This window comes from Gluconobacter vitians (genome assembly GCF_015244565.1).
GTDB classification, from domain to species: Bacteria; Pseudomonadota; Alphaproteobacteria; order Acetobacterales; family Acetobacteraceae; genus Gluconobacter; species Gluconobacter vitians.
The window spans coordinates 1-55,713 of the sequence record NZ_JABCQG010000015.1 but is presented as its reverse complement, the minus strand read 5'-3'; the positions used below and the strand labels follow the sequence as shown (position 1 = coordinate 55,713).

The 55,713-nt window shown below is 58.5% G+C and carries 61 protein-coding genes and 1 tRNA gene (1 of these 62 only partly in view); 35 read left to right on the top strand and 27 right to left on the bottom strand.

The features are described from left to right. The 3 genes in view from ntrX to hflX are tightly spaced (at most 48 nt apart) and all read left to right on the top strand, a layout consistent with a single transcriptional unit that may run on beyond the window. Positions 1-586: the 3' portion of a nitrogen assimilation response regulator NtrX gene (ntrX, locus tag HKD24_RS11565; protein WP_194260414.1), read on the top strand. The gene continues 827 nt to the left of window position 1, outside the view; 586 of the gene's 1,413 nt are visible here — the last part of the coding sequence; the start codon falls outside the window, past its left edge; the stop codon is at positions 584-586. 48 nt (positions 587-634) lie between these two features. Continuing rightward, positions 635-883, top strand: coding sequence for an RNA chaperone Hfq (gene hfq / locus HKD24_RS11560; RefSeq protein ID WP_194260413.1), 249 nt, complete (start codon positions 635-637; stop codon positions 881-883). Beyond that, complete coding sequence (hflX, locus tag HKD24_RS11555; RefSeq protein WP_194260412.1) at positions 880-2,193, top strand: GTPase HflX; 1,314 nt, start codon at positions 880-882, stop codon at positions 2,191-2,193. Before hfq ends, hflX begins: the two co-directional genes overlap by 4 nt. On the opposite strand, the gene HKD24_RS11550 is transcribed toward hflX, so the two are convergent. The 3 genes from HKD24_RS11550 to HKD24_RS11540 form a co-directional block, all read right to left on the bottom strand. Further along, positions 2,174-3,361 (bottom strand): OpgC family protein, encoded by a 1,188-nt coding sequence (locus HKD24_RS11550; RefSeq protein ID WP_194260411.1) that lies wholly within the window; start codon positions 3,359-3,361, stop codon positions 2,174-2,176. The genes hflX and HKD24_RS11550 overlap by 20 nt on opposite strands. A 74-nt stretch (positions 3,362-3,435) precedes the next feature. After that, positions 3,436-4,089 (bottom strand): hypothetical protein, encoded by a 654-nt coding sequence (locus HKD24_RS11545; RefSeq protein ID WP_228124360.1) that lies wholly within the window; start codon positions 4,087-4,089, stop codon positions 3,436-3,438. A 91-nt stretch (positions 4,090-4,180) separates the two neighbouring features. After that, a complete protein-coding gene (locus HKD24_RS11540; protein WP_194260409.1) occupies positions 4,181-5,635 on the bottom strand; it encodes a SulP family inorganic anion transporter in 1,455 nt (484 codons plus the stop codon). Positions 5,636-5,865: 230 nt separating this feature from the next. On the opposite strand from HKD24_RS11540, the gene HKD24_RS11535 reads away from it, so the two are divergent. Both HKD24_RS11535 and HKD24_RS11530 read left to right on the top strand, forming a co-directional pair. Continuing rightward, entirely contained in the window at positions 5,866-6,729 is an 864-nt protein-coding gene (locus HKD24_RS11535; protein ID WP_194260408.1) for a glucose 1-dehydrogenase, read from the top strand. A 101-nt stretch (positions 6,730-6,830) separates the two neighbouring features. Further along, positions 6,831-6,906 (top strand) — tRNA-His (locus tag HKD24_RS11530). Between the two features lie 34 nt (positions 6,907-6,940). On the opposite strand, the gene HKD24_RS11525 is transcribed toward HKD24_RS11530, so the two are convergent. Further along, complete coding sequence (locus tag HKD24_RS11525) at positions 6,941-7,873, bottom strand: DMT family transporter (protein ID WP_194260407.1); 933 nt, start codon at positions 7,871-7,873, stop codon at positions 6,941-6,943. Between the two features lie 240 nt (positions 7,874-8,113). Here HKD24_RS11525 and HKD24_RS11520 point away from each other — a divergent pair, with 240 nt between their 5' ends. Next, positions 8,114-9,535 carry a mannose-1-phosphate guanylyltransferase/mannose-6-phosphate isomerase gene (locus tag HKD24_RS11520; RefSeq protein WP_194260406.1) on the top strand — a complete coding sequence of 474 codons (1,422 nt, stop codon included), beginning with the start codon at positions 8,114-8,116 and terminating at the stop codon, positions 9,533-9,535. Between the two features lie 30 nt (positions 9,536-9,565). Here HKD24_RS11520 and HKD24_RS11515 read toward each other — a convergent pair whose 3' ends face one another. Both HKD24_RS11515 and HKD24_RS11510 read right to left on the bottom strand, forming a co-directional pair. Continuing rightward, the gene (locus HKD24_RS11515; protein WP_194260405.1) at positions 9,566-10,489 is read right to left on the bottom strand and encodes an SDR family oxidoreductase; all 924 of its coding nucleotides are present in this window, start codon (positions 10,487-10,489) and stop codon (positions 9,566-9,568) included. Beyond that, complete coding sequence (locus HKD24_RS11510; protein WP_194260404.1) at positions 10,486-11,892, bottom strand: hypothetical protein; 1,407 nt, start codon at positions 11,890-11,892, stop codon at positions 10,486-10,488. The genes HKD24_RS11515 and HKD24_RS11510 overlap by 4 nt, the downstream gene beginning before the upstream one ends. 327 nt (positions 11,893-12,219) lie before the next feature. On the opposite strand from HKD24_RS11510, the gene rplM reads away from it, so the two are divergent. The 3 genes from rplM (at position 12,220) to HKD24_RS11495 (ending at position 14,523) form a co-directional block, all read left to right on the top strand. After that, positions 12,220-12,693 (top strand): 50S ribosomal protein L13, encoded by a 474-nt coding sequence (gene rplM / locus HKD24_RS11505; protein WP_011252036.1) that lies wholly within the window; start codon positions 12,220-12,222, stop codon positions 12,691-12,693. A 10-nt stretch (positions 12,694-12,703) separates the two neighbouring features. Continuing rightward, complete coding sequence (rpsI, locus tag HKD24_RS11500) at positions 12,704-13,195, top strand: 30S ribosomal protein S9 (RefSeq protein ID WP_062496006.1); 492 nt, start codon at positions 12,704-12,706, stop codon at positions 13,193-13,195. A gap of 248 nt (positions 13,196-13,443) precedes the next feature. After that, the gene (locus HKD24_RS11495) at positions 13,444-14,523 is read left to right on the top strand and encodes a branched-chain amino acid aminotransferase (RefSeq protein WP_062509867.1); all 1,080 of its coding nucleotides are present in this window, start codon (positions 13,444-13,446) and stop codon (positions 14,521-14,523) included. Positions 14,524-14,558: 35 nt separating this feature from the next. On the opposite strand, the gene HKD24_RS11490 is transcribed toward HKD24_RS11495, so the two are convergent. Both HKD24_RS11490 and HKD24_RS11485 read right to left on the bottom strand, forming a co-directional pair. Beyond that, entirely contained in the window at positions 14,559-15,155 is a 597-nt protein-coding gene (locus tag HKD24_RS11490; protein ID WP_228124352.1) for a nucleotidyltransferase family protein, read from the bottom strand. Continuing rightward, positions 15,152-16,123 (bottom strand): XdhC family protein, encoded by a 972-nt coding sequence (locus tag HKD24_RS11485; protein ID WP_194260403.1) that lies wholly within the window; start codon positions 16,121-16,123, stop codon positions 15,152-15,154. Before HKD24_RS11485 ends, HKD24_RS11490 begins: the two co-directional genes overlap by 4 nt. 169 nt (positions 16,124-16,292) lie before the next feature. Between HKD24_RS11485 and HKD24_RS11480 the strand changes: the two genes are divergently transcribed. The 7 genes from HKD24_RS11480 to HKD24_RS11450 all read left to right on the top strand — a co-directional run bounded on the left by HKD24_RS11480 (position 16,293) and on the right by HKD24_RS11450 (position 21,283). Then, positions 16,293-17,489 carry a molybdopterin molybdotransferase MoeA gene (locus HKD24_RS11480; RefSeq protein WP_194260402.1) on the top strand — a complete coding sequence of 399 codons (1,197 nt, stop codon included), beginning with the start codon at positions 16,293-16,295 and terminating at the stop codon, positions 17,487-17,489. Next, positions 17,479-18,513 carry a GTP 3',8-cyclase MoaA gene (moaA, locus tag HKD24_RS11475; protein WP_194260401.1) on the top strand — a complete coding sequence of 345 codons (1,035 nt, stop codon included), beginning with the start codon at positions 17,479-17,481 and terminating at the stop codon, positions 18,511-18,513. Before HKD24_RS11480 ends, moaA begins: the two co-directional genes overlap by 11 nt. Positions 18,514-18,558: 45 nt before the next feature. Beyond that, positions 18,559-19,041, top strand: a complete 483-nt coding sequence (gene moaC / locus HKD24_RS11470) for a cyclic pyranopterin monophosphate synthase MoaC (protein ID WP_194260400.1) — start codon at positions 18,559-18,561, stop codon at positions 19,039-19,041. Then, positions 19,038-19,877: an NTP transferase domain-containing protein gene (locus HKD24_RS11465; RefSeq protein WP_194260399.1), complete on the top strand. Its 840-nt coding sequence runs from the start codon at positions 19,038-19,040 to the stop codon at positions 19,875-19,877. Before moaC ends, HKD24_RS11465 begins: the two co-directional genes overlap by 4 nt. Continuing rightward, positions 19,874-20,380 carry a molybdenum cofactor biosynthesis protein MoaE gene (locus HKD24_RS11460; RefSeq protein ID WP_194260398.1) on the top strand — a complete coding sequence of 169 codons (507 nt, stop codon included), beginning with the start codon at positions 19,874-19,876 and terminating at the stop codon, positions 20,378-20,380. Before HKD24_RS11465 ends, HKD24_RS11460 begins: the two co-directional genes overlap by 4 nt. Positions 20,381-20,492: 112 nt before the next feature. Next, the gene (locus HKD24_RS11455) at positions 20,493-21,068 is read left to right on the top strand and encodes a hypothetical protein (protein ID WP_194260397.1); all 576 of its coding nucleotides are present in this window, start codon (positions 20,493-20,495) and stop codon (positions 21,066-21,068) included. Then, positions 21,068-21,283 (top strand): hypothetical protein, encoded by a 216-nt coding sequence (locus HKD24_RS11450; RefSeq protein ID WP_194260396.1) that lies wholly within the window; start codon positions 21,068-21,070, stop codon positions 21,281-21,283. Before HKD24_RS11455 ends, HKD24_RS11450 begins: the two co-directional genes overlap by 1 nt. A 31-nt stretch (positions 21,284-21,314) precedes the next feature. Here the strand turns inward: HKD24_RS11450 and HKD24_RS11445 are convergent, their stop codons facing one another. Together HKD24_RS11445 and HKD24_RS11440 are read right to left on the bottom strand one after the other, a co-directional pair. Then, positions 21,315-21,521 carry a TOBE domain-containing protein gene (locus HKD24_RS11445; protein WP_041112564.1) on the bottom strand — a complete coding sequence of 69 codons (207 nt, stop codon included), beginning with the start codon at positions 21,519-21,521 and terminating at the stop codon, positions 21,315-21,317. A gap of 132 nt (positions 21,522-21,653) precedes the next feature. Beyond that, positions 21,654-22,793, bottom strand: coding sequence for a type III PLP-dependent enzyme (locus tag HKD24_RS11440; protein ID WP_194260395.1), 1,140 nt, complete (start codon positions 22,791-22,793; stop codon positions 21,654-21,656). Between the two features lie 547 nt (positions 22,794-23,340). Here HKD24_RS11440 and HKD24_RS11435 point away from each other — a divergent pair. Beyond that, complete coding sequence (locus HKD24_RS11435; RefSeq protein ID WP_228124359.1) at positions 23,341-24,252, top strand: YihY/virulence factor BrkB family protein; 912 nt, start codon at positions 23,341-23,343, stop codon at positions 24,250-24,252. Positions 24,253-24,275: 23 nt separating this feature from the next. Here HKD24_RS11435 and HKD24_RS11430 read toward each other — a convergent pair whose 3' ends face one another. After that, positions 24,276-24,899, bottom strand: coding sequence for a septal ring lytic transglycosylase RlpA family protein (locus HKD24_RS11430; RefSeq protein ID WP_194260394.1), 624 nt, complete (start codon positions 24,897-24,899; stop codon positions 24,276-24,278). A gap of 153 nt (positions 24,900-25,052) precedes the next feature. Here HKD24_RS11430 and aroQ point away from each other — a divergent pair, with 153 nt between their 5' ends. Genes aroQ through HKD24_RS11410 form a run of 4 tightly spaced genes read left to right on the top strand, consistent with a single transcriptional unit; the run spans position 25,053 to position 27,893 of the window. Beyond that, on the top strand, positions 25,053-25,502 hold the full coding sequence (gene aroQ, locus HKD24_RS11425; protein ID WP_041112562.1) for a type II 3-dehydroquinate dehydratase: 450 nt from the start codon (positions 25,053-25,055) through the stop codon (positions 25,500-25,502). Beyond that, entirely contained in the window at positions 25,499-25,957 is a 459-nt protein-coding gene (locus HKD24_RS11420; protein ID WP_194260393.1) for an acetyl-CoA carboxylase biotin carboxyl carrier protein, read from the top strand. The genes aroQ and HKD24_RS11420 overlap by 4 nt, the downstream gene beginning before the upstream one ends. After that, positions 25,957-27,309, top strand: coding sequence for an acetyl-CoA carboxylase biotin carboxylase subunit (gene accC / locus HKD24_RS11415; RefSeq protein ID WP_194260392.1), 1,353 nt, complete (start codon positions 25,957-25,959; stop codon positions 27,307-27,309). Before HKD24_RS11420 ends, accC begins: the two co-directional genes overlap by 1 nt. Positions 27,310-27,323: 14 nt before the next feature. After that, positions 27,324-27,893 (top strand): NIPSNAP family protein, encoded by a 570-nt coding sequence (locus HKD24_RS11410; protein WP_062457514.1) that lies wholly within the window; start codon positions 27,324-27,326, stop codon positions 27,891-27,893. Positions 27,894-27,977: 84 nt separating this feature from the next. On the opposite strand, the gene HKD24_RS11405 is transcribed toward HKD24_RS11410, so the two are convergent. Then, positions 27,978-28,685: a YfdX family protein gene (locus HKD24_RS11405; protein ID WP_194260391.1), complete on the bottom strand. Its 708-nt coding sequence runs from the start codon at positions 28,683-28,685 to the stop codon at positions 27,978-27,980. A gap of 413 nt (positions 28,686-29,098) precedes the next feature. On the opposite strand from HKD24_RS11405, the gene edd reads away from it, so the two are divergent. The 13 genes from edd (at position 29,099) to HKD24_RS11340 (ending at position 43,430) form a co-directional block, all read left to right on the top strand. Further along, the gene (gene edd, locus HKD24_RS11400; protein ID WP_194260390.1) at positions 29,099-30,946 is read left to right on the top strand and encodes a phosphogluconate dehydratase; all 1,848 of its coding nucleotides are present in this window, start codon (positions 29,099-29,101) and stop codon (positions 30,944-30,946) included. Between the two features lie 12 nt (positions 30,947-30,958). After that, on the top strand, positions 30,959-31,582 hold the full coding sequence (gene eda / locus HKD24_RS11395) for a bifunctional 4-hydroxy-2-oxoglutarate aldolase/2-dehydro-3-deoxy-phosphogluconate aldolase (RefSeq protein WP_062447473.1): 624 nt from the start codon (positions 30,959-30,961) through the stop codon (positions 31,580-31,582). A 123-nt stretch (positions 31,583-31,705) separates the two neighbouring features. Beyond that, positions 31,706-32,269, top strand: a complete 564-nt coding sequence (locus HKD24_RS11390) for a metal-dependent hydrolase (protein ID WP_194260389.1) — start codon at positions 31,706-31,708, stop codon at positions 32,267-32,269. Next, a complete protein-coding gene (gene purH / locus HKD24_RS11385; RefSeq protein ID WP_194260388.1) occupies positions 32,266-33,843 on the top strand; it encodes a bifunctional phosphoribosylaminoimidazolecarboxamide formyltransferase/IMP cyclohydrolase in 1,578 nt (525 codons plus the stop codon). Before HKD24_RS11390 ends, purH begins: the two co-directional genes overlap by 4 nt. Then, the gene (locus tag HKD24_RS11380) at positions 33,840-34,190 is read left to right on the top strand and encodes a hypothetical protein (protein ID WP_194260387.1); all 351 of its coding nucleotides are present in this window, start codon (positions 33,840-33,842) and stop codon (positions 34,188-34,190) included. The genes purH and HKD24_RS11380 overlap by 4 nt, the downstream gene beginning before the upstream one ends. Positions 34,191-34,375: 185 nt before the next feature. Beyond that, positions 34,376-35,725, top strand: coding sequence for a flagellar hook-length control protein FliK (locus HKD24_RS11375; protein WP_194260386.1), 1,350 nt, complete (start codon positions 34,376-34,378; stop codon positions 35,723-35,725). 15 nt (positions 35,726-35,740) lie between these two features. Next, positions 35,741-36,478, top strand: coding sequence for a flagellar hook assembly protein FlgD (locus HKD24_RS11370; protein ID WP_194260385.1), 738 nt, complete (start codon positions 35,741-35,743; stop codon positions 36,476-36,478). Between the two features lie 175 nt (positions 36,479-36,653). Continuing rightward, positions 36,654-38,333, top strand: coding sequence for a flagellar basal-body MS-ring/collar protein FliF (gene fliF / locus HKD24_RS11365; RefSeq protein WP_194260383.1), 1,680 nt, complete (start codon positions 36,654-36,656; stop codon positions 38,331-38,333). After that, positions 38,297-39,343, top strand: coding sequence for a flagellar motor switch protein FliG (locus HKD24_RS11360; RefSeq protein ID WP_228124350.1), 1,047 nt, complete (start codon positions 38,297-38,299; stop codon positions 39,341-39,343). Before fliF ends, HKD24_RS11360 begins: the two co-directional genes overlap by 37 nt. After that, a complete protein-coding gene (locus HKD24_RS11355) occupies positions 39,343-39,993 on the top strand; it encodes a FliH/SctL family protein (RefSeq protein ID WP_194260382.1) in 651 nt (216 codons plus the stop codon). Before HKD24_RS11360 ends, HKD24_RS11355 begins: the two co-directional genes overlap by 1 nt. A gap of 39 nt (positions 39,994-40,032) precedes the next feature. Then, the gene (fliN, locus tag HKD24_RS11350) at positions 40,033-40,317 is read left to right on the top strand and encodes a flagellar motor switch protein FliN (RefSeq protein ID WP_407646371.1); all 285 of its coding nucleotides are present in this window, start codon (positions 40,033-40,035) and stop codon (positions 40,315-40,317) included. A gap of 55 nt (positions 40,318-40,372) precedes the next feature. Next, entirely contained in the window at positions 40,373-42,505 is a 2,133-nt protein-coding gene (flhA, locus tag HKD24_RS11345; RefSeq protein WP_194260380.1) for a flagellar biosynthesis protein FlhA, read from the top strand. Between the two features lie 166 nt (positions 42,506-42,671). Continuing rightward, positions 42,672-43,430: an NAD kinase gene (locus tag HKD24_RS11340; RefSeq protein ID WP_194260379.1), complete on the top strand. Its 759-nt coding sequence runs from the start codon at positions 42,672-42,674 to the stop codon at positions 43,428-43,430. A gap of 4 nt (positions 43,431-43,434) precedes the next feature. On the opposite strand, the gene HKD24_RS11335 is transcribed toward HKD24_RS11340, so the two are convergent. The 3 genes from HKD24_RS11335 to HKD24_RS11325 are packed head-to-tail and all read right to left on the bottom strand — an operon-like array spanning position 43,435 to position 45,848. Next, positions 43,435-44,367 (bottom strand): 2-hydroxyacid dehydrogenase, encoded by a 933-nt coding sequence (locus HKD24_RS11335; RefSeq protein ID WP_194260378.1) that lies wholly within the window; start codon positions 44,365-44,367, stop codon positions 43,435-43,437. A gap of 36 nt (positions 44,368-44,403) precedes the next feature. Further along, positions 44,404-44,871 carry a low molecular weight protein-tyrosine-phosphatase gene (locus HKD24_RS11330; protein WP_194260377.1) on the bottom strand — a complete coding sequence of 156 codons (468 nt, stop codon included), beginning with the start codon at positions 44,869-44,871 and terminating at the stop codon, positions 44,404-44,406. Continuing rightward, positions 44,868-45,848, bottom strand: a complete 981-nt coding sequence (locus HKD24_RS11325) for an AEC family transporter (protein ID WP_194260376.1) — start codon at positions 45,846-45,848, stop codon at positions 44,868-44,870. Before HKD24_RS11325 ends, HKD24_RS11330 begins: the two co-directional genes overlap by 4 nt. 160 nt (positions 45,849-46,008) lie before the next feature. On the opposite strand from HKD24_RS11325, the gene HKD24_RS11320 reads away from it, so the two are divergent. Then, a complete protein-coding gene (locus HKD24_RS11320; protein WP_194260435.1) occupies positions 46,009-46,320 on the top strand; it encodes a hypothetical protein in 312 nt (103 codons plus the stop codon). 20 nt (positions 46,321-46,340) lie between these two features. Here the strand turns inward: HKD24_RS11320 and acs are convergent, their stop codons facing one another. From acs to HKD24_RS11260, 12 genes are all read right to left on the bottom strand, one after another. Then, positions 46,341-48,248 carry an acetate--CoA ligase gene (gene acs / locus HKD24_RS11315; protein ID WP_194260375.1) on the bottom strand — a complete coding sequence of 636 codons (1,908 nt, stop codon included), beginning with the start codon at positions 48,246-48,248 and terminating at the stop codon, positions 46,341-46,343. A gap of 437 nt (positions 48,249-48,685) precedes the next feature. Beyond that, positions 48,686-49,285: a hypothetical protein gene (locus HKD24_RS11310; RefSeq protein WP_322783311.1), complete on the bottom strand. Its 600-nt coding sequence runs from the start codon at positions 49,283-49,285 to the stop codon at positions 48,686-48,688. Further along, complete coding sequence (locus HKD24_RS11305; RefSeq protein WP_194260374.1) at positions 49,282-50,046, bottom strand: C1 family peptidase; 765 nt, start codon at positions 50,044-50,046, stop codon at positions 49,282-49,284. The genes HKD24_RS11310 and HKD24_RS11305 overlap by 4 nt, the downstream gene beginning before the upstream one ends. A gap of 77 nt (positions 50,047-50,123) precedes the next feature. Next, positions 50,124-50,624 (bottom strand): hypothetical protein, encoded by a 501-nt coding sequence (locus HKD24_RS11300; protein ID WP_194260373.1) that lies wholly within the window; start codon positions 50,622-50,624, stop codon positions 50,124-50,126. Continuing rightward, a complete protein-coding gene (locus HKD24_RS11295) occupies positions 50,617-50,919 on the bottom strand; it encodes a hypothetical protein (RefSeq protein ID WP_194260372.1) in 303 nt (100 codons plus the stop codon). The genes HKD24_RS11300 and HKD24_RS11295 overlap by 8 nt, the downstream gene beginning before the upstream one ends. Before the next feature lie 120 nt (positions 50,920-51,039). Further along, positions 51,040-51,372: a hypothetical protein gene (locus HKD24_RS11290; protein ID WP_194260371.1), complete on the bottom strand. Its 333-nt coding sequence runs from the start codon at positions 51,370-51,372 to the stop codon at positions 51,040-51,042. A 63-nt stretch (positions 51,373-51,435) separates the two neighbouring features. After that, entirely contained in the window at positions 51,436-53,394 is a 1,959-nt protein-coding gene (locus HKD24_RS11285) for a glycoside hydrolase family 66 protein (RefSeq protein ID WP_194260370.1), read from the bottom strand. After that, on the bottom strand, positions 53,375-54,214 hold the full coding sequence (locus HKD24_RS11280; protein ID WP_194260369.1) for a hypothetical protein: 840 nt from the start codon (positions 54,212-54,214) through the stop codon (positions 53,375-53,377). The genes HKD24_RS11285 and HKD24_RS11280 overlap by 20 nt, the downstream gene beginning before the upstream one ends. After that, entirely contained in the window at positions 54,211-54,513 is a 303-nt protein-coding gene (locus tag HKD24_RS11275) for a hypothetical protein (RefSeq protein ID WP_194260368.1), read from the bottom strand. The genes HKD24_RS11280 and HKD24_RS11275 overlap by 4 nt, the downstream gene beginning before the upstream one ends. Positions 54,514-54,608: 95 nt before the next feature. Next, entirely contained in the window at positions 54,609-55,088 is a 480-nt protein-coding gene (locus HKD24_RS11270; RefSeq protein ID WP_194260367.1) for a hypothetical protein, read from the bottom strand. Then, on the bottom strand, positions 55,085-55,408 hold the full coding sequence (locus HKD24_RS11265; RefSeq protein ID WP_194260366.1) for a hypothetical protein: 324 nt from the start codon (positions 55,406-55,408) through the stop codon (positions 55,085-55,087). The genes HKD24_RS11270 and HKD24_RS11265 overlap by 4 nt, the downstream gene beginning before the upstream one ends. A gap of 60 nt (positions 55,409-55,468) precedes the next feature. Beyond that, a partial coding sequence (locus HKD24_RS11260; RefSeq protein WP_228124348.1) for a hypothetical protein occupies positions 55,469-55,713 on the bottom strand: 245 nt, incomplete at its 5' end.

Below are 55,713 nucleotides of genomic sequence, written 5' to 3'. Positions count from 1 at the left end.
CGCCACCACTAACCGGGACCTTCAGTCCGAAATTGCTGCCCATCGCTTCCGCGAGGACCTGTATTACCGCCTCGCGGTCGTGCCTCTGCGGGTGCCGTCCCTGCGTGAACGGCGTGAGGATATTCCGGGGCTGGCGCGACATTTCCTTGAGCGTTGCGCACAGTCATCGGGTCTTCCTGTTCGGGAACTTTCCGTGGACGCACTCGCGGCGCTGCAGTCCTATGAATGGCCCGGCAATGTGCGCGAGCTGCGTAACCTGATGGAACGTCTGCTGATCATGATGCCGGGGACCGGGAATGATCCGATCCGGGCGGACATGCTGCCGGCCACTATCAGCCAGGGTGCGCCGTCCATGACGCGCCTCAATTCCGGCGCGGACGTCATGAGCCTGCCACTGCGGGAAGCGCGGGACCTGTTCGAGACGCAGTATCTTCAGGTGCAGCTCATGCGGTTTGGTGGTAACATCAGCCGCACGGCCAGTTTCGTCTGCATGGAGCGCAGTGCGCTGCATCGCAAGCTCAAGCAGCTTGGGGTGACGACGAATGACGAGCGTTCGGGCGCCGCATCCACACCGGTGAGCAGCTGAGATGAAACGCCGGCTTTTCTCCTTTTCCTTCAGTCGACTGATAACAGCGTGACTTCAGAACCTTCCTCTTCTGCGCGTGCCGTGCAGGAGGTTTTCCTCGAGCATCTGCGCAGGACGGAAGCCTCCGTGACCGTTTTTCTGGTCAATGGCGTGAAGCTTCAGGGCATTGTCACCCAGTCGGACGCGCAGACCCTGCTGCTCCGACGTGATGGTCATGTGCAGCTTGTCTACAAACATGCCGTCAGCACGATCATGCCGGTGGCGGCCATGTCCCATTTTGTGGAAGAAGAACTTTGAGCGGTTTCGATACCAAAAAACCTGCAACCCGTGCGGCCGTCATCCTGCCCTGGGAGAAGTCGGGACCGCAGGAGGAAATCCGCGCGGCCGATGCACGGCTTGAGGAAGCGGTCGGGCTGACAGCGTCGATCGGGCTTGTGGTGGTGCGTCAGGCGGCCATTCTGCTGCGCGCGCGCCGTCCGGCGACCCTGCTGGGAAGCGGTCAGGTCGAGCAGCTGGCGGAAGCGGTCAAGCTGGATAACGTGGACGTGGTCGTCATCGATGCGCGCCTGTCTCCCGGGCAGCAACGTAATCTCGAAAAGGCTCTGGGCTGCAAGGTTGTGGACCGGACGGGGCTGATTCTCGATATTTTTGGCGCGCGCGCAGCGACCCGTGAAGGTGTGCTCCAGGTTGAACTGGCGCATCTGGAATACCAGCGCTCGCGGCTTGTGCGGCTGTGGACCCATCTTGAGCGTCAGCGCGGTGGCTTCGGCTTCCTTGGTGGTCCGGGTGAGACGCAGATGGAAGCGGATCGCCGGATGCTGGCCGAACGGATCGGCAAGATCAAGAAAGAGCTGGAACAGGTCCGCCGGACGCGCGGGTTGCATCGTGACTCCCGCAAGCGCGTGCCATTCCCTGTCGTGGCTCTTGTGGGTTACACCAATGCTGGCAAATCCACGCTGTTCAATGCCCTGACGGGCGCGTCTGTCCATGCGCAGGACCAGCTTTTCGCCACGCTGGACCCGACCATGCGCGGACTGCGCCTGCCGTCCGGCCGCAATGTGATCCTGTCCGATACGGTGGGCTTTATCAGTGAGCTGCCGACGGAGCTGATTGCGGCCTTCCGGGCGACGCTTGAGGAAGTGGCGCAGGCGGATGTGATCCTGCATGTGCGCGACATTTCGCATCCTGATAGTGCGGCCCAGCGGGCCGACGTGCTCAATGTGCTGGACGGCATGGTACGCGACGGAATGCTCGATGCGCACTGGCCGGACCGTACGATTGAAGTGCTGAACAAGGCCGATCTGGTCGGTGGCGTTGAGGCCGTGCCCAAGCGTGAAAACGCGGTGGCGATCTCAGCCATCACGGGCGAGGGGCTGCCGGATCTGTTCGAGATCCTGGACCAGTACCTGACGCGATCGATGAAATCCGTGGATGTGCGTCTTCCGATCACGGACGGCGCGGCCCTCGCCTGGCTTTACCAGCATGGCGAAGTGGTTGGTCGGACGGATCGCGAAGACGGGATGGACGTGCAGGTCCGTCTTTTCTCAGCCGATCTGGAGCGGTTCGGACTGCTTCACCCGGACCGGATCATCCGCCCGGAAGCCTGAGACCTTCCTCTTTGGGCGCTGACACAGCCTGTGCAGCGCCGGGGGAGAGGCGGGCGGCCCTGGCGCGCTGGCGGGCACGATCCAGTGGAATGGCCAGCGCGTAGGTCAGGCCAAGGCCGACCACGTTCATCACGAGCTGATCCCACAGATCGATGCCGAAGCTCGCGAACATCAGCCGTCCCAGCAGGTCCAGCACCGTGCTGCAAGCAAAGACTTCCAGCGAGTTCCGTCCGAGCAAAGCGAGGCTCTGGCCGATCCGGTCGGCGGAAATGCGGCGCAGGGCCTTGGACGACTGCACCAGATAGAAGATCGCCATGATGTCCAGCAGGCGCCAGATGGCCAGCGTGGATTTGCCGGTATTGGGTGGGGCCGGAAAAACCCGCAGAAACGGGACGTGCCAGTATTCATACGGAAAGCACAGTACGAAAGCGCCCGCCAGATAGGTCAGGCACAGGACCTTGGCCCAGGGACGATACGGCAGATCGCCATTATGTTTCGAGGCCCAGACCGCACCCAGAATCCCCAGAATATAGAGAAACTGCCAGCCAAACGGATTGAGATACCAGCCATTGGGATCAAGCCAGTTCGGGATGGTAATGCGCGGATCGAGATTGGCAATAGCCCAGATACCGATGCTGAGCGCCAGCAGCAGCCATACACTGCGCTTGAGAACCCAGTAGATCAGCGGGAACAGCGCCAGAAGCACGACATAAAGCGGCAGGATGTTCAGATAGCTCGGCAGCGCATCGAAGGTCAGGATGCGCCATAGCCAGCTATAGCCATGCGCAAGCTGAGGTTCGATCGTGTATTCGGGCAGCGGCTGGTAGTGCCGCCACTGGCGCACGGTCCAGACGAAAACCAGTGTCATGCCGGTCTGGTACAGATACAGTCTGACGCAGCGTCCAAAAATACGATGGATGCCGCTTTTCCAGCCCTGCCGGTCGATCAGGCGACCATAGGCCAGATAGGACGCATAGCCCGCTAGCATGACGAAGATCTCGGCCGCGTCCGCAAAACCGAAATTGCGGATGGTGATGCGGTTGAGCAGATCATCGGGAACATGATCCACGAGCATCATCAACAGGGCGATGCCACGCAGCGCATCCACACGGTGATCGCGGGGATTCTTGCGCGCTAAAGCTGCTGGGGGCGGTTGGGGCGGCTCCATGACTTCTTCTTACCGTCAGTGCGGGGGCAGGGGTATGGGTGACTCGTTACGGTCGGATTAAAGATTGGACGGAATTACAGACTGTGACTGTCCGTCTCCGAATGGTGCAAGGCCGGGTCCGTTCCGCCCTGCATGCCCATGCCACCGCCTCCACCACCGCCATCACCACCACCACCTCCTCCTCCGCCGCCTTTTCCGCCTTCCTTGCCGTCACCCTTGTTGCCGCCATTCGAGGAGGGGCGGGCAGGCCCCTGTTCGGGCAGGACGAGATCGGAGGGCAGGCTTTCAAGGTTCAGGGCCTTGCGGATGAAGTTGCGCAGGGACACCACCAGATCATGGGTGGGGACAGGGCGTCCGGCCACCAGCTCCGCCGCCGCGCGGCCCGCCATCCGGACCTGCTCTTCCGTTCCAAGCAGGATAATGTCGGACAGCGCGGCTTCGACGGCATCGCGGATGCGGCGGTTGCGATCCGAGCCGGAAAGCTGGTCAGGTCCCAGATCCCGCTTGTGCGTCGGATCCACAAGCAGGGTGCCAGTGAACGAACCACCCAATGTGCGATAGGCCGCCATCAGGACGCGGAGGCGCTCGTTGATCTGGCGGTTCATCCGCTCCCGGCGCTGCTGGATGGTCAGCATCGTCAGCAGGCGGATGCCGACGCCAATCAGCGTGAAAAGCGCCAGCCCGATCAGGGTGGCCAGCAGGCTGTGCCAGGAACTGAAATCAATCATGCTGCGCAACGCGTCTCTCCGGACCGCTCGGGGATGCCTTTATAACAGTCAGGCATCCGCACGGTTTTGCGATTTCAGGTCCTGCCAGGCCTTACAGTGCGAGCAGGCTCTCATTCGACTGCGTGGCGATGATGCCATGCTGGTCATGATGAAGCCCCGTGACTTCGACCGTATGGCCGTGGGACTGGAGCTTGCCGATGATCTTCTCCAGAACCTGTACCGAGGTGATGTCCCAGAAACGCGCATGGGTGAGGTCGAGAACCACGGTCTTGGCATCAGTATGGTAGTCGATGGCATCGGACAGGCTGTCTGCGGATGCAAAAAAGACCTGTCCGGAGGCCCGGTATGTCAGCGTCTCGCCCGACCGCTCTTCCGTGACGCGCAAAAGCTTTGCGGCATGCCAGGCGAAGAATACGCCCGAGAGCATGACACCGACCGCAACGCCTGCGGCCAGATCGTGGGTCATGACGACCACGGCGACAGTGACGAGCATGGTCAGGCTGGACAGGCGCGGATGGCGGGTCAGATCGCGCAGGCTGCTCCAGGAGAATGTGCTGGCGGAGACCATGATCATGATGGCAACAAGGGCAGCCATCGGAACCTGCCCGACCCAGCGATGCAGCAGAACCATGAGGGCCAGTAGGAACGCGCCAGCGGTGAAGGTGGACAGCCGTCCGCGACCGCCATAGCGCAAATTGCCGACGGTCTGGCCAATCATGCCGCAGCCCGCGATGCCGCCAAATGCGCCGACGAGAATGTTGGAAATGCCGAGGCCCGTGCATTCCATGCGCTGGTCACCATGAGTGTCGGTAATGTCATCGACAACAGAGGCCGTCATCATGGATTCCAGCAGACCAACGGCAGCCATGGCCAGCGCGTAGGGCAGCACGACCGACCATGTGGCCCAGTTCAGGGCGATATGCGGGAAGGTCAGACTGGGCAGGCCGGTGGGCAGGTCGCCAAGATCCGAGACGGTATGAACCGGCATCGGATGCAGCATCGTGATGGCAGTCAGAATAACGATGCAGATCAGCGGCGAGGGGATGGCGTCTGACAGACGGGGCAGCAGATAGATGATAACGAGGCCCAGCGCGATCAGCGCATAGGTGTGCCAGGTCACGCCCAGCATCTGCGGCACCTGTGCAGAAAAGATCATGATGGCCAGCGCGTTGACGAAGCCCGTGCGAACTTCGGCTGGCACGAACCGCATGACGGCCTGAAGGCGTAGCAGACCAAACACGACCTGAAACGCACCGGCGACAAGCGTCGCAAGCAGCATAGCCTGCACGCCATGAGCGTGCACCAGCGGTGCCGCAACCAGAGCCACCGAACCGGCCGCACCGGAAATCATGCCTGGGCGGCCGCCGAAAATGGCGATCGAGACGGAAATGACGAAGGACGCGAACAGCGAGACGGCCGGGGAGACGCCGGCGATATAGGAGAAGGCAATGACCTCGGGAATGAGGGCAAAAGTGCCGACCATTCCGGCCAGCACTTCGCGCAGCGGGTTCTGTGCCCACTGGCGACGATAGAGAGCGGGAGTCATGCAGGATCCTTGAGCGTAGGGCGTGAACAGGGTGCGACGTATTCAGGCCCGGCGCGGCAATGAGGCACACAGTCTAACCCGGCTCGCTTCAGGATTGAAGATGCGGAATGACCATGAGGCACGGACAATGCCTCAAAGACTTTCCAGCAGGACGTTGGTGTTACGAATTGAACATCCGGAGGCGTCGCTGCGTTGGGACGGCACTGACCATTCCTCATCCGGAGACCATCATGGCCAATTATCCGTCCCCGCCGTTCAACACGCCGCATCAGGATCACATTCCGGGACAGACGTCTCTTATGACGCCGAAGCCCGATCATGGCGAACAGAGCTATGTCGGCCATGACCGGCTGCGTGGAAAAACCGCGATCATCACGGGGGGCGATTCCGGGATTGGACGGGCTGTTGCCATCGCCTTTGCCCGTGAAGGGGCGGATGTTGTCATCTCCTTCCTGCCCGAAGAAATGGACGATGCCCGCGAAACGGAGAACTGGATCAAAAAGGCAGGCCGACGCGCCCTTCTGGTGCCGGGAGACCTGCGGGACCGGGACATCTGTGCGGAACTCGTGGACCGCACGGTCGCGGAATTCGGGCAGATCGACATTCTGGTGAATAATGCCGCGTTCCAGATCGAGCGGTCCTCACTGGCGGATGTCAGTGAGGAGGAATGGGACAAGACATTTGACATCAATGCCGGTTCCGCGTTCCGGCTGTCGCGTCTGGCCTTGCCGCACATGCCGCGGGGTGGTGCATTGATCCATACGGTTTCAGTCAACGCCGATCAGCCCAAGCCGAAGCTTCTGGCCTATTCTGCGACCAAGAGCGCCATCCAGAACTTCAGCGGTGGTCTGGCCCAACTGCTGGGCGAGAAGGGAATCCGTTCCAACGTGGTCGCTCCCGGCCCGATCTGGACGCCGCTGATTCCCGCGACCATGGATGTCGAGCATGTGGAACGCTTTGGCGCTGATACGCCGATGAAGCGCCCAGGGCAGCCGGCAGAACTGGCCGGAGCCTATGTTTTCCTCGCAAGCGATGAAGCCAGCTATGTTTCCGGTGCCACGATTGCGGTCACCGGTGGTACCCCGGTGATCTGATCCGGGGTGGGGCCGTCGGAAAAACCCGGAGCATGAAAAAAATTGCTTCAGGGGACTGGACGACAGCCCCCACCTTCCTCTAGAGAATGCGTCGCTGTGTGGCGGATGTAGCTCAGTTGGTAGAGCGCCGGTTTGTGGTACCGGTTGTCGCGGGTTCGATCCCCGTCATTCGCCCCAGCAATCCTCTCCCCAAAAAATCTCAATATTGGTCCTAGGGTTTTGCTGCATCGACCTGATGGTGATGCCGGTGTTCCCAGTGCTCTTCCAGTGCCATGCGCTCGAAGCGCAGTTTCTGCCGGATCCAGTTCAGCATTCCCGAAAGCGTCACGACGACGATCCCGACGAATGTCCAGGTGTCCAGCGGCTGGTGAAACAGCATATAGCTGAACGCCACCGCCCAGACCATCTGGCTGTATTGCGGAAGGGCAACCCGGTTCGCGGGGGCGACGGCTGTGGCCATCATCATGAAAAGCTGACCCAGAGCGGCGAGGAAGCCATATCCAAACAGGATGGCCCAGACCTTCAGACCATGCGGCCAGGACGCATGGGTGATCATGAGCAGGCCGTCGCCGATCAGCGGGCCGAACAGACTTGATCCGAACAGGGAAAGCCGTGCGCTCCCGTCTCCCGCCAGTCGGTACGCCACGACGCTGCTGGCATTGGCGAGGGCTGCGACGATGGCGCAGACATGGCCCAGATGGAATGTCCGGGCGCCGGGCCGCAGGACGATCAGCACGCCGAGAAATCCGACCGCGACGGAAAGCCAGGTCCAGAACGAGACCTTTTCCTTGAGGATCGTCACGGAAATGATGGTGACGAAAAACGGCATCAGGAACATCAGCGACAGGGCTTCTGGCATGGGCAGCAGCATGAAGGCCATGACGCTGGCAGCCGTTGAAACGAATGTCGAAACGGCGCGCAGGATCCACATGCCCGGGCGCGTTGTCGCGAAGATGTCGGAATAGGGTTCGTCCGGACGGCGGATGAAGGGCAGCAGAATGAAGCCGAACACGCCGCCTGAAAACGCAACTTCAAAAGGGTCGAGATGCCCGGCGAGTCCTTTCGAGCAGGCGTCGCTGATCGAGAAAGCGGCATAGCCCAGAAGCGCCAGCAGGATGCCTGAGGAGAAAATGTTCTGCTTCATGGATGTGTTTCTCCGCGGGCAGATCCATGCCCTCTTTCGGAGGAATAAGAAAACCCCATGACGGTGGCAGTCAATGTGTCAGAATGTATATCTGACATTTTCCTCCTTCCTTTGGAGTGCTCATGCAGTCGGGGCGGTGAGGGTCCCAAATTGGAAAGGCCGCTGCCTTCATGTATGGTGCCGGTCCTTTGGGCAGGCCGCATGGCCCCCATACACGTGGATGAAAAAGCGTAAGCCCTCATGTCCCAGAAGATCGTTCCAGTCATTCTCTCCGGCGGGTCAGGCAGTCGTCTGTGGCCGGTTTCGCGCAGCAGCTATCCCAAGCAGTTCTGGCCGCTCCTGTCGGATAAGACCCTGATCCAGGAGACCGCGCTGCGGGGCGCCCGGGCGGGATTGGCTGCACCGATCGTAATCTGTAATGCCGAACATCGCTTTATCGTGGCAGAGCAGTTGCGGGATGTCGGAATCGAAGATGCCCGGATCGTGCTTGAACCCGTAGGTCGCAATTCGGCACCGGCCATTGCCGCTGCGGCGTTCCTCGTGGCCGAAACCGATCCCGATGCCATTCTGTGGGTGATGGCCGCGGATGCAGCGATCACCGATGAGGCTGCGCTGTATTCCGCTCTGGAACATGCTGTCGCCGCTGCGGCCCAGGGAAGGATCGTCACGTTCGGAATGAAGCCGACGCGTGTCGAGACAGGGTACGGCTATATTGAGAGCGGCGCGGCTCTGCCGGGGCTGGAGGACGTTTATGAAGTGTCCCGCTTTGTCGAAAAGCCTGATGTTGCCACGGCAGAGACGTTTTTCCGCGATGGCCGCTATCTGTGGAACTCCGGCATGTTCGTCACGCAGGCCGGCGTGTTCCTTTCCGAAATAGAGAGTTTCGAGCCGTCGATTTACGAGCATGTCGGGCAGGCTGTCCGGACCCGCAAGAGCGATCTCGACTTTGACCGTCTCGATGATGCCAGCTTCCGTCAGGCGCCGGATATTTCCGTGGATTATGCCGTGGCCGAGCGGACAAAACGTGCGGCCGTCGTGCCGGGAACATTCGGCTGGTCGGATATCGGCAGCTGGGATGCACTGTGGGAACTGACGTCCAAGGACGAAGCCGGAAATGCCACGTTCGGGGATGTTTTCCTTGATGGTGCGCGCAACTGCTATGTCCGTTCAGACGGGATCGTTGCCACGGTCGCCGGCGTTGAAGATCTGGTCGTGGTCGTGACGCAGGATGCGGTTATGGTCTCGCATCGTGACCGGGCGCAGGACGTCAAGCACATGGTCAGCCGCCTGAAGAAGGCAGGACGCAAGGAAGCGGTGGCCCATAACCGCATGTATCGCCCCTGGGGCTTCTATGAGAGCCTGATCCAGGCGGACCGCTTCCAGGTGAAGCGGATCGTGGTCGAGCCAGGCCAGAAGCTCTCGCTGCAGAAGCATTTCCATCGTGCCGAGCACTGGGTTGTCGTGGGAGGCACTGCGCTCGTGACCCGTGATGCCGACCAGCTCATGGTGCGTGAAAACGAGAGCATCTATCTGCCGCTGGGCTGTGTGCACCGTCTGGAAAACCCAGGCCGGATCCCGCTGACGCTGATCGAAGTGCAGTCCGGGCCCTATCTGGGCGAAGACGATATCGTTCGGATCGAGGACGTTTATTCCCGCAACTGATCCGGCGCGGAGGCCCTGATCCGCTGAGGATCAGGGATCCCGGTTCTGGTGGGACCGGCGTCCGAACAGATGATGAAGCCCGTTGGCAAGCGGTACGGGTGTGACACCCAGCCGGCTTTCCATCGGGCCCACATCAAAATTCTTGTCTTCCAGCAGCCGCCGGACTTCTTCCGGCGCAATCTGCGGCAGTCTGCGAATATGGTGCGTTATGTGTGACAGTGCCATCAGCAGCCATCCCGGCAGGGACATGATGGGACGTCCGCCAAGCCCTGCAAAATACAGCACCATACGTACGAACGTCCGGTAGGCGACCGCAGCCGGACCGGCGATCACAATGCTTTCCGGGCCTGTGACCTCACCCTTCTGGATCAGATGAATGGCCGAGACCAGACAGCGTGTCACATCCCGCTGGTCGATGGGTTGCACCAGTGCGCGACCGCCGCCTGGGAGCGGGATGACCGGCAGGCGTTCCAGAAGCTTGGCCAGCCGCTGCACGTTGTCTTCGCCCTGCGCCCCATAGATCATGGTTGGGTGCAGAATGATTGAAGGCCGCCCATCGGCTTTCAGCGCCGCTTCTCCCGCCAGAACCCCACGTCCGTGATCGTCTGGCCAGCGCGTGAACTTGCGCGTGCTGCCCAGAGCAACGACAGGGGCTTTCGTGGCTGCCAGAATGGCCGGAAGATGACGTGCATGGGCCGTATTGACGACGACAGCCGCGTCTTCGAATGCGAGCGGAAGCGTGCTGCTGTCCGTCAGATCAGCAATACGGACGGCAAGGCAGGCCTGGGCGATGTCAGGCGCAAGATTGCCCTGACTGCGTACGACAGCGATGATCTTCTGACCTTCGGCCAGAAGCGCGCGGCAGAGCGCCGATCCTGAACGGCCGCTTGCACCGATGATGCAGACCGGACCCTGTGCCGGTACAGCGGGCTGCGGAATGTCGCCAGTCGTCATTCTGCGGAAGCCTTCAGATCAGGAGAGGTGAGAAAGGCCATCATCGCGGCCGGAGAAGAAACAGCTTCGTTGAGAAGCTTCAGGGACATCGGCGTCCTGGAAGCATAAGCTATTGTCAGGGTACGGCCTGCCGGGTTGGCAACATAGTCCGAGACAGCGCCCAGTGCAGGATTGACCGAAAGCACGCCTTGAAGGACCTGACTGCTCTTCTGGCGAAGCTGATCTGCGGTCGTGCCATTTCCGGCCTGTCGGGCAGACAGGGCAAAACCGGTATCGAGCAGCCTGTCGCCCTGCAGTGAGACGGTCATGTTCTGAAGCGCCGTGGATTGCAGAATCTGCTGCGGCGCGGAATGGCCGTTTGCAAAATCTGTCTGGATAATGCGGGCATTGGCTTTGAGCGTCACGAAGTCAGGGATCGTGAGGATCGCATTGGTCTGTGACGTGTGCTCCGCCAGATTGGAGACCTGCACATAATGAGCGGTCGACTTCGCCCCGTTGATCGGAAAGGGGAGCTTTTCGTCACTCTGGAAATGGAAGCCTTTTACATCCTGCGTCAGCGTGGCCGTCTGGTCCTCGAGGGTTCCCGTTCCACGCAGATCATCGAGGCGGATTGTCCCCGATGTCATGCTGAGCCTGAAATTGTGGGCGGCGAAGCTCTGGGGAGGAGGCATATGTGAAGGCAGCGGGTGATGGTCCCATACAGCCGCAATCTGCGCCGCAAGGTCCTTCTGTTTCAGATCCAGCCGTTCCAGACTCGCCTGTCCGCTGACAAGCTGCGGGTTCTGTCCCGGTGTGTGGACGGTCCGTTCATAGGCAAGGGTTGCGCCATCACTGCGCAGGGTGGTGACGAGGGCGGGGCCGTAGTTGTCCAGCGTGATGCGGCTGGCGAACAGGCCATGGACGTTGATCGGACCGGGTGATGGCGAGGGCGCAAGATTCTGCACCGAGAACTGCTCGACCTGGCCATGGGCCAGGGCAATATGCGCAAGATCGATCCGGGACTGTCCGTCTGCAGGCGGGCGTGAGGGCGGCAGGATCAGCTGGCGCAGGCTGAGGGCGCTGCCATGGATGATCTGGGTCGGGGTCTGAAGAAACGGTTCGCGGACTTCTACCGAACGGATCGACAGCCCCCCGTTCGGCGTGGGGCGGGGATGGCCCAGCCGCATCCGGGTGGCACGCAGGGTGATGGAGCCGTCCCGCAGGGTAATGTCCGTCAGCGTTGCGCCCAGCGAGAGAATCGCTGGCTTTGCACTGCCATAGGTGAATGTCGTGCCCGGAGGAAGCGCGGCCCTAAAGCTCGACAGGCCGCGGACCAGTTCCATATGGGCCTCATGGTGCACGCCAGCCATGCCCATGACGGCAATTACCGAAATCAGGCTCGCCGTGAGCCAGGGTCTTTTCACGTTGATGTTCCTGTCTGAAACGGTCCCGCACAGGTGTCGGGCGCGAACGGTCTGCGTGTTGGCAGGATACCATTGTCGTGCCGGGGGGCAATGCAGACATCGTTTTTGTTGCGGTAACAAGATACCGCATAGCTGAAAATGGCGGAAAACCGCTGCGAATCACATAATTCAATGTGTGAACGGGGCTTGACGTGCGCGCCGAGGACGGCAATAAGGCCCCACCTGATCCGCTTCGCCGGAGGAAAGGGTGCTTTCGGGCACCGTTTTCGCTGCAAGCGCCATCCACGGTGCGGCCTGCGGGCCGTGCCCCAAGCTGGAATGTCACTAATGAAGACCACACGTTCGCTGAAGCCAGCGGAGGTGACGAAGAACTGGGTGCTGATCGACGCCGAAGGGCTCGTTCTCGGCCGTCTCGCCACCATCATCGCCACCCGCCTGCGCGGAAAGCACAAGCCGCAGTTCACCCCGCACGTTGACTGCGGCGACAACATCGTCGTCATCAACGCCGAGAAGGTTGTTCTGACGGGTAACAAGGTCGGCCAGAAGCTGTTCCACTATCACACGGGTCATCCGGGCGGTATCAAGGAGCGCACCATCACGCAGCGTCTCACGGGCAAGAACCCGGGTGAAGTTGTCGAGAAGGCCGTCGAGCGCATGATCACCCGTGGTCCTCTGCAGCGCGCCCAGATGAAGCACCTGTATGTCTATGCCGGTTCCGAGCATCCGCATGACGGCCAGAAGCCTGTCAAGCTGGACGTTGCTGCGATGAACCGCAAAAACACCGTAACCCACGAGTCGTAAGGCCTGTATCATGTCCGAGACCCAAGAGCGCACCGGCACGCTGCAGGACCTTGCGAGCGTTGCTCCTGCCGTTACCTCCAACGCTGCCCCGGTTCACGAAGTCAAGCGTGATGCCCAGGGCCGTTCCTACGCAACCGGCCGTCGTAAGGACGCCGTGGCCCGCGTATGGATCAAGCCTGGCAAGGGTGACATCATCGTCAATGGCCGTCCGGTCACGACGTATTTCGCCCGTCCGGTCCTGCGTATGCTCCTGACGCAGCCGTTCCTGATTTCCGACCGCTACAACCAGTTCGACGTGTACTGCACGGTGACCGGTGGTGGTCTGTCCGGTCAGGCTGGCGCCGTCCGTCACGGTATCTCCCGTGCGCTGACGTATTACGAGCCGAGCCTGCGCGGTATCCTGAAGGCTGCCGGCTTCCTGACGCGTGACAGCCGTATTGTCGAGCGTAAGAAGTACGGCCGTGCGAAGGCACGTCGTTCCTTCCAGTTCTCGAAGCGCTGATCTTTCAGCCTTTTCGAACTACGGAAAAACCCGGCCAGAAATGGCCGGGTTTTTTTGTGCCCGATGTACGGGGATGGCCAAGGTTATGTTTTTCGAAATAAAAAACCGTGAAATGATCTTGGTGAGCATCTTTCGGTCTAAAAAATAAGCACAAAAGAAATAACCTTCTCATATCGCCAGCGCCGGGCATGTATGGCAGAGTGCGTCCGCTGTTTTTAAGACCAGAATCTTCGGAAGATGCTTTCCTCATGACGACCTTCATTATTGAAAAGACCGATACCCCCACCGATCCCGTGAAGCGGACGGAACTGCTGGCCAATCCGGCCTTTGGCCGCGTTTTCACCGATCACATGGCCATCATCAGTTATTCCGCTGACAAAGGCTGGCATGATGCAAAAATTACGCCACGCCGTCCGCTGAGCATCGATCCGGCTTCGACGGTCCTGCATTACGGGCAGGAGATCTTCGAAGGCATGAAGGCCTATCGTGAGAAGGACGGCCATGTCGCCACCTTCCGCCCCGAGGCCAATGCATCGCGCTTTGCCGCCTCTGCCCGTCGCATGGGCATGGCTGAGCTGCCGGAAGATCTGTTCGTTCAGGCCGTGGACGAACTAGTGCGTGTGGATCAGGACTGGGTGCCGTCCGGAGACGGGCAGAGCCTGTATCTGCGTCCGTTCATGATTTCCAATGAAGTGTTCCTCGGCGTGAAGCCGGCGACGGAATATCTGTTCATTGTCATCGCCTGTCCGGTGGGCGCCTATTTCAGCTCGGGCTGCGTGTCCGTCTGGGTGTCCGAGCATTATACGCGCGCTGCGATCGGCGGTACGGGTGAGGCCAAGTGTGGCGGCAACTATGCCGGCAGCCTGATTGCCCAGGCCGAGGCCAAGGACAAGGGCTGCGACCAGGTTCTGTTCCTTGATGCCCGTGAGCGTCGCTTTGTTGAGGAAATGGGCGGCATGAACGTGATGTTCGTCCGCAAGGACGGCAAGATCGTCACCCCGCCGCTGGGTGGCACCATCCTGCGTGGCATCACCCGCAACAGCCTGATCCAGCTCGCTGCCGATCAGGGGATCGAAGTGGTTGAAGAGCCGGTCGATATTGACGAACTGTTCGCCGGTGCGGCTTCGGGCAAGTACACGGAAGCCTTCGCCTGCGGTACGGCCGCGGTCCTGTCACCGATCGGCAAGTTCGTGCGTCCGACGGGCGAGGCTGTGTTTGGTGACGGCAAGACGCCGGGACCGGTCTCGCAGCAGCTCAAGAAGTCTCTGACGGATGTGCAGGGCGGCCGGACGAATGACGTCCATGGCTGGATCCACCGCATTTCCTGAAAATGACAGGCCGGGTTCGTTGGAACCCGGCTTTTTCAGTCCGGGTCAATCCACCTGGCGCGTCTCGCGGCATCAAGCTGGACCGGTGTATCGATGTCAAAAGCGAGTTCCGGTGCATCGACCAGAACCGGAGCAGTTTCAGCGTTTTTCCAGAGCTGACGCAGACCGGTGTCCCCGTGCAGGGCATCAATGCGTTGCTGTGTAGCCGGGCTCAGCAGAACCGGAATGCCGCAGCTTTCCGGGCCATAAGCCGTCACCACATCTTTTCTGGCGTCTCCGTGCTCCAGAAGTGCGCGAAGGTGGCTTTCTGTCAGGCGGGGCTGGTCCGTTCCGGCGATCAGGAGCGGAGCGTTGTCGTGCGCAAGCATCCGGTGGCCGCATCTGAGCGAAGATGCGAGGCCGGTCTGCCAGTTTTCGTTCTGAACCATGACACTGTCGAGGCCCGCAAGCGCTTCACACACGCCCGTTTCCGCGCCGCCGGTTACCACGACAAGGCGTGTGGGCTGCGTTGCCAGCAGAAGCTCCGCCATATGACGAACCAGAGGAACCCCGTTGATGTTCAGAAGCTGTTTGGGGCGACCGAGGCGCGTACTGCCTCCGGCCGCGAGCAGAAGGGCGCAATGGTGCATCATCGGGGACGTGTCGCAATCATCTGGGTGAGGATGGAAAGCGCGATTTCCATTGGAGTGCGGGCGCCGATCTCCAGTCCTGCGGGCAGGTGCAGGCGGTTGAATGCATCTTCCGGAACCCCCGCTGTTTTCAGCGCTTCGAGACGGCCCGGAATCTTGCGCCGGCTTCCGAGAATGCTGACGCAGAATGCTTCGGATTTCAGGGCATGGGCTGTGAGCGTCAGGTCCGAAAGAGCGTCATGCGTCAGGCTATAGACGGCCGTCCATCGATCGAGTGAAAGCGTGGGAAGGGCGGCCTCCAGACTGCCACGGATATAGCGCGCGGGTGACAGGCCGGGCGGGGGCTCGGGCGGGCCGTAGGGGCGCAGCAGGACGGTCTCGAGTCCCATAAGGCCGGAGAGGCTCAGGATCGCAAGGGTGATCGGATCCCCGCCGGACAGGATCAGTCGCAGGGGAGGGAGGTACTGGCGGGCGAATATCCTGCCTTCCGAACCGGTGGCACGGGCTTCCGCGCAGAACTGCATGCTCCCGGTGTCGAGATTGGTCAGGAGTGTGACGGGACGGCGGTTTTCCCGCGCCGCCTTGAGGGTGGCGACATGGGCTGCAAGATCAGGCAGGGCGCGCACGAAAATCCCGATGCGGCCGCCACAGGTCAGCTGGATGTCCAGAACGGGACTGCCCGCGCCATAGTCCAGCATCCGTGGCAGACCGTCTTTCAGGCAGTCCAGTGCCTCCGCGCGTACGGCTGCTTCCACACAGCCGCCAGACACATAGCCCTGAACCTCTCCGTCGTCGCAGATCGCCATTTCGCTGCCGAGCGGGCGGGGTGAGGACCCCGTGATGCTGACTAGCGTTGCCAAAGCCGCACGTTTCCCCTCGGCAGCCCAGCGTTCCAGTGTGGGAAACAGGTCATCCGTCAGGCCGTATGCCGGCCATTGAGGAAGGGGAGAGAACTGTGCCGCGGCCGTCATGGAGGGTCCCTGATGCTCTTTGGTGGCATAAGGGTAACGCCAAAGACGATTATGACATACCCTTTCGTCCGCAGACTGTTGATCCGGGGGCCGTGAGGTCTATATCGGCAGGGTATGCAGCGTCGGCATTTCAGCCAGCGGAACAGACACGGCAGCGACCGGAGCGGAAATGAGTGAACTCCTGAGCGTTACACGGGCCATGGAGCTGGTGCTGGATTATGCCGGCAGCTTCGGGACCGAGACGGTTGATCTGACGATGGCGGCCGGGCGCATCCTCCAGCAGACCATCCGCGCCGAACGCGCGCAGCCCCCCTATGACCGCGTGATGATGGACGGCATTGCCTTCCGTCACGGCACCGGCCCGACGCTGGTGTCGCACGGAATCCAGCGCGCCGGGGCACCGGGACAGCCACTCCCGGAAGGGCATGTCTGTCTTGAAGTCATGACGGGTGCCGTCCTGCCGGAGGGAGCGGATACGGTTGTTCCGGTGGAGCGTCTCGTCCGGGAAGGACGCCTGATGCGCTTTGAGGATGGGTATGAGCCGCGCAAGGGGCAGTTCATTCACCGCCGGGGTTCCGACTGTGCGGCGGGCACGGAGCTTCTGACCCCCGGATGCCGTCTGGATGGCCCCGCGCTTGCGGTTCTGGCGGGCAATGGTCACGCGCATGTCACGGTGTCCCGCATTCCGTCCATCGGGATCATCGCGACCGGGGACGAACTGGTGGATGTCAGCGCGCCCGTGCGGGACTGGGAGATCCGGCGCTCCAATGAATACGCCCTGACGGGGGCTCTGCTGTCGCGCGGGTTCAACTGTATCGAGCGTTCCGTTGTTCCCGATGATCTCGCGGAGACGATCGTGGCCCTGCGCGAACAGCTCTCGCGCCATGACGTCCTGATCCTGAGCGGCGGCGTGTCGATGGGGGCGTTCGATCATGTTCCCAAGGCGCTCTCGAAAATCGGGGTGGAGCGCGTCTTCCATAAGGTGGCACAGCGTCCGGGCAAGCCGCTTTGGTTCGGCGTCGGCCCTGAAGGACAGCGCGTGTTCGGCTTGCCGGGCAATCCGGTGTCTGCCACGACCTGTGGCGTGCGTTATGTCATGCCTATGCTGCTGGCTGGGCAGGGACTGTGCCGCCCTGAACCTTACACGGTCATGCTCGATGCAGAGGCTGATCTGATCCCGACGCTCACCCGTTTTCTGCCGGTCAAAGTCCGCCATGACGCTACAGGACAGGCGCTCGCAACGCCGTGCCCCATGCCGACCTCCGGAGATTTCAGCTTCCTAGCGTCTACAGACGGATTTGTGGAACTGCCGCGCGGTGATGGTATCGCCCCCCGCGGAACAGCTGCGATGTTTCATGGCTGGTAACCCGACGCCTGTTCTGACCGATCGCTTCAGTCGTCCGCTGCATGATCTGCGGATTTCCGTCATGGACCGCTGCAATTTCCGCTGCCCCTACTGCATGCCGGAAGCGACCTATCACGAGCATTTCCGCTTTCTGGAACCAAAAGAGCGCCTGAGCTTCGACGAGATCGAGCGTGTGGCGCGTGTGGCGGTCTCGCTTGGTGTCCGCAAGCTGCGCCTGACCGGGGGGGAGCCGCTGCTGCGTCCGAAGCTGCCGGAGCTTGTGGCGCGTCTGGCATCCATTGAAGACGTGGAAGACATTGCCCTGACTACCAATGGCGTCCTGCTGGAACGGCATGTCCAGGATCTGAAAGAGGCCGGGCTGAACCGCGTGACGGTCAGCCTCGATAGTCTCGATCCGGCCGTCTTTGCGCGGATGAGCGGTGGGCGGGCGCAGCTTGAGCCGGTTCTGGATGCGATCGACAGCGCCGCGCAGGCCGGATTTTCAGGTGGTGTGAAGCTCAATACCGTCATTCAGCGTGGCCTGAACGATGCGGGCGTTGAAGCTTTGGCTGAGCGCTTCCGTCATACCGGTGTCGTGCTGCGCTTCATCGAATACATGGATGTCGGGACGCGCAATCACTGGGAGCGCGCGGAGGTTGTCCCGTCGCATGAACTGCGCGAGCGCATTGATGCCCGCTGGCCGCTTGAGCCCGTGGATGCGCATTATCGTGGGGAAGTGGCCCAGCGGTACCGCTATTGCGACGGGGCTGGAGAAGTCGGCTTCATTTCTTCCGTCACGGCGCCGTTCTGCGGGGACTGTTCGCGTGCGCGTCTGTCGTCGGAAGGGCAGCTTTATACCTGTCTGTTCGCGTCGGAAGGCACGGATCTGCGCACGCTTTTACGCAGCGATGCGGATGATGCAGCCCTGCGCGACCTTCTGGCCGGGGTGTGGCGCCGCCGGACGGACAGGTATAGTGAGGAACGGGCCGCCTCTTCGGATGCGCCCGCACGACGCCGCATCGAGATGAACTATATCGGCGGCTAGAATCGGTGGCCAGAATTCGGTGACCAGACCGGGAGATCGAAGACGATGAAGACGCTCACCCATGTCAACGAGCGCGGCGAGGATCCGCGCATGGTCGATATCAGCGGCAAGGATGTGACCGAACGCAGCGCCCATGCCCAGGCGCGTCTGGTTTTCCCGTCCGAGATGGCGCGGACCCTGTCGGATGCCGGGTTCATGACAGCCAAGGGTGCGGTGCTGACCGTGGCGCAGATTGCAGGCGTGATGGGCGTGAAATCGACGTCGCAGCTGATTCCGCTATGTCATCCGCTGTCGCTCAGTGGCTGCCGGGTGGACATCACGATCGAGGGCGATGAGGCGGTGATCGACTGCCGGGTCTCGTGCAAGGGGCGCACGGGCGTGGAAATGGAGGCGCTGACCGGGGCCTCCGTAGCCGCGCTCACGATCTACGACATGTGCAAGGCCATGTCCCATGACATGGTCATCCGTGAGGTTCGGCTGATGGGCAAAGCCGGCGGCAAGTGCGACTTCCAGCGGATTGAATCATGACACCACTTTATGGCCTGATCCTTGCGGGTGGTGCCAGCAAACGCATGGGAACGGACAAGGCCGCGCTCGACTATCACGGCAAGCCACAGCTTCAGGCAGCGTTCGAGGTTCTGACGCCTGTTGTGAACCGGTGTTTTGTATCGGTGAGGCCGGACCAGGCGTCCGACCCACTGCGGTCCAGCTTTCCGCAGATCGTCGATACGGTGGACGTTGACGGACCGGCGGCGGGGCTGCTGTCGGCCCAGCGGGCTTATCCGGATGTTGCCTGGCTGGTTCTGGCCTGTGATCTGCCGATGCTGGATCGTGGCACGCTCGACACCCTGATCGCCGCACGGGACGGGGAGCATGTCGCCGTGTCCTATCGCAGCGAGCATGATGGCCTGCCCGAACCGCTCTGCGCCATCTGGGAGCCGGAAGCGCTTGATCGACTGGAAAAGCAGGTTGCGGGTGGCCGGATCTGTCCGCGCAAACTGCTGATCAACAGCCCGACAAAGCTGCTGGAGCCGCATAGCCGTGGTGCACTCGACAACATCAATACGCCGGAGGAACGCGAGGACGCGGCCCGGCGCCTGAAGGATCTGCCGGGAGGGCCGATGATTAGCCTGACACTGGAATATTTTGCACAGCTGCGGGAGCTGGCTGGAACGCGGGAGCAGTCGCTCGAGACCGCCTTCGCGACCGTGGGGCCGCTTTACGAGGAACTGCGTGAAAAATACGCCTTTCCGTTCGAAGCTTCGAAGCTGCGCGTGGCGATCAACGGAGATTTCGCGCCCTGGACACAGGCATTGAAGGACGGGGACCATATCGTGTTCATTCCGCCGGTGACGGGCGGATGAGCCGCTTTCGTATGGCGTCCGCGCCCGTGGATCTGAACGCGCTGCGTGAGGATCTGCATCTGGCCGAGGCTGGCGGGTTCTGCACGTTTGAAGGCTGGGTCCGCAACAGGAACGAAGGCCGTCCGGTGGATGGTCTGGAATATGAATCCTATGAGGCGCTGGCCCAGCTTGAAGGCGAGCGGATTGTGGCCGAGGCTCTGGAGCATTTCGAGATCAGCCAGGCCGTGGCAATGCACCGCACCGGCAGCCTGAAGGTCGGGGAAGTTGCCGTCTGGATCGGGGTTTCGGCACCGCATCGGGATGCCGCATTCCGGGCCTGTCGCTACATCATCGACGAGATCAAGCATCGCGTGCCTGTCTGGAAGAAAGAGCACTATCTGGACGGAGATGCCGAATGGGTAGCGTGCCATCACTGCCAGATCGCGCCGCGTGCGTCGGAGAGCGGAACGCATGATCATGACCACGGCCACGATCATGGAAGCTGCGGCCATCATCATCACTGACTGAGCGTTTCCGCAGGGCCGTATCTTTATGCCCTGCGGAGCGTTTTTAAGTTGTAACTGAAAATCATTCTCAATTAGGGTAACTCCGGTTCTGCTGATTCGGAGTTTCCCCATGACACGGCTGTCGCTTTCCCTGTCCGATCTCTGCTGCTGTGAACGGCTCGCGCTATGGAGCATTCGCTGCCTCATCAGCCATTACCGCTTGCCAAGCTGCCCCGAGACAAAGACGACCGACGGCCTGTTTCCCGCCTGCTTCCGCCCGGCCCTTGATGCTGCGGAAGGGGTCTTTGCGGATGCGACCTATCATCTGAAGGCGGCAGATGAGCCGCTCCTTGCCGTGAATGCGCCGGGCATGCTGTCCCTGACGGCGCTGGAAGAACGGTTTCTGCGCGGGATCATCGCCGCCCAGAACGAGGGCCAGCGGGAAGTCTTCGTGCTCCTGGCGGAAGTCTTTCCGGATCGCTTCGTGCAGGGGTGCCTTGCAATGGCCCTGACGTTACTGGCCGACTGTCTGGCCGGAGCGGGGCATTGGCTGCCGAAAAAACTGCTTCAGGATGAGACCACGATTTCCGGTGGCGGCGCATTGTCGTCGATCAGCCGCTGGCGATCGGTCAGTCCGTCGCGGATGCGGGTTCTGTGGCCGCAGGATAGCGGTCCGCTGCATGACGCAAACCGGATGGTGCACTGATGATGTCGCTGGGCACACGCCCCAACCGGGTCCGCGCAGCTGCGCGCCCCAGAGGGCTTGAGGAGCTGGAACACATGACGGTCTGTCTGTTGCTGCTGGCTGTCGGCGTGGTCGGATTCTGCTGGCTGGCCTGCCTGAATCTCGAAATCTCCGCCGAAGATCTTCTGTCAGCCCTGGGGTATCAGTCCGGGCTGGAAGCGCCGTTCCAGGGATAACGTCTCCCGGAAAGGCGCTTTTAGTGAAAGGTCAGTCCACGCCAACCATGACGCTGGAGGCCTTGATCACGGCATAGGCCTCCTTGCCGACCTCAAGTCCCAGATCGGCCACGGCTTCATTGGTGATGGCGCTGGTAATGACCGTGCCGTTGACGTCGATGGTGATGTGAGATGTCGTTGCACCCTTGAGTATGTTCGTGATCCGGCCCTTGAGCTGGTTGCGTGCACTAAGCTTCATGAAAAAAACCTTCTAACGGGAATGGCAGACAGGAATGTCTGTCCGCTTCATATCGGAAGGCCGTCCGCCCGCGTCCAGTGACGCGGAGGTGGAAAGTGCCTCCGGACCCTGAAAGGTCCGGAGCGGCAATTATCAGATGTAATGCTCGTTCAGGGGCGGGAAGCCATTGAAGCCGACGGAGCAGTAGGTCGAGACATAGGCGCCTGTGGCCAGGATCTCGATACGGTCCCCACATTCAAGAGAATCCGGCAGCGGAATACGGTTCTTCTCATACATGATGTCCACACCGTCACAGCTCGGACCAGCCACGACGCAGGGGGAGCGCACAGCACCCTCGGAGTCACGGGACGTGCGGAAGGTGTAGCGGATGGCTTCGCCTTCGGTCTCGGCCAGGCCACCGAAGCGCCCGATATCGAGATAGACCCAGCGCGGATCACCCGCAGCGCCACCGCGACGGCTGACGAGAATAACCTCGCTCGACACCACGCCGGACTGTCCGACCATATAACGGCCCGGCTCCAGCAGGATTTCGGGCGCGCCATCCGGGAAATGCTTTTTCAGGGACGCATGGATCGTGTCGGCGAAGTCCTGAACGGAGGGCACGTTTTCGCGGTAATGCGTTGGGAAGCCGCCACCCAGATTCAGCATCTGGAGGTCCACGCCCTGCGCACGCAGGTCATGATACAGACCAGCTGCCTTGGCGATCGCATGATCATAGGCGGCAACACCCGTCTGCTGGCTGCCGACATGGAACGACAGGCCATAAGGCTTCAGTCCAAGATCGCGGGCGTGCAGCATCAGGTTGCGGGCATGGTTCAGCGTGGTGCCGAACTTACGCGAAAGGGGCCAGTCCGCGCCTTCGTTTTCGACGGCCAGACGGCAGAAAACGCGTGCGCCCGGAGCGTGTTTGCCGAGCTTTTCCAGCTCTTCGATGCTGTCGAACACGAAGAGGTCGATGCCCAGTGCATGCGCTTCGCGGATCCATTCGGCCTTCTTCAGCGTATTGCCGTAGGAGATCCGGTCCGGCGTTGCGCCTGCGTCGACGCACATCCGGATTTCCGCAAGGGATGCGGCATCAAACGAAGAGCCCAGACCGACAAGCCGGTCGAGAATGGCCGGGGCCGGGTTGGCCTTGATGGCGTAATAGATTTTCGCTTCCGGAAGCGCATCGTGCAGGGCACGGTAATGCGTCTCCACGACGTCGAGATCGACGACGAGACAGGGGGTTGCCGGCTGCTGCTCGGCAAGGAAACGGGTGATTTTGGGAGTCATGACACTCAATTCCCAGAACCGGACTCGTCAGGGAACGATGTCGCCCTGCGAGTGTGTTGCGAAACGGTCGAACGGACCGGCGAATAGCGGGAATCCGTAACGGGTGGATTCCTGAAGGCCAGAACGCTTGACGTCGTTGCGTAACCTCGAGTGGGCCAGTGGCACGTGCGTTGCTGCGTGAGGGGGGCATATGGGACCAAACCCCGCGTCATGCAACCGATAATTTTGCATTGTGACGCTTTTGCCAATATTGAAGGGCTGAATCAGGGCGAATTCGGAACGCGGAAGGCCTCTTTCGCGTAGGTACTGGCTCGTATCGTTCTGATCCGGAATGGTCTTCACCAGCCATTAGGATCGGAAGGAAACGAGGCCGACCGCTGCCCCCAACAGGAAACTGCCGAGGACACCCTGCGTGAGTTTAACATCCGAGTCTGCGACCATTTCCGGTTCCCATGCCGTGCCGGATCAAGCCGGATCTTCGGAGCCTGCGAAGCCCGGCGCTGCGACGCAACCGAATGATCCGACGGTTGCAGCGGCTCCGGACCGGTTGCATCATGCGGCCTGGCGGGTTGTCGCCAAGCACCTGTTTGCCGAGGTGGGGTCCAGCCAGACATCCCTGTCTGCAGCAGGATGCGCGTTCTATGCCACGCTCTCGCTCTTTCCCGCCATTTCCAGCCTGATCTCCCTGTACGGTCTGGCCTTTGATCTTCAGACAGTCGAACCGCAGCTCGAAGTGCTCCGCCATCTTCTGCCCCCCTCGGCCTATGAATTGATCGGGGACCGCATCCATGAGCTGATTTCCCAGCCCCATTCCTCGCTGACGATCGGGCTGATCTTTTCGCTGTCGGTGGCTCTGTGGTCGGCTTCCGCGAGTACGAAGTCCGTCCTGTCGGCACTCAATATGGCCTATAATGCGCAGGAAACCCGCAGTTTCCTGAAGTTTCAGGCAATTGCGCTCTCAACCACGCTGATGGCCATTCTGGGGGCGGCTCTGACCCTTGCCCTGATGGTGGCGGCACCGGCCCTGGTGGATTATCTGCCACGTCATGTCAGCTTTCTAAGCGATCCGCCGTTTCCGGTCGATCTGCTGCTGTCCTATGGCGCGCCCATGGTCGTGCATACGCTCGCACCGATTCTGATGCTGCTGTTCGTCTTCATTGCCGTAACACTGCTTTATCGTTTCGCACCCTGTCGTGTGCATACGAAATGGCGCTGGATTTTCCCCGGTTCCGCACTGGCGACGATCCTGTGGGTCGCAACCTCACTCGGCTTTTCATGGTATGTCGCGCATTTCGCGAGCTATGGCGCAACCTACGGACCTCTCGGTGCGGTGGCCGCCATCATGATGTGGTTTTTCGTGAGTGCTTATGTCGTGCTGTTCGGGGCAGAACTGAATGCCAGCCTCGAGGCGCGGGCAGGGCAAAGTCAGGCTGTGCCCCCACAGCCCGGAGCGGCCTGAAAAGCTTCAGGCCTTACCGGTTATCAGCGGTGATGGTGCGGGGTACGCTGGGAGCCCGTGCTTCCCGCGGCCTGGATCGCCTGTGCGCTGGTGTCCGAAGGATCGGCTTCCGCCACTTCCGGCTCGGTGGTGGGCTGCATGGACGGCGCCATCTCGGTCATTTTCGCGATCGTGACATGCGCCGTGCCCGCGCCAAGCATTCCGATCTTCGCAGCGGCAGCATGGGACAGGTCGATGATGCGGCTGTTGAACGGACCACGGTCATTGACTGTCACCACGACCGAGCGTCCCGTATCCTGCGATGTCACGAGAAGCTTCGTGCCGATCGGCAGGGAAGGGTGCGCCGCTGTCAGATCATTGGTGTTGAAAACCGTCCCGCTAGCCGTGCGTTGTCCATGAAAGTGTCGGCCGTACCAGCTGGCCACCCCATGCTGGGACCAGGCATGAACCGCCTGATGCGCACGGTTTGCCAGTGCAGTCCGGACTGACTCTGCCCAGCTTGTCTTTGGCGTTCCATCAGTGGCGGAATCGTCACTCGCAAGAGCGGTGTGATGACCCGCAAGCCCGGCGAGAGCGACGGCGAACGTCATGCTGCGCAGCGGTAGGAAACGGAAGGGTTTGCGAAGGGCAGACAGGTCAAAGCGCACTATGTCAGGTTCTTCTCCAGTGAACGAAACGGGCTCAGTTCCTGCCGGATAGCACAAAAATGCGGCCCTGTCCCCTTTTGGACGCCCTGAAGACGGCAGCAATAGGGCAATGACGCTTTCATGATAGCTCCGAAAGTGCTATCGCGCGGCCAGATGAAACGCCCTCTGATCACCGTTCTTAACGGTCCGAATCTCAATATGCTGGGTCTTCGCCAGCCCGGAATCTATGGTCACGCCACGCTCGACGATGTTGAGCAGGTGTGTATTCAGGCTGCCGAACGGCTTGATGTCGCCATTGATTTCCGCCAGACGAACGGAGAGGGTGAACTTGTGTCCTGGGTGCAGGAATGTCGCGGCCGTGCAGACGGAATCGTGATCAATCCTGCCGCTTACGGACATACCTCGATTGCCCTGCTCGATGCGCTTCTGGCGGTCGAGCTGCCCGTGGTTGAGGTTCATATTTCCAATATCCATCGCAGGGAGCCGTTCCGTCATCACACCTACGTCTCGCAGGCCGCCATCGGCGTGATCTGTGGCCTCGGCGTCAGGGGATACGCGCACGCGCTTCAGGCAATAACCGACATGATCGAAGACGAAGGATGAGCCGTATGCTCGTGGACAAGGATGCCATTCGGGCATTGGCCGATATTCTGACCGAAACCGGCCTGACCGAAATCGAGATTTCCGAAGCTGACAGCCGGATCCGCGTGGCCCGCAATGTCAGTGTGGTCCAGGCTGCTGCTCCGGCCGCCGCGCCTGCGGCACCTGCTGCTGCCCCGGCCGCTGCAGTGGCCGTCGCCGCTCCGGCAGATCCGGCCAAGCATCCGGGCATGGTTCCGAGCCCGATGGTCGGCGTGGCGTATCTCACGCCAGATCCGGCATCCCCGCCATTCGCCGTTGAAGGCCAGCCGGTTGCTGCCGGTCAGACGATCATGCTGATCGAAGCCATGAAGACCTTCAACCAGATCAAGGCGCCCCGCGCCGGTACGCTGACGAAGTTCCTGGTCGAGTCCGGTCAGCCGGTCGAGTTCGGCGAAGCCCTGGCGATCATCGAGTAATGATTTCCAAGGTCCTCATTGCCAACCGGGGCGAGATCGCGCTGCGTATCCAGCGCGCCTGCCGCGAGATGGGCATCAAAACCGTTGCCGTGCATTCGACGGCCGACGCCGATGCAATGCATGTGCGTCTTGCCGATGAAGCCGTCTGCATCGGTCCGCCGAGCGCCCGCGACTCCTATCTGAACGTGGCTGCCATTCTCTCGGCTGCAACGATCACGGGCGCGGATGCCATTCATCCGGGCTATGGCTTCCTGTCGGAAAACGCCGAATTCGCCGAGACCGTGGAAGAACACGGCCTCGCGTTCATCGGTCCGACGGCCGAGCACATCCGCACGATGGGCGACAAGATCACGGCCAAGACGACCATGCGCGCGCTCGGTGTACCGCTGGTTCCGGGCTCTGACGGCGCCCTGCCGGATCTGCAGGCCGCCTGCGAAGTGGCCGAGAAGGTCGGTTATCCGGTCCTGATCAAGGCTGCCGCCGGTGGCGGTGGACGCGGCATGAAGGTCGCAATGACACCGGACGACATCGAGGAAGCCTGGTCGGTGGCCCGTGCCGAAGCCCGTGCGGCCTTCGGCAATGACGAGGTCTATCTCGAGAAGTATCTCAACCGCCCGCGTCACATCGAGCTTCAGATCCTTGGCGATGCGCATGGTAATGTTGTGCATTTCGGTGAGCGTGACTGCTCGCTGCAACGCCGTCACCAGAAGCTTCTGGAAGAAGCCGGTTCGCCGGCCCTGACGGATGCCGAGCGTGAGGAAATCGGCCGCACTGCGACCGAGGCCCTCTCGCGTATGGGCTATCGCAATGCCGGGACGCTCGAGTTCCTGTATCAGGACGGTCAGTTTTGCTTCATCGAGATGAACACGCGTCTTCAGGTCGAGCATCCGGTGACGGAGATGGTCTGCAATGTGGATCTCGTGCGCGAGCAGATCCGCATCGCATCTGGTGAGCCGCTCGGTTACACGCAGGCTGACGTCAAGATGTCCGGCCATGCGATCGAGTGCCGTATCAACGCCGAAGATCCGGAAACCTTCATGCCAAGCCCCGGCACGATCAAGGTGTTCCATGCTCCGGGTGGGCTGGGTGTCCGCATGGACAGCGCCATTTACGCTGGCTATCGCATCCCGCCTTATTACGACAGCATGATCGCCAAGCTGATCGTTCACGCCCCGACCCGCGCCGAAGCTATTGCCCGCATGCAGCGTGCCCTGGACGAATGCGTGGTTGACGGTGTGAAGACGGTCATCCCGCTGCATCAGAAGATTCTGGCGAACCCGTCTTTCCAGAAGGGGGATTATACGATCCACTGGCTGGAAAACTTTGTCGCTGCCCAGCAGGCAGGGAAATAAACCGGAGACAGCCCATGAGTTACGCAGAAACCATCGTTCTCGATGTCCGCATCGGACAGATGCCGCAGGTGGTTTCTGCCCTCACTGGCCGTGACGGGCTCGCCGTCTGGGTGAGTGAAATCGGTGTCCTGAACCGGGTTGTCCTCTTCCGGACGGCAGACACATATGACGCCCTTCTGGAAGGGCGTCCGGATGTGCTTGCAGCTATTCCGGAAGAACCTGTGCAGAATGTCGAGGTGACAAGCTGGCGCGTCATTTCCCCGCTGCTTCCGGCCGGGGAGCACGGCAGCCTCTATGAATGGCGCTGCTACGATCTGAAGCTTGGACAGGTCGGGAACGTGGAAGAGGCTTTTGCCGCTGCGGTTCCGGCACGCCTGGAACTGTCCCCGCTGCTTTGCGGGATGATTTCGATCGAGGGAACGCCCAGGCTGGCGCATATCTGGCCGTATGCAGACATGAATGCCCGTCTGGAGATCCGGGCGCAGGCCGTGGCCAGCGGTGTGTGGCCGCCGAAGATCGGTGGCGGTCTGGTTGCCATGGAAAATGCGATCCTGCTTCCGGCACAGGGCTCCGCCTGGAGCTGAGATATCCTGAAAGACAGGTACAAAAAAAGCGCTGCAGGTCAGACCTGCAGCGCTTTTTTTATCTGAGGGCAGGGCCTTTGAAGATTACTTCGTGGCAGCTGCCGGAGCCGGAGCCGGAGCCGGAGCCGCGGTGGCCGGGGCCTGTGATTCAACGGCGTTTTCGGACACGAAGATAACCGAATCCAGAGCCTGGTTCAGCGCATCAACAGCTTCCTGCGGGTGATGGCCTTCCGTGAATACGGTCGCACGATAGACCGCACCCTGAACCGGCGTGATGGGAGCGAGCGCCAGGATGAAGTCCGTATCTTCACCAACGACCTTCATCGTCTCGGCGGCCTGATCTGTATTGCCGGATTTCAGCTGAGCATTGGCCGAGGCAACAGCCGTCTTCTTTTCGGGTGCGAGGGTTTCATTCACGATGAACTCACCGCCAACCGGAAGCCAGTCGGTCTGACCCGTGACAGGCTGATGGTTTGCCGCAACGGGATGCTGCGGGGCAGGGTGCAGATCGCTCTCGGCCGCCTGAAACTTCTTGTCGGCCTTTTCGGCAGCAGCAAGACGCTTCTGGGCGTCATAAAGCGCCGGGATGGCGGCTTCGGGCTTGCCCCCCGACTGAAGGATGTCGCGGGCGCTCATGATGTCCTGGAAAGCGCGCTGTCCATCAGCAGAAAGATGGTGAAAAGCCCGGTGTGCCTTGAACTGCTCCCAATGTGAGTGAAGTGAAGCGGCACCGGCCAGAGGTGTTGCGCAGAGAAGGGCTGAAATCGCAGCCATGGCGGGAATGAATTTCATGATATTGACTCCGTGAATATTCGGTTCTGACTCGTATGGATATTTCATAGGGACGGATCGGGCAAATTACCGATCATTTAGTGACTGTCCGACTGTCTGGCTTCTTTTGCGGCACGCATTCAAGCCTGTGCTGCGCCCTGTGCAGGAAAGGAGCGGGATTTCGGAAAACGGCTATTAACACATCTAATTCGTATTATTGCGCTGATAATGTTATTTTTGGAACTTAGAAACCAAACAGCGTCATGCCTTGAAATAAAAATGGTGATATCGGGGTTTTCATTTGGCGGGTGGCTTGCCCTGCGGAAGGGCATTCCGTATGAACGGTGCCTCAATCACGATACCGTGCCTTGCGCCGGAAAGTCGGCCTTTCCTGAACGCATTGCAGGCATCAGCCGAGTAGAGAGTATTTCCAGATGTCTCTGAATTCCGTCGTCGAGAGCGTGACTGCCCGTATCATCGAGCGTTCGAAAGTCTCCCGTCGCCGGTATCTCGCCCTGATGGAGCGCAACCGCGCCAAGGGTGTGCTCCGGCCCAAGCTGGCCTGCGGCAATCTGGCGCATGCCATCGCGGCTTCCAGCCCCGACAAGCCGGACCTGATGCGTCCCACCGGGACCAATATCGGCGTCATCACGACCTATAACGACATGCTCTCGGCGCATCAGCCTTATGGTCGCTACCCTGAGCAGATCAAGCTGTTTGCCCGTGAAGTCGGTGCGACGGCTCAGGTCGCGGGCGGCGCGCCAGCCATGTGTGACGGTGTGACCCAGGGGCAGGAGGGCATGGAGCTCTCCCTGTTCTCCCGTGATGTGATCGCCATGTCCACGGCGGTCGGGCTGAGCCACGGCATGTTCGAAGGCGTGGCGCTGCTGGGCATCTGTGACAAGATCGTACCGGGCCTTCTGATGGGCGCCCTGCGCTTCGGTCATCTTCCGGCCATGCTGATCCCGGCAGGCCCGATGCCGTCCGGTCTTCCAAACAAGGAAAAGCAGCGCATCCGCCAGCTCTATGTGCAGGGCAAGGTCGGGCAGGATGAACTGATGAAAGCGGAAAACGCCTCCTATCACAGCCCGGGCACCTGTACGTTCTATGGCACGGCCAATACGAACCAGATGATGGTTGAGATCATGGGGCTGATGATGCCGGACTCGGCCTTCATCAACCCCAACACGAAGCTGCGTCAGGCCATGACGCGCTCGGGCATCCATCGTCTGGCCGAAATCGGCCTGAACGGTGAAGATGTTCGTCCGCTCGCCCATTGCGTGGACGAAAAGGCCATCGTGAACGCGGCAGTCGGATTGCTGGCGACGGGTGGTTCAACCAATCATTCGATCCATCTTCCGGCCATCGCCCGTGCCGCCGGTATCCTGATCGACTGGGAAGACATCAGCCGCCTGTCATCTGCAGTGCCGCTGATCACGCGTGTTTATCCGAGCGGTTCCGAGGACGTGAATGCGTTCAACCGCGTGGGTGGCATGCCGACCGTGATCGCAGAACTGACGCGCGCCGGTATGCTGCACAAGGACATCCTGACGGTCTCACGTGGCGGTTTCTCCGATTATGCCCGCCGTGCCTCGCTCGAAGGCGACGAACTCGTCTACAGCCATGCGAAGCCGTCCAGCGATACGGACATTCTACGCGATGTTGCTACGCCTTTCCGTCCGGATGGTGGCATGCGCCTGATGACGGGCAATCTGGGCCGCGCGATCTACAAGAGCAGCGCCATTGCGGCCGAGCATCTGACGGTGGAAGCGCCCGCACGGGTTTTCCAGGATCAGCATGATGTCATCACGGCCTATCAGAACGGTGAGCTTGAGCGTGATGTTGTCGTGGTCGTCCGGTTCCAGGGGCCGGAAGCCAATGGCATGCCGGAGCTTCACAAGCTGACCCCGACGCTGGGTGTCCTTCAGGATCGCGGCTTCAAGGTGGCTCTGCTCACGGATGGACGCATGTCCGGTGCGAGCGGCAAGGTGCCGGCCGCCATTCATGTTGGCCCCGAATCGCAGGTTGGCGGTCCGATCGCCCGCGTGCGGGACGGCGACATGATCCGTGTCTGCGCCGTCACGGGACAGATCGAGGCTCTGGTGGATGCCGCCGAGTGGAACAGCCGCAAGCCGGTTCAACCGCCGCTCCCGGCTCTGGGAACGGGGCGGGAGCTGTTCGCGCTGATGCGTTCGGTGCATGATCCGGCCGAGGCTGGTGGGTCCGCGATGCTGGCACAGATGGATCGCGTGATCGAAGCCGTCGGCGATGACATTCACTAAGGAAGATTTCTGATGATCGACACTGCCAAACTCGATGCCGTCATGGGCCGCTGCCCGGTCATGCCGGTTCTGGTGGTCCACGACGTGGCGCAGGCCCGTCCGATGGCCGAGGCACTGGTCGCCGGTGGGCTGTCCACGCTGGAAGTCACACTGCGCACACCCTGCGCCCTTGAAGCCATTCAGGAAATGTCGAAGGTCTCCGGTGCGCTCGTTGGTGCCGGGACGGTGCTGAACCCGTCCGATATGGACCGCGCCGTGAAGGCCGGCGCCCGCTTCATCGTCAGTCCGGGCCTGACCGAGGCGCTGGCAAAGGCCTCCGTCGAGCATGATGTTCCGTTCCTGCCGGGCGTTGCCAATGCGGGTGACATCATGCGCGGTCTTGATCTGGGCCTCTCGCGCTTCAAGTTCTTCCCGGCCGTGACGAATGGCGGCATTCCCGCGCTCAAGAGTCTCGCCAGCGTGTTCGGCAGCAATGTCCGCTTCTGCCCCACAGGTGGCATTACGGAAGAGAGCGCCCCGGACTGGCTGGCGCTTCCGTCCGTGGCCTGTGTCGGCGGTTCCTGGGTGACGGCCGGTGCATTCGATGCGGACAAGATCCGCCAGCGCGCAACGGTGGCGGCCCTGTTGCAGGTCTGAACGCGCGGCCTGTGGCCTGATCCGGCAAAGCATCGCACGGATGTCCGCATTATGTTGCGGCATCCGTGAACGTTTTGTGAACAAATGGTTTGCGGGACGTGCTGAACCGGATCATAAGGGCGCGTGACTGGACGTTCCCATCTGCTGATCGGCGGCTTTGCCGTGTTATGCGCCATGCGCTGGCATGTACTGTCGCCTGAACCTTTTTCTATCTGTACGGGCTTGCTGGGCAGCCTTCTGCCAGATCTCGATACCGAGCGTTCCATGCTCGGCAGCCGGCTCAAATTTCTCTCCCGTTTTCTGGCAAAGGCCTTTGGCCATCGCGGCCTGACCCATTCCGGGGTGATGCTGCTGGTGGCTGCCGCCATCATCAATGGCCTGATGGGGCCTGAAAGCCTGCATGGCCCCTGGGGCGCGCTCCTGCTGGGCGCCGCGACTCATATTGCCGTGGACCTCCCGACAGGCGGCTGCCAGTTGCTGGCCCCCCTCAGTCGCTCGCGACTCTCGCTCTGGCCCTATGTCCGGACTGGCGGGATCGGGGAAATCATGCTTCTTGTGCCCATCCTCTGCCTGCTGGGCTGGGCAGGATTTTCCGGAAATGGCCCCCTTCCGGGTCATGTTCCTCCTTCTGCGCATCACTCGCGGTTGCGCGGACATGTTTTGAAGGATATTTCATTCTCATCATGACTGAGACCCGACTCCCCGTCCGTCGCGCCCTTCTCTCCGTTTCTGACAAGACGGGACTGATCGAACTGGGGCGTGCGCTTGCCGCCCACGGTGCGGAACTGCTTTCGACGGGAGGGTCCGCCAAAGCCCTTCGTGAAGCGGGTCTGACAGTCAAGGATGTCTCCGAACATACCGGTTTCCCGGAAATTCTGGATGGCCGGGTCAAGACCCTCGTCCCGCAGGTCCATGGCGGCATCTTGGGGCGTCGCGATCTTCCCGCCCATGTCGCGCAGATGGCCGAGCATGATATTGCGCCGATTGATCTGGTCTGTGTGAACCTCTACCCGTTTGCCGCAACAGTGGCATCGGGCGCTGGCGACGAGGATTGCATCGAGAACATCGATATCGGTGGTCCGGCCATGATCCGCGCCGCGGCCAAGAATTTCGATCATGTGGCAATCCTGACAGACCCCCAGCAGTATGCGGCCGTCATTGCATCGCTGGAGCAGGGGGGAACGGGTCTGGCCGAGCGTCGCAATTATGCGGCCTGCGCCTATGCTCATACCGCCGCTTACGACAGCATGATTTCACGCTGGTTCGCCAAACAGGCCGGTGAGATCCTTCCGCCCGTCCTGACCCTGAGCGGCACCCGCGATGATCTGCTGCGCTATGGTGAAAACCCGCATCAGAAGGCGGCTTTCTATCGCGACGGAAGCCAACGCCCGGGTGTGGCGACAGCCCGCCAGCTTCAGGGCAAGGCGCTGAGCTACAACAACATCAATGACACGGATGCAGCGTTCGAAGCGGTTGCCGAGTTCGATGACCCAACGGTCGTGATCGTTAAGCATGCCAATCCATGTGGCGTAGCGTCGGCTGCGACGCTGGAGCAGGCCTGGATTGCGGCCCTGCGCTGCGATCCGGTCTCGGCTTTCGGTGGCATCGTGGCGCTCAACCGCACGCTGAATGGCGCAACGGCGCAGAGAATCAGCAAGATCTTTACCGAAGTGATCGTTGCTCCTGACGCCGATCCGGACGCGATCGAACTCCTGTCCCGCAAGAAGAACCTGCGTCTTCTGCTGACGGAAGGCATGCCGGACCCGACAGCCGAGGGGCTGGCATTCCGCTCCGTTGCGGGCGGTTTTCTGGCGCAGAGCCGCGATGCAGGTCGTGTGACGGAAGCTGATCTCAAGGTCGTGACCAAACGCGCGCCAACGGCCAAAGAGATGAAGGACCTGCTGTTCGCCTTCCGTGTTGCAAAACACGTGAAATCCAACGCTGTCATCTACGTTCGCAACGGTGCCACCGTCGGCATTGGCGCCGGACAGATGTCGCGTGTGGACAGTGCACGGATCGCGGCACGTAAAAGCGAAGACGCTGCGAAGGAAGCCGGTGAGCACGAACCGCTAACGGTTGGTTCGGTTGCCGCTTCGGATGCGTTCTTCCCCTTTGCCGACGGTCTCGAGAGCGTCATCGCAGCAGGAGCCGTGGCTGTGATTCAGCCGGGCGGTTCCATTCGCGATCAGGAGGTGATCGACGCGGCAGATGCTGCCGGGATCGCCATGGTATTCACCGGCATGAGGCATTTCCGACATTGAAAAAGCTCGCTTTCGCCAGCCTGGTCCTGGCGCTGTCCGTCTCCGCAGCCGAAGCTGCACCCTGCACCTATGATATGTCACCACTTCCCGTAGTGCAGGGGATCGTCTCCGGTATTACACCCACGGGTGTAAAGCTGCGCGATGGCACGACCGTCATTCTTCCAGACGAGTTTCTGGCAGTCGTCCGGCTGAACCAGAAATTGGCCGTCAGAGGACTGGTTTCGACCACGACGCATACGGTGCAGGCTCTGGCTCTGGAAGGGAATCCTCCCGTCTGCCCGAGCGCCCCGACAATCCCGCGGGGACCGTTCGCAGGCTCTCCGGCCTATGATGCGATCCATCCCTGAGACCATCCAGACGGTTGCCACGACCGTTATGCGGCCGGATAACTAAGTTCATCAGGACATAGAAAAACCTTTTGTCAGCTTTTTCTGTGTCCTGATCTGGCTGAGTAGCTAAACGCTTTCTTTACAATTTTTGTGCCAAGAAAAGCTCGGATTTCCCATTCTCTGCGGGGCCGGAGGCGCATTTCTTGTCACATGTCACGACATCCGCAGCTGTATCAACGGCTGGGCTGGCTCGCGGTGAAATCTCACCCCAGACGCAACTGGCGTCGAATGAGCGCTTCCAGGATCTTTTGAAAAGCTATGAGCATGAGCAGGCGCGTGCTCATGCTGAAGTTGCCCAGAAGACAACAGCGAGCAGTTCGTCTACGGCGAAAATTTCGGCATCCCATAGCGATTCTGCGAACCCGTCGTCCAAAGCACAGTCAGCAGTCCAGTCTGCAAAGCCTGTTGCACAGGAATCTACAGATTCTACACCCAAGTTCCGTAATGTGTCAGAAAAACAGCCTGTCAGCGCCAAGACTACATCATCGGCGGTGGCTCAAAAGAGCGCCCCCGCTTCAAGCGCAGGGCAGACAAACGAAACCAGTTCGAAGACAATCTCCCAGCCGGGACTGCAACAAAAGGGAGCGGAGACCACAGGAAAATCGCAGGCAGGTGAAACCCGGACGGTAACAAAGGAAGCCACGCTGTCAGCGAATACGTCCGATTTCTCCGAGGCGTCTTCAAACGCTTCTGATCAGAGAAAGTCTAATGTCGCTTCTACCCGGCAGGAGACTTCTGCTCCCCAGGAACATCTGCAGGTAGCGTCCTCTGAGGGCATATCATCCAGCGAACCGTCCGTTGACAGCCCTCTCAGTTCTTCGGTTGCCAGTGCAGAGCCGACATCTGTTCAGGATGACAAGTCGCCTGAAGCAGGCTCGGAAAATCATGCAATTACAGCTGCCACAGACACACCGGAGCCATTGATCGCGGCAGAGAAAACTCTATCGGCGCATACGGAGACTGTCCCTGACGAGAATAGTCCTGCTGACTCAGCGAAAGATACACGATCTGCCACTCATGCGGAGAATGTAGCGGAAGCGGCAAATGATGAAGAGCATGTTTCTCGTCACGATGAGCAACAGCCTCTGCTCTATCAGAAAACTACTGATGGCACGTCAACGACCTATATCGAAATGAATATCGGGAACCATGAAAAGGTGCATGTGGAAATCGGTGAAACCGCAACAAAGGAACACCGGATCCATATCAACACCGATAATCCCGAAGTCTATCAGTCCCTTAAAGATGATCGTGCATCCCTGCTTGCGACCTTGGCCCAGAATTCGACTTCCGTGACTGATCTGCAGAGCGCCGTTTCGGCTGATATCCAGATCAGTCTTTCAACACCATCGTTTCCTGACATGTCGTCAGGCGGCGACCGGCAGGATGGCAATAGCCAGCAGTCAGGCTCGTCGCGGAATGCTTCGTCAGTCAGCGCCCGCACTACAGATGAACGTCGCGTCCTGCGCGGCGTCGTTGATCTTACCGTCTAATATAGGATTGGAACCATGGTCTCTTCCGTTGGCACAACGTCGGGCACGTCTCTTCTGAGCCAGGCAATTACTGCGGCTAAAAGCAATGCGGCTACGAACGCGGCATCTGCTTCCTCCAGCACATCGACGTCTTCAAGCAGTTCCAGTACATCCCTGTCGTCTCTGGGCGGAAACTTCAACCAGTTCCTCACTCTGCTCACGACACAGTTGCAGCATCAGGATCCCAGCAATCCGACAAGTACCGACTCCTTTACCGCCGAACTGGCTCAGTTTGCCGGTGTTCAACAGCAGGTGGAAACCAACAGCAACCTGACCAACCTGATTTCTGCGACACAGGATAATCAGATGGCTTCGGCAGTCAGCTTAATCGGCAAGACAACAACCGCCAGCAGTTCCAGCCTGCCGCTGCAGAGCGGCTCGGCCTCCATGTCCTTCACCGCGCCGCAGGCTGGAGACGTCGCAATCGCTGTCACTGACAGCAGCGGCAATGTCGTAAAATCCGAAACAGTAAATGCATCGGCAGGGACAAATACCTGGCAGTGGGATGGCACGAATAACAGCGGAACTCAGCTGACCGATGGCGCCTATACTGTCGCGGTGGAAGGAAGTTCCACTGACGGCACCAGTGTCGCTCTTCCGACAACGGTAACAGGACTGGTCACTGGTGTCTCTAAGAGTGCGTCTGGTGTGAACGTCGACATGGGCAATGCAACGATTGATATGAGCAATCTGACGGGCTTTTCAGGCACCTGATTCCGAGCCGCGATAATGGTGTTGTTAGCCGCGCGTTAACCTTTCTGTCCGACAATGAGGATTATCGACAGTACGGTTTTTAGGGGTAAGTAAGCATGTGGCCAGGGCAGGGAGGCTTTGCTGAGGCAAGTCGTAATGACGACAGCTCATTGAACAGACAGGAAGAGAGCAAACGGTGAAAGCGCTGCTAACAAACCTCAAGCAACTGGGGCTTCCGCGCCTGGCTGCGCTGGGCAGCGTCGGAGCTGCCATGCTGATCCTGCTCGGAGTTCTTGTTCTGCATGGCGTCAACGCAACCAACGGATTGCTGTATCGCGACCTGGAGGCTCACGAAGCTGGAGAAATTGTAGACCAGCTGTCAAAAGCCCACATCAAGTATCGTCTCCAAGATCAGGGTAGTACCATCATGGTGCCTGAGGACGACGTTGCCCGTGCCCGGTTGCTTCTGGCCAAAACCGGACTGCCTTCAGGCGGCTCCGTTGGTTATGAAATCTTCGATAAGGGGAACAGCTTTACAGCGACGCAGTTCGAGCAGACGATTAACGAAACGCGGGCTCTTGAAGGCGAACTCGAACGTTCAATTCGCCTGATCCATGGCGTGCGAAATGCACGGGTTCACCTTGTCCTGCGTCACAGGGAACTTTTTTCAACCGATGAGCAGAACGCTCAGGCAAGTGTGCTTCTCTCGATGGATGGAGGACGCCGCCTTGATGAAGAGAGTATCTCTGCAGTTGTGAACCTCGTTTCTGCTGCGGTTCCCGGGCTTGATGCACACAACATCTCTCTAATCGATAATCGTGGACACGTCCTTCTGAAACAGGGGCAAGGTGCAGCCAACGGAGGTCAATCTCCCGAAGAGCAGCGCCAGTTGATTGAACAGCGTATTGCTCGTGAAGTTGAGGATCTACTGGGTTCGTCATTAGGTCCGGGACACATACGCGTTGAGGCGAATGTGACGATGAATAATGATCAGATTCGTGAGACTCAGGAAAACTATGATCCGGACCAGCAGGTTCTTCGCTCGCAACAGACTAAAACAGAAAAAAACATCAATACCCAAGGTACTACAAATACAACGGTATCAAATAACCTTCCGAATGCGAACGCCGGCCAGCAGCAAAATGGAAGTCAGAGCAACCGGCAGGAGCAGACAAACAACTATGAAATCGGGAAGACAGTTCGCACCCTGATTCAGGACCAGCCGCGCATTGCCCGTATCAGTATGGCTGTAATGGTCGATGGCGTCAGCCAGCCAGATGGAAAAGGTCATTTTTCCTGGCAGCCACGGACTCAGGAAGAACTTAACCGACTGACGGCACTGACAAAAAGTGCTGTTGGTTTCGATCAAGGTCGTGGTGACGTAGTGACAGTCATGTCCATGAAATTTAGTGACATAGATACAGAGATGCGACCGACAGCTTCCGGTTGGGGCAAATTCCTCACTCACTCGAACCAGATGGAAGCCGTAAGATTTGGTCTGTTCGTAACCTGTCTGGGAATGGTTCTGTTTTTTGTTGTGAGACCACTTCTGAAGCCACCGGGAGATCGGAGTGTTCCTGGCCTGCTTAGCTTCCCAGCTTCAAGCTCAGGCGATCAGGCGGCTAGCCTCGCTACGCCATCGTCTGGTTACTTGTCGGACAATCAGGCTGACAGACAGAAAACACCTCTGCTTGAGGCGCCGTATGTCAATGCTCAGTCTTCGGAGGAAGAGACTGTCTCTGTTAATGGTGTACAGGGTCGGATCAGAGCTTCTTCCGTACAAAAGGTTGTAGATCTTGTGGAAACCCATCCCTCTGAAAGTATTGCCTTGGTCAGGGGATGGTTGATGCCTTCTCAGGAAGGAGCAGCGAGATAATGGATATGGAAAAAAATATTTCAGGCGTTCAGAAAGCAGCCATTTTGATGATGGCGCTTGGAGAGGAAAATTGCTCCCGTCTGTTTGAGCAGATGCATGAAGAAGAGATCAGGGAAATCTCCTCTTCTATGGCTCAACTTGGAATTGTTTCTTCCAATATTGTTGAAAAGGTATGCCACGAATTCAGCCAAGGACTGGGATCTGCTGAGGGCGTGATCGGCGACTTGGAGAGTACGGAAAAACTACTGAAGAACGCGCTGCCTGCTAATCGTGCTGCGGCAATCATGGAAGAAATCCGCGGTCCTGCCGGACGTACGATGTGGGATAAACTGGGAAACGTCTCGGAAACTGTTCTGGCAAATTACTTGAGGAATGAATATCCGCAAACAGTAGCGGTTATCCTGAGTAGAATTAAACCTTCTCATGCTGCAAAAGTTCTGGCGCTTTTCCCGGAAGAGTTTTCGTTAGATATTATGCTACGAATGCTGAAGACTGAAACCATACAGAAAAATGTCCTTCAAAGTGTTGAAAAGACACTGAGATCAGAATTCGTCTCCAACCTTCCTCGGGGCATAAACCGAAATAGTCATGAAGTACTGGCTGACATATTCAACAATTTCGACCGGCACTTGGAAGGTCGATTTATGACTGCCTTGGAAGAGCGTAGTCAGGATGATGCGGAGCAGATTAAGAGTCTTATGTTTACATTCGAAGAACTCGTTAATCTTTCTGCTGAAGGCCTGATAACTCTATTGAACCAGATTCCTCGTGAGAGTCTGCCATTGGCACTTAAAGGAGCAAGCGACAAACTTAGGCAGGCCTTTTTCGCCTCTATGTCGGAACGTGCCGGGCGCATTCTTATGGACGAGATCGGAGATCTGGGTCCGGTGCGCGTGAAGGACGTCGATGCAGCTCAAAATGAAATTCTACTTATTGCAAAAGATCTGGTCGACCGAGGAGAAATTGATCTTATTGATCAAGAGCAACCTGGTAATGAGATGATAGTCTGATGAATAAAGAGACTGTCAGGGAGAGAGATTTTCCTAATTTACTTTATGTCGAAGATTTCGATGCATCTCCTGAAGATAAGTTAGAGAAAATTGAAGATATTCCAACCGTTCTGGATACCCCGGTAAGTATCCAGCCGTCTGAAGAAATTTTGCAAGAATATTATGATAAAGGGCTTCAGGATGGGAGGCGCTTAGAAAAAGAAGTTTTCGATAAAGAAAAATCAAAAATAGAGAACGAATTTAAAGAAAACACATTACCTATGATATTTGATGTAGAGAATAAAATAGAAGAATGTAAAAATAAGATTTTTAAAGAGATATCAACTGTAATATTAAATTCTATTTTAAATATTATTCCAAATGTTTTGGAGCGGTATGGGGAAGATAATTCTGAGAAAATTATTGAGTCAATTATCCCTTCTCTGGAAAAAATTAGCTACATAAAATTAACTTGTTCTAAAGAATTTTTTGAAAAGATAAAAAAGTATTTTCCGGAAGAAACTGAACAAAAGCTGAAGGTTGAACTGGATGAAAGTCTGAAAGGTGGAGATTTCATGATTGCTTGGGACACGGGCCAATTGTCGCGAAATGCATCTAAGGTCGTGCAAGAAGTAATTTCAATTATTTGCGAAGAACCGGTCACTGGGTAGGAGAGAAAAATGCTTGGTCAGGATAAAGAGGACTTCAGTATGGAAAAGGAAGATTTCCCATCTGAAAAAACATTGGGCACTAATGATTTGGAGGCCATTTATGATATTCCCGTTACTGTAAGTGCCGTCCTTGGGCGCACGACAATGCCAATAAACCAATTGTTGCGTCTGGGGCGCGGAGCAGTAGTTGAATTGGATCGAAAAATTGGGGATTCAATTGATATACTTGTAAATAATAGACTGATAGCAAGGGGAGAAGTTGTTATGGTCGATGAAACTCGGCTTGGTGTAACTATGACTGAGATTATAAAATCAGAAAAATAAGTAAAAATTTCTCACATAAAAAATATATTTGTGCTCTAAAAGCTCTTGGAAGAAAATGACCAATACCGGGAAAAACTTGTCATCTGGAGTTGAGAGGCTGGTTTCAGCTTTCAACATTCCGCCAAGTGTGAGAGCGCTAAAAGCTTGGATGCCTGGATCGGATATAGGACTCGCGCTGTCCGTTTCGGCGCTTTTGTCTATACTTGTCTTGCCGCTTCCAACATTTATTCTGGATATAGGTTTATCGCTTTCGGTAACCTCATCTATACTTGTTTTGATGGTTGCCTTGTTTCTGAATAGGCCTCTCGATTTTACATCATTTCCAACATTATTGTTGTTAACGACTCTTTTGAGACTCTCTCTCGAAGTTGCGACTACTCGGCTGATTTTAAGTCACGGGTATGAGGGAGCATATGCTGCCGGGCATGTTGTGGCGGCGTTTGGCGGCTTCCTGATGGGAGGCGATGTCGTTATTGGAGCCATTTTATTCTCCATCCTTCTCGTCGTTAATTTTATGGTTATTACAAAAGGATCGGGCCGTATCGCGGAAGTTGCTGCCAGGTTCTCGTTGGATTCAATGCCTGGGAGACAGATGGCTATTGATGCTGAACTATCTTCAGGGGCTATCAATGACGTTATCGCACGCAAAAAACGTAAAGAACTGGAAGAAGAAAGTGGGTTTTACGGAGCTATGGATGGCGCCGCGAAGTTCGTGCGTGGAGATGCAATTGCTAGTCTGATAATAACCGCTATCAATATTATTGGTGGTTTGACGATAGGTATTGTCCGGCATGGCATGTCAGTATCAGATGCAGCGACAGCCTTTACAACTTTGACAATAGGCGATGGTCTTGTTTCCCAGATACCAGCTCTTCTTGTCTCTACCGCATCTGGTATTGTCGTAACAAAAGGCGGGACCGAGGGGGGAGCGGATGTTGCGCTGGTAAGACAACTGGGTGGCAATCCCAAACCACTCGCACTGGCTTCCGGAAGCGCAGTCGTTTTAGCCTTAATGCCAGGTCTGCCAACGTTCCCTTTTCTTTTCCTGGCGGTACTGTCGGCAGCGGCGGCGTGGATAAGATATCGGTCCCCTGTTACTGATAAAGATAACGATGGCGACTCCGTTTTGGCTCCTGAAAGCAATGTTCCTTCCGAAATCCCAATTTCCGAAAGTCTCAAAGTCGATTTATTGCGGCTGGAGTTAGGATTTAACTTGCTGGCTATTGCAAGTGGTGAGAATGCGCGCCTGACGGAGAAAATTAAAATACTGCGTAGAACAATCGCCAGTGATATGGGGTTTGTTCTACCTCCGGTGCGTATTCAGGATAACCTCCAGCTGCCGCCTGATTCTTATTCAGTATGTATTAAAGAAATAGAAGTTGGACGCGGAGACGTCAGGCTTAACAAACTCTTAGCCATGGATCCCAAGGGGGGTGAGTCTCACATTGAGGGCGAAAAAACGAAGGAGCCGGCTTTTGGTTTGCCTGCGCTGTGGATTGACCAGAGTTTGCGAGAAAATGCAATCATTCAGGGATATACGGTTGTAGACCCTGCGAGCGTAATTATTACTCATCTGACCGAACTGGTCAAAGACAACATGGCGGATCTTCTGTCGTATTCCGAAACTCAGAAACTTCTGGATGAACTGCCTCGCGAACAGCAGAAACTTGTTGTTGACCTTGTTCCGTCTCAGATTTCAGTGGGAATGATTCAAAGAACACTCCAGTCACTTCTGGACGAACGTGTATCCATTCGTGATTTGGTCAGCATCTTGGAAGCTTTGCAGGAGGGATGTAGTCAAGGTCTTAAGACGGTCCCGGCATTGGTTTCACACGTCCGCATGAGGCTGGCGCGTCAAATCAGTGCGTCAGTCACAGGCCCTCAGGGATATATTCCTATCTTGTCGCTCAGTCCTGACTGGGAGGTGTCCATCTTTGATAGCCTTTCTAACTCAGGAGAGGAGCGACATATCAATCTTCCTCCATCCAGAATGAATGAATTCGTATCTCGGATAAGATTTTGTCTGGAAAGCGCGATGAAGCAGGGTGAAGTCCCTGTAATACTGGTGTCTCGTAATCTCCGATTGCCACTGAGACGAATAATCGAACGTATCCAGCCATCAGTGCCGGTTATTGCTCAGGAAGAAATTTTTTCTCGTGCCAAGCTTCGGACTGTAGGTTCAATTTAATGGACTGACCAAGGAAGCAGTGACGGACCATCTATCCTGACTGCGTGCTGCGTCAGTCAAACTGTTTGTCATCTCGCATGGGGCGGTTCAAAGGTGAGAAATCTGCTAGGGGTTAACCTGGTAGAAAAAATCGTTTCCGCTGAACCTGGACTAATGTGATCTCGTTATGAAAATTCATTTCGTGGCTTCCTCGACTGATGCAGCTCAAGCTGCACTGGAACGGCTTTCCGAGAAGTACGGAAATGTGCGGCTTCATGACGCGGATGTTGTAGTCTGTCTGGGTGGTGATGGCTTTATGCTCGAAGCCCTGCACAAGGTCCTGGACAAAAGTATCGCCATCTATGGGATGAATTACGGAACAGTCGGGTTTTTGATGAATGCGGCGAATGAAAATGATCTCTTGCAGCGCCTGGAGAAGTCGCAGCCTTCGATTCTTCACCCACTCCATATGGTAGCTACGACGGTATCAGGAGCAGTCAAAAGCGCGCTGGCTTTCAATGACGTGTTTCTTTTTCGGCAAACGCGTCAGACGTCCCGCATTAAGATCGAAATTGATGGTCGGACGCGCCTTGAGGAGCTGATCTGCGACGGCATCATTGTTTCTACGCCTGCAGGCTCAACGGCATACAATCTGTCGGCGCACGGACCTATTGTACCTTTGAGCGCCAATATTCTTCCTCTCACGCCGATTTCTGCTTTTCGCCCCCGGCGTTGGCGAGGGGCTCTCCTGCCTTCGAGCGCCGTGGTGAAGTTGACGCTGCTTGATACGGAGAAGAGAGCGACAGCTGCCGTTGCTGATTTTACTGAAATTCGTAACGTTGCCGAGGTTGTTGTGCGAGAAGACCGGGAGCGACAGGCCACGATCCTGTTCGATCCCGATCACGGTCTTTCGGAACGGATCATCGCCGAACAGTTTATCGCCTGACGTCTTAGATGACCGGGGTCAGAAGACGTTTATCAGTAAAATAGGCAATCAGATTGTCTGCGACCAGATTGGCCATGGCGGTTCTGGTTTCAATCGTGGCCGAGGCCTGATGAGCCTGTAGAACAGTGTTTGTCAGGGTGAAAAAGGCTGGATTTATGTTCGGCTCGTTCTGGAAAACATCCAGACCGGCGCCGGCTATCCGTTTTTCCTGAAGCGCGCTCAGGAGTGCCGCCTCATCCACAACGGTACCTCGGGCGATATTGACGAGAAATCCGTCCTTACCCAAGGCATCGAGAATGTCTTTATTGACCATATTGGTAGAACGTGGTCCGCCTGAAACAGCAAGGATCAGCACGTCGCACCAGGCTGTCAGTGTCTTCAGATCAGGTTCAAAGCGGTAATTGCTCTCTGGTCGGGTATGTGAGTTGAAATAGGCCACTTCCATGCCAAAAGCCGAGACGCGCTTGGCAATGGCCTGCCCAATATGACCAAATCCTGCAATGCCAACACGTTTTTTCGTCAGAGTGCGGCCCATGGGAACAGGTTCAGAAGGCCATTTCCCGGCACGGACGAACTGATCATTTGTGACAATACCCCGCATGACCGTCATCATCAGGGCAACGGCCATGTCAGCCACATCGTCTGTCAGAGTATTCTGGGTTGTAGCGACACGGATGTTTCGGCGCTTTGCTTCATCCAGATTGATACGGTCAGTACCAACCCCATTGACAGAAATGACCTCAAGATTGGGCAGGATGTCCATGATTTCGGGCGGTACGCCGGACGCGCCCCCCGTCGTAATTCCGCGAATATCAGGAGCAATGCTCTTGAGGTTCTCAACTGTCGTATATGGATGAAGGGTAAAATGCTGCTCCAGACGCTCTTTCATGCCCGGAAAAAGGGGATCGATCATGAGGATGTTGGGGCGGGATGACATGCAATTCTCCTTCTTGTTTCGCTGACATCGTCAGAGTCAGGGGCGTGGACCAAGACTGGCTATGGCAAGGGCAGCACATCCGGCTTCCACATCCTGCCATGTCGTGATGAAACCTTCGTCTGGCCCATAATAAGGGTCAACGACGTCCTGTCCGGCCCGGTCGGGGAGGTGGTCCAGCATCAGGGACAGACGTGCTTTGGACTGCCGGGGTTGCATCTGCTTCAGGATCGCCAGATGGGACCGGTCCAAGGCAATGATATGATCAAATCGGAAGAAATCATCCTCTGTGACGAGGCGTGCCCTAAGCGGTGATGCATCCAGGTTCTGTCGGGATGCAATGGCGCGGGCACGGGGATCAGGCGCTTCGCCCAGATTCCAGTGTCCGGTTGCGGCAGAATCGATATCGAGGGTCAGTCCGCGAAGCTCGGCTTCACGGCGCATGGCCAGTTCTGCCAAGGGGGAGCGGCAGATATTGCCCGTACACACGAAAAGAAAACTGGTCATGCACCTGTCAGCCAAATGAAGAACGCCATGGTGAAGATTGAACTTAACGTTCCAAAGAACAGAACGGATGCAATTTCACGTTCCAGAACATGATACCGCATGGCGAGGATGACGTTGATGGAGGCGCTGGGAATGGCCATTGTCAGCACGCTTTCCTGCAGTGCGGGCAGGGGAAGGTGCCACATTCTGGCAAGCGTATAGATGATCCCAGGGATAATGATGTTCCGGACGGTGACGATGACGCCAACCAGCGGACTGAATTTGACCTGACGGGTAAAGAGCACCACGCCTGACGCGAACAGCGCCGCGCCCCCTGTCGTGCGGCCGAGCAGTTGAAGTGAACCCTTGAGAAACTGTGGCAGGAAGGCGCCGGCACTGACCAGCACAAGCGCCATCATCGGAACCCACACAACCGGTTCGCGGCAGGAATGCATGAGGTGTCCCAGAAGTTCGCGGAGTTCGTTCCGGGCTTCCCCTTCAGTCTCGATCCGATGGCGGGTGCCGCGGTCATGGCCCATCAGGATCAGGGTGATGGGCAACTGCACTAGGTTCATGGCGAGGGATGCAATCGAGATGGGGACCGAACTGGCCGGTCCGAAGATCTGTCCCAAGACAGGAATGCCGATGAAGGGAACAGACGGACCGGTGATGGTCATCGCGATCAGCGCTGCCTCACCCAGTCGGCGTTTCAGAACGCCACGCAGGATGGCAAAAATGATGCCATAGCCGCCGACCATGGCCAGCAGGATCAGTGCCGCAACCGGCCCCGCTGCCAGAACCTCATTGCGCGGAGTGCTGAGGATAGAGGCCAGCAGCTCCAGCGGGAGCGCATACAGCATGACCAGACGTGTCAGAACACCAGCCTGCTGCGCATCAAAATCCTTTCGGAATGCCGCGAAATATCCAAATCCCAGCGTTACGAGAATCGGGAGAATGGACTGAACGATCGTCAGCAGCAGGGCAGGCGAGTTCGTCATAGAAGACCCATGAAAGAAAATCCGGTCAGGAAAGGATCACCTTTCGTAACGGTCGCTCCAACATTCGTCTATCCCCATGGCAGATGACGGTTGACCAGAGCCGCGGGGAATGGCTTTGTGGAGTAATGTTGTCCTCTTTCAAATGGTGCCAGATCACGTGATGCAATCCATACTCGACACGTTATGGGGTTTGATCCTCGGACTGCTGGGCGTGGTTGTAGCCGGTGTGGCCATCATCGAAGTCATGGCGCGGAGCGTGCTGTCCGGTCTGGGAATACAGGGAACGGCTCAGACGGTGCTGCTGTTCCTGCTTCTGGGCGGGCTGATCGTGGCGTCGTTCAGGATTTTCGGACGGCTTTTTGCAGTCCTGCTGGCCGCAGCTTTCTGCGTCTATTTCCTGCACGTCGTCTTCGGGTTTCTGAGCGGCGCGTTCATTCCTGTTCAGACACCGGCCGGAACGACCGATATCTGAAATTTTTCAGGCCTGACAGATCAGTTCTTCGGAGCCTGGATGATGCTGATCAGTGTTGCCACGATCTCCGGATCGGCGAGGGTAGAGAGGTCCCCAAAGCCTTCGGTCTCTCCACAGGCAATCTTGCGGAGCAGGCGCCGGACACTTTTCCCGGATCGTGTCTTGGGCAGATCCGGCACGACATGGATATGCTCAGGCGCGGCATAGCGACCGACCTTTGACGTGATGGCTTTTGCGGCCCGCAGATGCAGGTCGTCCGGAGCATCATCGCGGGGAACGACATAAACGACGATACCCTGGCCCTTGAGATCATGCGGGATGCCGATTGCAGCACTCTCGGCAATGGCCAGCTCAGTTGCCAGCGCATCCTCGATTTCGGCGGAACCTATCCGATGGCCGGAAACATTGATGACGTCATCCACACGTCCGGTAATCCAGTAATAGCCGTCTTCGTCACGCCGGGCGCCGTCACCCGTGAAATAATAGCCGGGATAAGGCTGAAGATAAGTGCGCTCGAAAAGGGCCGCGTCATTCCAGATCGTGAGCGCCCGCCCTGGCCAAGATCCCTTGAGACAGAGCACACCTTCGGTCGCACCACCCTTCGGCGTGCCACGTTCATCCAGAAGAACGGGATGAACGCCGGGGAGGGGCAGCGTTGCGGATGCCGGCTTCTCCCTGACGGCACCGGGTACAGGAGAAATCATGATCCCGCCGCTCTCGGTCTGCCACCAGGTATCGACAAAGGCGCAACGGCCTCCACCAACATGGTCATTGAACCAGGACCAGGCCTCATGGCTGATAGGTTCGCCAACCGTCCCCAGAACCCGCAGGGAGGACAGGTCGTAACGCTGCACCACATCGTTGCCTTCGCGCATGAGCGCGCGGATGGCGGTTGGAGAGGTATAGAACGTCGTGACCTTGTGGTCCTGAATCACATTCCACCAGCGGCCCGGACCGGGATGGGAGGGCATGCCCTCGAACAGAAGGACCGTTCCGCCATTAAGCAGGGGGCCGTAAACGCCGTAGGTATGACCTGTGATCCAGCCGATATCGGCCGTGCACCAGAAGATATCACCCTCCTGATGGTCAAAAACCAGTTCGTGCGTATAGGACGCCCAGACCAGATAGCCACCCGTGCCGTGTACGATGCCCTTGGGTTTGCCGGTGCTGCCGGATGTGTACAGCAGGAAAAGAGGGGCGGAAGAAGGCATGTCCTGAGGAGCACAGTCTGGCGCAGCGTCTTTCAGCAGAGGCGAAAGCCATATGTCCCGATCGGCCTGCATGCTCACATCATCATCGGTCACGCTCACGACCAGAACGTGGCGGACGGTATGAGCCTCCGGATGCAGGTCCAGAGCGGCGTCGAGCGCTGTCTTGAACGCAATCCGTTTGGCGCCTCGGCGACCGACATTGGCGGTAATAACCAGAACCGCACCGCTATCGACCAGCCTGTCAGCAATGGCTTCCGCAGAAAAACCGCCGAACAGGACAACATGGATGGCCCCGATCCGTGTGCAGGCCAGCATCGCGATCAGGCCTTCGGGAACAGAAGGGAGATGAATGGCCACTCGATCCCCAGCCTGAACGCCCTGGCTGCGCAGAACGTTCGCCAGACGGCAGACCTGCTCATGCAGGGTTTGGTATGTGAAGGTCAGGACCCGATCGGCGTCTTCCGCCTGCCAGATCAGAGCCGCCTGATCGGCGCGTGTCGCAAGATGCCGGTCAAGGCAGTTCACGCTTGCATTCAGAGCCCCATCCGCAAACCAGCCCTGTTTTTCGCAGTAGGCCTGACTGGGCTCGGCATTCCAGTTCAGCCTTCTGCTCTCACCTTCCCAGTAAAGCTCAGGCTCGGCAGCCGCATGGTCTGTCAGGGCTTCATAGGCCACCGGAGACAGGCGGAATGTATGAGGATGAGGGGATGAAGACATAAGCCTGAAACCTTAAGCACGAAAGACGAACGCCATATAGCGGGTATGCCGTTATATTTGGCTTGCAGGATCGGCAATAGAGAGAATTTTTCTACCCCTGCAGAAAGAATGTTGCAGGAAGTATGGTGTCCGCGAGAGGTATAGGTCTTTTCAATAAAATCAACCGGTTACAATGTAAAACACTTGATTTGCCACCACCTAGAATCAATGACTTAGAGCGTTTTTGTAAAACAGTTTGGTAGGTGGAAGCCCTGCAAATCATCTCATTTATCGATCAGTAGTTAACGCTAACGGGCTTGGTGTTATGAAAACGGCGTTTCGTTAACGTCAAAGCGAACTGTCAAGGAATGCTTTACAGTTCAACCATCCGGAAATTCCGGACAGTTCAGCAATCAAGGATTCCTTGACGACTGAACCCTTGGGGATTCCCCAATGGTTCACCGCCGCGCCCCGACGAACGGCCGCGCCTTGCCGGCGGGACAGATTCCGGCATACCCGGAAATGAGAAGCCCGACATGTGCGGCCAGCGCCGTGCGGTCCGCCTCAATCCGCCCTGACACGTCCTGCCGGACCGTATCTTTCTGGCCCAGAAGCGCCCCAGCGTATCCGACTTGCCGCGCCAGCTCTGCATCAGGCAGGGCAGACAGCGGGACGAACTGCACCGGGACGTTCAGGGTCTGACCGCGCGACCGGATGGCTTCAGCCTGCAAACCAAAAACAGGGGTAAGACTTGAAGCCGAGACGGAGAACTGACCCGACTGACTGAAGGTCCCAGACAGGTTCATCGTGACCGGTCCGGCAATCATGGCCACGACCGGGTCAGACGTGTGCTGGACACACTGGAGCGCCCGCACGTTGGCATCGAACCGGCCAGCCTGATCGGCCGTCCAGCTTTGGACACTGGACACACTGACTGCGCCGGTCTTTGTCAGGTCATCCTGCACGCCGGCGATGGCCTGACTGATCGTGACGGGCGCGACGGATCCGGCCGAACACGCCGACAGAACCAGCAGGCCACAGAGAGCGAGCGCCCTCACGCCGCCCTCACTTCCGCCAGCAAGGATTCGAATTCTTCCCCGTTCGGGGAATAACCCGGCACACCCAGCCAGTTCTCCCGCGACAGCAGGCCGTAAGCCTCGTCCGCAATCCGCGTGAAGGTGTTCCAGGGCATGAAGGTGCGGGCGCCCCAGGTGTTGAAGAACACGCCGTCCGGATTGTAGCCCACGAGTGCGATGGCATGGCCGCCGGCTGGCGTATGGTCTGAGATGGCATTCCAGTCCCAGGTTTCACCAAGGCCCAGATCAAGAAAGCCCTGTGGCACCTGCACGCCCGCCAGCACGCCGCCGAGATAGGCAATGGCACGGCGAATGCCGACCACGTCGGTGGGAACGATTGAGCCATAGGCTGTCAGGTAGTCGCGCGTCTGCCCGGGCCGATGTAAGCCCTCTTTCCGCCAGGCGTTCAGTTCGTCCAGGAGGACAGTGCCATTATCGTTCTCACCCGTGGCCGGATCGAATCCCGTGACCTGCGCATAGTTTTGCAGCACGGTTTCGGCCGAGAGCATGACCAGACCCTGCGCAGCCTTGGTCCAGGTCGCCACCAGGGCGGCATGGGCGGCAAAGGCACAACAACCAAAGCGGTCATTGCCCCACATCTGATAGGGCACATTCTGCGACCAGTCGCGTTCAGCCGGCACGGACGGCAGATGGATGGCCAGCACCCGGCCGAGGCGGTAAGTCCGCGGATCATGCTTCGGAGCACGCTTGCCCAGGCAGCGGCCGACAAATGGTGCACTCATGTGCTGGATCTCCGGAAACAAAAAAAGAGGGGAGCAGCCGAAGCCACTCCCCCTTGCTGATAGTCAGGACCGAAAGGTCAGACGCCCTGATAGATCCGGGCGCGGATCAGCTCCGGAGACTGCACCGGAGCGGCATACGGGGATGCCGTGACACCGGCCAGCGCCTCGACCAGCGGAATCATCGCCTCGACCGTCGTCATGTAATTGGCGGCGGAAGGCGAATAGGTCTTTACGATCGGCGTCGCGATCGCCAGTAGGGTTTCCAGATCCGCGCCGAGCGACTTGGCCCAGTCCTTGCCGGTCGCCACCGTGATCGAGCCGTTCGAGTTGGCGGCGACCTGGGCCGTGACGCTCTTGATCTGTGCGACCAGGTTGTCGAACTTGGCCTTGTCCGTGGTGGACAGGTGGCTTTCCAGATCCGGAATACCCTCGATCGCCTGGACGGCATAGGCGATGGCCGTGGCGTCGTTGTTGAGCGCGGCCGTGTTGAATGTGGCCGTGTTTGCCGTCGTGCTACAGGCCGCAACTGAGACGAGCATCGTGGCGCCCATAGCGAGGGAGAGGAAGCGGTTACGCATTGGCGGAGACCTCCGTCTGTGTCGTGGAAGGATCGGCGTTTGTGCCGGCTTCGGTCGTGACCTTGGCTTCGATGGCGGTCACGGTATCGGTGATTCCGTCAAAGGCCTTGGCCAGACCGGCATCGATGCCCGCCAGGTTCAGGGACGGATCGAGGCGTGGAACCAGCGTCTGGGCCAGCAGCGAGACGGCCGTACCCACCAGGGCAAGGTCCTGCTTGACGGCAGCGTTTTCATGCTTGCCCGCCAGGGTCGTGACGAGCGTCTGCAGAGAAGTCAGGGAATTCAGATCAGCCACAGGGGCCTCCCATAAAAAAGGCGCCCCGAAGGACGCCATGGACAGAGCCGGTCTGACAGCGCGCGCGCTGCCTCCTCCGGCGATCAGGATGATGGAGCCAGGACCCGCACGAGGGTTCAGTCAGCCAGGCTCCGGAGGCTTTCCGGCCTTGGGATGGGTGGAGGCCGGATCGAGGCCCAGCTTGACGGCCTCGATCGTGCGGCTGGCATCGGCCGGGATCATCAGGGCCTTGGCATCGGGCTGATAGGCGTTCGTATTCCAGCCCCTGGACTGGGCCAGTGCGGAAACGGCCTTGTAGAGCAGCGCCATCTTGCTGCCGGCCGCCGGCGGCTTCCAGAACCGCATCGCCAGGGCGGCAGCTGCGATCAGGAAGGTGAGGATCGAGACGAGGTCACCCGCATACTGCGCAGGCAGATACGGCAGGACCGTCTGGAACAGGGACGTCCAGTCCATTTCAGTTCTCCAGATATGAAAAAACCGCCCGAAGGCGGCTGAGTTTGAGGCAATGAAAAGCCATCAGGGCGTCGCGTAATCGCTCTGCCCAATGCTGTCCTCCAGCCAGACCATGTCCCAGAATTTGAGGGACGGCAGCGTGAAGGTGATGTACTTGCCCGACGTGTCGGTTGCCGTGGTGTAGGTCAGCTGGACCGGAGCACCATGATTTACATCCGGGCTGGCCGTGTAGAGGTTCCCGAGTGTGCCCCCGCCAACATACATCTTGATCTGGAGTGCGCCGGTTGTCGTGGGAGCTGCCGCATTGGCAGCATTGTCATTCACATCTGAGAACGAGGTGGCACTCATTTGCTGATAATTTAGCAGGTGCAGGATATCGGTCCCGCTGCGATAGTTCTGGATCAGCCAGACCTTTCCCGCAGCCGCCGCCGTGCTGCCGGTTGCGCCCGATGTGATCGACGGATCAGCTACGGCATCAGTTCCGATATTCAGCCGCAGCAGTTTCTCATAGGCCACACCGAAGGTCTGATAATCGTATTCGGCCTGCACCATGTCCGCACCTGGCGTCAGGAGATTCCCGATTGGATAATAATCATTGCTGATGAAGCGAGCGCCGTTTCCGGGAGCCATTTGACCGTCGACAATCCACGCATGATGCGCGCCCGTGGCCAGCATGGTGGCCTCCTGATAGAGCACGCCCGGGGTGTTGAATGTGCAGGCTGTCGAGCCGCCATTGATCGAGCAGGACGAAGACGCACCGAGCGTCTTGTTCATGCCCATATCCCAGTCAAGGCCGATATTGTTTGGTGTGCGGTTTGCCCACCCCCAAACCTGTCGCGCCTTGGTCAGGAAGTCACCGAAGTTTCCAATGTCAGATGAGTTATTCCACCGCTCAACAAAATGGTATGCCTCGCGCCCGGACTGAACCAGATCCTGCTCTTCGTACGAACCGGCAGGATTGATCACCATCGGCATGTTCGTTCGATCTGTGACGGCCGTTATGAACGAAGAATACATCTTCGAATTGTCCATTCGGGCGCCGTTGATATCCCAAAGAGGTATGGAAATTGTCCCGTACGTGTCTCCAAAGGGACCATCAAATCCTAGTTCTTTTTGCCACTCTTTGACCTGCTCGGCCCAATAATATTGCCAGTTCCCGTTCTGGGTATTCATGATCGCAATGTTGGTGCTGAAATTCCATGCATCGGAGACCGTGCAGGAGTTCGTCGCACCGCAGTTGTTCGTGAACACGGCCCAGGCGAGATTGACGCCTGCACCATCGTTTTGAAAGTTCGGGGCAATGCCTTTATTGGCCGAGTAGATCGGCATGTACATCAGCGTGCCCATGCCGCGCTTTTTGGCCGACGCAATGGCCTGTCGCATGAGCGGGACGCTGACGGTCATGCCATCGCCGTTGACGTAGGATTCTGCCCCGGACATGGGCAGATGCCAGCGGTAGAGCAGGTTATAAACCTGAAGGTTATTGCACTTGTAGGCGTTCAGGCTGTCGATGTCGCTTTCGGGCGTCCCGTAAATCGTGCTTGGGTTCCATCCACCCCAATCCGTGAAAGCACCGACGAACCAACACTGCCGGGGATAGGTCCACCAGTCCGGACTTTCATCGATCGCCGTTGCCTGCTGATCGATCTGGGTCCCGCTGGCGTCAGTGACCGCAATGTTGACGAAATATCCCTGCCACTGGACGACCTGCCGGACAGGGATCTTCAGGATCACGTCTGCGGTCGCACCAACAGCCAGAGACGAGACAGAGGCATTGATCGGATATCCGATCGCAACGCCGCGCCCCGAAACCGTGGCAGTCACATTCCCACTGAACACGGAGCCGGTCTTGTTGTTGAGGGTGACATCGACCAGAGCTGTATCGTTCTGGTTATAGATCGCGCGATCCGTATTGATGCTCTGAATGATTGTGGATGTCAGAGCCGGTCCGGACGCATAGGCACGGCCGATACAAAACAAGACTGCCAGAACAGACAGCGCATTACTGAAACGCCGGCGCATAACTCTCATTCCCTGCTGGATCGCGAAAAATCAGGCAGCCTTTTGCCCCGGACAAACTGCCGCATTTGGTGATGTCGGCCGTGAAGGAACTGGTACCAACCTGAATGGGGCTGCCAAATACCAGCCGTCCCGTCCCAGCCGAGAGATTCAGATTGTATCCGTTGGTCTGAAGATATCCCTGACCATCGGATGCCTGCCACTCTTCCATCGGCCCCATTGCTCCGCCGCCATAGAAGCCGAGGACTGCGCCCGCAGACGATCCCCCGATATTCACGTTATGCCCGAAGAGATTAATGGCGCCCGAGGTCGGATTGTTGACGCTGAAATTTGCAGCACCGGATTGGTCCTGCCAGATGGTGAAATTGTTCGGACTGAAGACGCTCCGAAACCGGAGAAGTGGGGCATTTCCCTGAATGACCGCGCTGCCTTGGAAAACCGGGTCCGGTGCAAAATATGTCTGAGAACCCGTCCCCAGATTACTGCCCGACTGGGGCGCACCAAACGTCCCGGCAGGGGTTCCGACAGGTCCGGAGACTGTGACACCACCATCGGCATGGATCCCCAGCACACCGTTCACCGCATCGACATCAGATTGCTGGAGGGGAGCTGTCGTGATGCTCCGCTGATTGATCGTTGGTGAGTTCAGCTTACCATTTTCGACATCGGTCTTCAGTTTCTGCCATGCCGCTACATTAGGCGCGCTCTGAATACAGGCCGGGTTTCCGGTCGCCCTATACGAGCAGACCCCGCTCGGCATCGACTGCGCGAGAACTGTCGCAGGGAAAACGCACAACAGGAGAGAGAGATACCTGTATTTCACAGTCCTGCTCCGTTTCCGCGTCGATGCTCGACGGTGACCCGAGCAGAGGCCCCACTGATCGGGCCGATATAGGACATTCGGTTCTGAAGCGCCCAGATCGGGGCGCGACAGTCACTATCGCTTCCCCAGCACTGCCGGTCGGCATGCCAGTAGGCAAGAAACGCAACGACCCCGGTTTCTGCCCCCATTTCGTTGGGAGACAGGGACAGGGCATGCCAGCCAGATTCCATACGGTTGGCAGGAAAGCCGTCCCATGCCTGGCTGAAATGATAGACGACGACAGGCGGCATGACGGGCATGGCCGACCTCCATGATTATGGATTGTCAGAAAAGCGCCAGGCGAGACTCCGCAGGCGCAGCAGACGACGGCGCCAAAGCGCCCAGAGCAGCAAACTCACGCCGCAATGGCGGCCTGGAATTCGGGAATGTTTGCCAAAGCACAGGCCGAACCCAGCGGAGAGTTATACCAGCGCTTGTGGTACTGAGCCTGACCGGCCGGATCATCGGCTGCCGGAAGCGGCTCAGGGGCGAGCAGGATCTTTGTGGCGCACATGCCCGCTCCGTAAAGAGGCAGCGTGACCATCAGGTCAGCGGAATGCTTCTGGCCAAACAGCAACCGGCTCAGTCCCGAGGCGACACGGGAGCGGCATGGCGCCGGCAGAGAGTTCTTCCAGATGTCATCATGGGTTTCCGGCTCCATCTGCCAGAATCCCTTGGCCGGCCCGTCATTGAGCTGCTCGAGCCAGACATATCCGCTCTCGACCAGGCCAATGCCTGTGACGATGTTGACGTGGGCCGGGTCATCCAGCCCGATCGCCTGGAGCGCGGGCCGGATCCACAGACGCTTGATCTGTGAGAGGTTCAGGCCAGTCATCCCAAGTGCCCTTTCATCCATGCATAAATTGCCGCAAGCGCAAGGGTGACTATCCCGAGAGCTTTCGGCCCAATGGTATTGGCTGCCCAGATGGCATTTTTAATGGCTTGATCGCGCTGGTTCCGGTTCTCCGCTTGCCTATCAAGCGTCACCTGAATCGTTTCCAGTTTCCGATTCTGTTCCTGTGCTATTGCCGCCTGCTGAGACAGCAGGACCTCATGACGGGTAACCTGCTTCTCTACCGCCCTGAACTCGTCGAGGTGCCGCTCAAATTCGGGCCTGCGAACACACTCGTCAACGAGTGCACCTTCTTCGGGCATGCACCCCTCCAATAAAAAAACCGCCTCGGAAGGCGGAGGTGAGACAGGGGATGGGAAGGATCAGAACGATCGTCCATATTTCGTGCCCCAGGACTGCAGGAGAGACTGGACGGATGACAATTCCGTATCCGGCAGGGCGTAGTCCCAGATCCCCGTAAAGGCATGCTGCACTGTGCCAGTCTGGGCAGCGGTCGTGCCTGCCTGGGCCCCCGTGTTACAATTTGGCTGGCCACCGATCCAAAGAGGAACGGTTCCCATCCCGGCATTGATTCCAGTTCCGGAACTGACCGCGGAGGTGCCCAGAG

Bases quoted from the DNA above. Each gene is read 5' to 3' on its own strand.
- HKD24_RS11550 (WP_194260411.1), bottom strand. From the start codon at position 3,361: ATGGAGCCGCCCCAACCGCCCCCAGCAGCTTTAGCGCGCAAGAATCCC.
- HKD24_RS11545 (WP_228124360.1), bottom strand. From the start codon at position 4,089: ATGATTGATTTCAGTTCCTGGCACAGCCTGCTGGCCACCCTGATCGGG.
- HKD24_RS11540 (WP_194260409.1), bottom strand. From the start codon at position 5,635: ATGACTCCCGCTCTCTATCGTCGCCAGTGGGCACAGAACCCGCTGCGC.
- HKD24_RS11535 (WP_194260408.1), top strand. From the start codon at position 5,866: ATGGCCAATTATCCGTCCCCGCCGTTCAACACGCCGCATCAGGATCAC.
- HKD24_RS11525 (WP_194260407.1), bottom strand. From the start codon at position 7,873: ATGAAGCAGAACATTTTCTCCTCAGGCATCCTGCTGGCGCTTCTGGGC.
- HKD24_RS11520 (WP_194260406.1), top strand. From the start codon at position 8,114: ATGTCCCAGAAGATCGTTCCAGTCATTCTCTCCGGCGGGTCAGGCAGT.
- HKD24_RS11515 (WP_194260405.1), bottom strand. From the start codon at position 10,489: ATGACGACTGGCGACATTCCGCAGCCCGCTGTACCGGCACAGGGTCCG.
- rplM (WP_011252036.1), top strand. From the start codon at position 12,220: ATGAAGACCACACGTTCGCTGAAGCCAGCGGAGGTGACGAAGAACTGG.
- rpsI (WP_062496006.1), top strand. From the start codon at position 12,704: ATGTCCGAGACCCAAGAGCGCACCGGCACGCTGCAGGACCTTGCGAGC.
- HKD24_RS11495 (WP_062509867.1), top strand. From the start codon at position 13,444: ATGACGACCTTCATTATTGAAAAGACCGATACCCCCACCGATCCCGTG.
- HKD24_RS11490 (WP_228124352.1), bottom strand. From the start codon at position 15,155: ATGATGCACCATTGCGCCCTTCTGCTCGCGGCCGGAGGCAGTACGCGC.
- HKD24_RS11485 (WP_194260403.1), bottom strand. From the start codon at position 16,123: ATGACGGCCGCGGCACAGTTCTCTCCCCTTCCTCAATGGCCGGCATAC.
- HKD24_RS11480 (WP_194260402.1), top strand. From the start codon at position 16,293: ATGAGTGAACTCCTGAGCGTTACACGGGCCATGGAGCTGGTGCTGGAT.
- moaA (WP_194260401.1), top strand. From the start codon at position 17,479: ATGGCTGGTAACCCGACGCCTGTTCTGACCGATCGCTTCAGTCGTCCG.
- moaC (WP_194260400.1), top strand. From the start codon at position 18,559: ATGAAGACGCTCACCCATGTCAACGAGCGCGGCGAGGATCCGCGCATG.
- HKD24_RS11465 (WP_194260399.1), top strand. From the start codon at position 19,038: ATGACACCACTTTATGGCCTGATCCTTGCGGGTGGTGCCAGCAAACGC.
- HKD24_RS11460 (WP_194260398.1), top strand. From the start codon at position 19,874: ATGAGCCGCTTTCGTATGGCGTCCGCGCCCGTGGATCTGAACGCGCTG.
- HKD24_RS11455 (WP_194260397.1), top strand. From the start codon at position 20,493: ATGACACGGCTGTCGCTTTCCCTGTCCGATCTCTGCTGCTGTGAACGG.
- HKD24_RS11450 (WP_194260396.1), top strand. From the start codon at position 21,068: ATGATGTCGCTGGGCACACGCCCCAACCGGGTCCGCGCAGCTGCGCGC.
- HKD24_RS11445 (WP_041112564.1), bottom strand. From the start codon at position 21,521: ATGAAGCTTAGTGCACGCAACCAGCTCAAGGGCCGGATCACGAACATA.
- HKD24_RS11440 (WP_194260395.1), bottom strand. From the start codon at position 22,793: ATGACTCCCAAAATCACCCGTTTCCTTGCCGAGCAGCAGCCGGCAACC.
- aroQ (WP_041112562.1), top strand. From the start codon at position 25,053: ATGAAACGCCCTCTGATCACCGTTCTTAACGGTCCGAATCTCAATATG.
- HKD24_RS11420 (WP_194260393.1), top strand. From the start codon at position 25,499: ATGAGCCGTATGCTCGTGGACAAGGATGCCATTCGGGCATTGGCCGAT.
- accC (WP_194260392.1), top strand. From the start codon at position 25,957: ATGATTTCCAAGGTCCTCATTGCCAACCGGGGCGAGATCGCGCTGCGT.
- HKD24_RS11410 (WP_062457514.1), top strand. From the start codon at position 27,324: ATGAGTTACGCAGAAACCATCGTTCTCGATGTCCGCATCGGACAGATG.
- HKD24_RS11405 (WP_194260391.1), bottom strand. From the start codon at position 28,685: ATGAAATTCATTCCCGCCATGGCTGCGATTTCAGCCCTTCTCTGCGCA.
- edd (WP_194260390.1), top strand. From the start codon at position 29,099: ATGTCTCTGAATTCCGTCGTCGAGAGCGTGACTGCCCGTATCATCGAG.
- eda (WP_062447473.1), top strand. From the start codon at position 30,959: ATGATCGACACTGCCAAACTCGATGCCGTCATGGGCCGCTGCCCGGTC.
- purH (WP_194260388.1), top strand. From the start codon at position 32,266: ATGACTGAGACCCGACTCCCCGTCCGTCGCGCCCTTCTCTCCGTTTCT.
- HKD24_RS11370 (WP_194260385.1), top strand. From the start codon at position 35,741: ATGGTCTCTTCCGTTGGCACAACGTCGGGCACGTCTCTTCTGAGCCAG.
- HKD24_RS11360 (WP_228124350.1), top strand. From the start codon at position 38,297: ATGGTTGATGCCTTCTCAGGAAGGAGCAGCGAGATAATGGATATGGAA.
- HKD24_RS11355 (WP_194260382.1), top strand. From the start codon at position 39,343: ATGAATAAAGAGACTGTCAGGGAGAGAGATTTTCCTAATTTACTTTAT.
- fliN (WP_407646371.1), top strand. From the start codon at position 40,033: ATGGAAAAGGAAGATTTCCCATCTGAAAAAACATTGGGCACTAATGAT.
- flhA (WP_194260380.1), top strand. From the start codon at position 40,373: ATGACCAATACCGGGAAAAACTTGTCATCTGGAGTTGAGAGGCTGGTT.
- HKD24_RS11340 (WP_194260379.1), top strand. From the start codon at position 42,672: ATGAAAATTCATTTCGTGGCTTCCTCGACTGATGCAGCTCAAGCTGCA.
- HKD24_RS11335 (WP_194260378.1), bottom strand. From the start codon at position 44,367: ATGTCATCCCGCCCCAACATCCTCATGATCGATCCCCTTTTTCCGGGC.
- HKD24_RS11330 (WP_194260377.1), bottom strand. From the start codon at position 44,871: ATGACCAGTTTTCTTTTCGTGTGTACGGGCAATATCTGCCGCTCCCCC.
- HKD24_RS11325 (WP_194260376.1), bottom strand. From the start codon at position 45,848: ATGACGAACTCGCCTGCCCTGCTGCTGACGATCGTTCAGTCCATTCTC.
- HKD24_RS11320 (WP_194260435.1), top strand. From the start codon at position 46,009: ATGCAATCCATACTCGACACGTTATGGGGTTTGATCCTCGGACTGCTG.
- acs (WP_194260375.1), bottom strand. From the start codon at position 48,248: ATGTCTTCATCCCCTCATCCTCATACATTCCGCCTGTCTCCGGTGGCC.
- HKD24_RS11305 (WP_194260374.1), bottom strand. From the start codon at position 50,046: ATGAGTGCACCATTTGTCGGCCGCTGCCTGGGCAAGCGTGCTCCGAAG.
- HKD24_RS11300 (WP_194260373.1), bottom strand. From the start codon at position 50,624: ATGCGTAACCGCTTCCTCTCCCTCGCTATGGGCGCCACGATGCTCGTC.
- HKD24_RS11290 (WP_194260371.1), bottom strand. From the start codon at position 51,372: ATGGACTGGACGTCCCTGTTCCAGACGGTCCTGCCGTATCTGCCTGCG.
- HKD24_RS11285 (WP_194260370.1), bottom strand. From the start codon at position 53,394: ATGCGCCGGCGTTTCAGTAATGCGCTGTCTGTTCTGGCAGTCTTGTTT.
- HKD24_RS11275 (WP_194260368.1), bottom strand. From the start codon at position 54,513: ATGCCCGTCATGCCGCCTGTCGTCGTCTATCATTTCAGCCAGGCATGG.
- HKD24_RS11270 (WP_194260367.1), bottom strand. From the start codon at position 55,088: ATGACTGGCCTGAACCTCTCACAGATCAAGCGTCTGTGGATCCGGCCC.
- HKD24_RS11265 (WP_194260366.1), bottom strand. From the start codon at position 55,408: ATGCCCGAAGAAGGTGCACTCGTTGACGAGTGTGTTCGCAGGCCCGAA.